35 protein-coding genes and 1 tRNA gene are annotated in these 41,352 nt (G+C 57.8%); 14 read left to right on the forward strand and 22 right to left on the reverse strand.

Going from position 1 to position 41,352, the window contains the following annotated elements; all coding sequences use genetic code 11:
• Nucleotides 1-115: 115 nt before the first annotated feature.
• A complete protein-coding gene (locus tag E5Q11_RS17015; RefSeq protein ID WP_225315077.1) occupies nt 116-379 on the reverse strand; it encodes an Arm DNA-binding domain-containing protein in 264 nt (87 codons plus the stop codon).
• Nucleotides 380-572: 193 nt separating this feature from the next.
• Nucleotides 573-649 (reverse strand) — tRNA-Arg (locus E5Q11_RS17020).
• A 111-nt stretch (nt 650-760) separates the two neighbouring features.
• On the opposite strand from E5Q11_RS17020, the gene E5Q11_RS17025 reads away from it, so the two are divergent.
• A complete protein-coding gene (locus tag E5Q11_RS17025; protein WP_135804652.1) occupies nt 761-1,477 on the forward strand; it encodes a TIGR04283 family arsenosugar biosynthesis glycosyltransferase in 717 nt (238 codons plus the stop codon).
• Complete coding sequence (locus tag E5Q11_RS17030) at nt 1,467-2,120, forward strand: TIGR04282 family arsenosugar biosynthesis glycosyltransferase (RefSeq protein ID WP_135804653.1); 654 nt, start codon at nt 1,467-1,469, stop codon at nt 2,118-2,120. Before E5Q11_RS17025 ends, E5Q11_RS17030 begins: the two co-directional genes overlap by 11 nt.
• Here the strand turns inward: E5Q11_RS17030 and E5Q11_RS17035 are convergent.
• Nucleotides 2,102-4,930, reverse strand: coding sequence for an insulinase family protein (locus tag E5Q11_RS17035; RefSeq protein ID WP_135804654.1), 2,829 nt, complete (start codon nt 4,928-4,930; stop codon nt 2,102-2,104). The two genes, E5Q11_RS17030 and E5Q11_RS17035, sit on opposite strands and share 19 nt — an antisense overlap.
• Nucleotides 4,931-4,959: 29 nt before the next feature.
• On the reverse strand, nt 4,960-5,280 hold the full coding sequence (locus E5Q11_RS17040) for a hypothetical protein (RefSeq protein ID WP_135804655.1): 321 nt from the start codon (nt 5,278-5,280) through the stop codon (nt 4,960-4,962).
• A gap of 373 nt (nt 5,281-5,653) precedes the next feature.
• On the opposite strand from E5Q11_RS17040, the gene E5Q11_RS17045 reads away from it, so the two are divergent.
• On the forward strand, nt 5,654-7,639 hold the full coding sequence (locus tag E5Q11_RS17045; RefSeq protein ID WP_135804656.1) for an SDR family oxidoreductase: 1,986 nt from the start codon (nt 5,654-5,656) through the stop codon (nt 7,637-7,639).
• A 48-nt stretch (nt 7,640-7,687) separates the two neighbouring features.
• On the opposite strand, the gene rnt is transcribed toward E5Q11_RS17045, so the two are convergent.
• Nucleotides 7,688-8,347 carry a ribonuclease T gene (gene rnt / locus E5Q11_RS17050; RefSeq protein WP_135804657.1) on the reverse strand — a complete coding sequence of 220 codons (660 nt, stop codon included), beginning with the start codon at nt 8,345-8,347 and terminating at the stop codon, nt 7,688-7,690.
• Nucleotides 8,348-8,368: 21 nt separating this feature from the next.
• Nucleotides 8,369-9,400, reverse strand: a complete 1,032-nt coding sequence (gene pyrC / locus E5Q11_RS17055) for a dihydroorotase (protein ID WP_135804658.1) — start codon at nt 9,398-9,400, stop codon at nt 8,369-8,371.
• Nucleotides 9,401-9,537: 137 nt separating this feature from the next.
• Here pyrC and E5Q11_RS17060 point away from each other — a divergent pair, with 137 nt between their 5' ends.
• Nucleotides 9,538-10,458 (forward strand): flagellar protein MotY, encoded by a 921-nt coding sequence (locus tag E5Q11_RS17060; protein ID WP_135804659.1) that lies wholly within the window; start codon nt 9,538-9,540, stop codon nt 10,456-10,458.
• Nucleotides 10,459-10,476: 18 nt separating this feature from the next.
• Here the strand turns inward: E5Q11_RS17060 and E5Q11_RS17065 are convergent, their stop codons facing one another.
• Nucleotides 10,477-11,403, reverse strand: coding sequence for a histone deacetylase family protein (locus tag E5Q11_RS17065; protein WP_135804660.1), 927 nt, complete (start codon nt 11,401-11,403; stop codon nt 10,477-10,479).
• Nucleotides 11,404-11,564: 161 nt separating this feature from the next.
• Here E5Q11_RS17065 and E5Q11_RS17070 point away from each other — a divergent pair, with 161 nt between their 5' ends.
• Nucleotides 11,565-14,309, forward strand: coding sequence for a bifunctional acetate--CoA ligase family protein/GNAT family N-acetyltransferase (locus E5Q11_RS17070; RefSeq protein WP_135804661.1), 2,745 nt, complete (start codon nt 11,565-11,567; stop codon nt 14,307-14,309).
• Nucleotides 14,310-14,337: 28 nt separating this feature from the next.
• Here E5Q11_RS17070 and rdgC read toward each other — a convergent pair whose 3' ends face one another.
• From rdgC to E5Q11_RS17110, 8 genes are all read right to left on the reverse strand, one after another.
• The gene (gene rdgC, locus E5Q11_RS17075; RefSeq protein ID WP_135804662.1) at nt 14,338-15,264 is read right to left on the reverse strand and encodes a recombination-associated protein RdgC; all 927 of its coding nucleotides are present in this window, start codon (nt 15,262-15,264) and stop codon (nt 14,338-14,340) included.
• 83 nt (nt 15,265-15,347) lie between these two features.
• Nucleotides 15,348-15,548 (reverse strand): DUF2788 domain-containing protein, encoded by a 201-nt coding sequence (locus E5Q11_RS17080; RefSeq protein ID WP_135804663.1) that lies wholly within the window; start codon nt 15,546-15,548, stop codon nt 15,348-15,350.
• The gene (gene yaaA / locus E5Q11_RS17085; protein ID WP_135804664.1) at nt 15,545-16,318 is read right to left on the reverse strand and encodes a peroxide stress protein YaaA; all 774 of its coding nucleotides are present in this window, start codon (nt 16,316-16,318) and stop codon (nt 15,545-15,547) included. The genes E5Q11_RS17080 and yaaA overlap by 4 nt, the downstream gene beginning before the upstream one ends.
• A 12-nt stretch (nt 16,319-16,330) precedes the next feature.
• Nucleotides 16,331-16,564 (reverse strand): glutaredoxin family protein, encoded by a 234-nt coding sequence (locus tag E5Q11_RS17090; protein WP_135804665.1) that lies wholly within the window; start codon nt 16,562-16,564, stop codon nt 16,331-16,333.
• 9 nt (nt 16,565-16,573) lie between these two features.
• Nucleotides 16,574-17,329, reverse strand: coding sequence for a YciK family oxidoreductase (locus E5Q11_RS17095; RefSeq protein WP_135804666.1), 756 nt, complete (start codon nt 17,327-17,329; stop codon nt 16,574-16,576).
• Between the two features lie 23 nt (nt 17,330-17,352).
• On the reverse strand, nt 17,353-18,012 hold the full coding sequence (locus E5Q11_RS17100; protein WP_225315076.1) for an HAD-IA family hydrolase: 660 nt from the start codon (nt 18,010-18,012) through the stop codon (nt 17,353-17,355).
• A complete protein-coding gene (gene ubiG / locus E5Q11_RS17105; RefSeq protein ID WP_135804668.1) occupies nt 18,009-18,737 on the reverse strand; it encodes a bifunctional 2-polyprenyl-6-hydroxyphenol methylase/3-demethylubiquinol 3-O-methyltransferase UbiG in 729 nt (242 codons plus the stop codon). Before ubiG ends, E5Q11_RS17100 begins: the two co-directional genes overlap by 4 nt.
• 32 nt (nt 18,738-18,769) lie before the next feature.
• Nucleotides 18,770-20,110 (reverse strand): TRZ/ATZ family hydrolase, encoded by a 1,341-nt coding sequence (locus E5Q11_RS17110; protein WP_135804669.1) that lies wholly within the window; start codon nt 20,108-20,110, stop codon nt 18,770-18,772.
• Nucleotides 20,111-20,297: 187 nt separating this feature from the next.
• On the opposite strand from E5Q11_RS17110, the gene mtnA reads away from it, so the two are divergent.
• Nucleotides 20,298-21,362 (forward strand): S-methyl-5-thioribose-1-phosphate isomerase, encoded by a 1,065-nt coding sequence (gene mtnA / locus E5Q11_RS17115; RefSeq protein WP_135804670.1) that lies wholly within the window; start codon nt 20,298-20,300, stop codon nt 21,360-21,362.
• On the opposite strand, the gene E5Q11_RS17120 is transcribed toward mtnA, so the two are convergent.
• From E5Q11_RS17120 to E5Q11_RS17135, 4 genes are all read right to left on the reverse strand, one after another.
• Entirely contained in the window at nt 21,359-22,129 is a 771-nt protein-coding gene (locus E5Q11_RS17120; protein ID WP_135804671.1) for a helix-turn-helix domain-containing protein, read from the reverse strand. The genes mtnA and E5Q11_RS17120 overlap by 4 nt on opposite strands.
• A gap of 22 nt (nt 22,130-22,151) precedes the next feature.
• Nucleotides 22,152-24,329, reverse strand: a complete 2,178-nt coding sequence (locus tag E5Q11_RS17125) for a carboxy terminal-processing peptidase (RefSeq protein WP_135804672.1) — start codon at nt 24,327-24,329, stop codon at nt 22,152-22,154.
• A 254-nt stretch (nt 24,330-24,583) separates the two neighbouring features.
• Nucleotides 24,584-26,734, reverse strand: a complete 2,151-nt coding sequence (locus E5Q11_RS17130) for a 3-hydroxyacyl-CoA dehydrogenase NAD-binding domain-containing protein (protein ID WP_135804673.1) — start codon at nt 26,732-26,734, stop codon at nt 24,584-24,586.
• A 31-nt stretch (nt 26,735-26,765) separates the two neighbouring features.
• On the reverse strand, nt 26,766-27,974 hold the full coding sequence (locus E5Q11_RS17135; RefSeq protein ID WP_135804674.1) for an acetyl-CoA C-acetyltransferase: 1,209 nt from the start codon (nt 27,972-27,974) through the stop codon (nt 26,766-26,768).
• Nucleotides 27,975-28,187: 213 nt separating this feature from the next.
• On the opposite strand from E5Q11_RS17135, the gene E5Q11_RS17140 reads away from it, so the two are divergent.
• A complete protein-coding gene (locus E5Q11_RS17140; protein WP_135804675.1) occupies nt 28,188-28,454 on the forward strand; it encodes a late competence development ComFB family protein in 267 nt (88 codons plus the stop codon).
• A 5-nt stretch (nt 28,455-28,459) separates the two neighbouring features.
• On the opposite strand, the gene E5Q11_RS17145 is transcribed toward E5Q11_RS17140, so the two are convergent.
• Nucleotides 28,460-30,937: a DUF349 domain-containing protein gene (locus E5Q11_RS17145; protein WP_135804676.1), complete on the reverse strand. Its 2,478-nt coding sequence runs from the start codon at nt 30,935-30,937 to the stop codon at nt 28,460-28,462.
• Between the two features lie 67 nt (nt 30,938-31,004).
• Between E5Q11_RS17145 and E5Q11_RS17150 the strand changes: the two genes are divergently transcribed.
• Complete coding sequence (locus tag E5Q11_RS17150; RefSeq protein ID WP_135804677.1) at nt 31,005-31,496, forward strand: regulatory protein RecX; 492 nt, start codon at nt 31,005-31,007, stop codon at nt 31,494-31,496.
• Here E5Q11_RS17150 and mltF read toward each other — a convergent pair.
• Nucleotides 31,475-32,962: a membrane-bound lytic murein transglycosylase MltF gene (mltF, locus tag E5Q11_RS17155; RefSeq protein WP_135804684.1), complete on the reverse strand. Its 1,488-nt coding sequence runs from the start codon at nt 32,960-32,962 to the stop codon at nt 31,475-31,477. The genes E5Q11_RS17150 and mltF overlap by 22 nt on opposite strands.
• Before the next feature lie 309 nt (nt 32,963-33,271).
• Here mltF and purL point away from each other — a divergent pair, with 309 nt between their 5' ends.
• Together purL and E5Q11_RS17165 are read left to right on the forward strand one after the other, a co-directional pair.
• Nucleotides 33,272-37,177: a phosphoribosylformylglycinamidine synthase gene (purL, locus tag E5Q11_RS17160; RefSeq protein ID WP_135804678.1), complete on the forward strand. Its 3,906-nt coding sequence runs from the start codon at nt 33,272-33,274 to the stop codon at nt 37,175-37,177.
• Nucleotides 37,178-37,580: 403 nt separating this feature from the next.
• Nucleotides 37,581-37,892 carry a YqfO family protein gene (locus E5Q11_RS17165; protein ID WP_135804679.1) on the forward strand — a complete coding sequence of 104 codons (312 nt, stop codon included), beginning with the start codon at nt 37,581-37,583 and terminating at the stop codon, nt 37,890-37,892.
• A 12-nt stretch (nt 37,893-37,904) separates the two neighbouring features.
• Here E5Q11_RS17165 and E5Q11_RS17170 read toward each other — a convergent pair whose 3' ends face one another.
• Nucleotides 37,905-38,450: an NUDIX hydrolase gene (locus E5Q11_RS17170; protein WP_135804680.1), complete on the reverse strand. Its 546-nt coding sequence runs from the start codon at nt 38,448-38,450 to the stop codon at nt 37,905-37,907.
• 98 nt (nt 38,451-38,548) lie between these two features.
• Between E5Q11_RS17170 and E5Q11_RS17175 the strand changes: the two genes are divergently transcribed.
• From E5Q11_RS17175 to purT, 4 genes are read left to right on the forward strand one after another with little or no spacing between them, the layout of a single operon-like run.
• Nucleotides 38,549-39,136, forward strand: coding sequence for an NUDIX hydrolase (locus E5Q11_RS17175; RefSeq protein ID WP_135804681.1), 588 nt, complete (start codon nt 38,549-38,551; stop codon nt 39,134-39,136).
• Between the two features lies 1 nt (nt 39,137).
• The gene (locus E5Q11_RS17180) at nt 39,138-39,680 is read left to right on the forward strand and encodes a gamma carbonic anhydrase family protein (RefSeq protein WP_135804682.1); all 543 of its coding nucleotides are present in this window, start codon (nt 39,138-39,140) and stop codon (nt 39,678-39,680) included.
• 1 nt (nt 39,681) lies between these two features.
• Nucleotides 39,682-39,864 carry a DUF1289 domain-containing protein gene (locus E5Q11_RS17185; RefSeq protein WP_135804683.1) on the forward strand — a complete coding sequence of 61 codons (183 nt, stop codon included), beginning with the start codon at nt 39,682-39,684 and terminating at the stop codon, nt 39,862-39,864.
• A gap of 51 nt (nt 39,865-39,915) precedes the next feature.
• Complete coding sequence (gene purT / locus E5Q11_RS17190; RefSeq protein WP_191964493.1) at nt 39,916-41,121, forward strand: formate-dependent phosphoribosylglycinamide formyltransferase; 1,206 nt, start codon at nt 39,916-39,918, stop codon at nt 41,119-41,121.
• Nucleotides 41,122-41,352: the final 231 nt, after the last annotated feature.

The raw sequence follows: 41,352 nt of genomic DNA on the forward strand, positions 1-41,352 counted from the left end.
AATACAACGATGAACGTCCCCACGATTCATTGGAAGACCTGACGCCATGGGAATATCTGGCGAAATACCAACAGGCGGAAAGCTCTAATCAGCGGTGCAACTAAAACAGGGATGTTTACAGGTCAATGCCGTCGGCAATCAGCTCCCGGGCCTCCGTTCGACGCTCCCGCGCTAGTTTCAGCGAGACATCGGGGTAAACGCCGAGTGCTAGTGTTTTTTCCTTGCCGTCAAATCGGTACTTCATCCTCCAGTACTTCCCGGACGGCTGTATATCCAGATAAAGTCCGGCGCCATCGGTAAGCTTGGTTCGCTTGCCGAATTTTTCGAACTTGGCGGATTGGACCTTTTTGTCGGTCAGGAGGTTTATGGGCCTGAACATGGCGGCGCTTAAGCTCGTTTTGGAGGTACAAAATCTACTATAGCGGGGTGCATTTCAGTTTGCACCCCAGATGTACCCCCAGAATATGTGGATTGGGGCGGAATATTGTGGATCGATAAGGACGCTGTTTTTCGAAAAAAGGCCTGTAAAACAGTTGTTTGGTATTGGGTATGGATCGATGCGGAAGGGTAATTGGTACCCCAGGCAGGACTCGAACCTGCTACCTTCCCCTTAGGAGGGGGACGCTCTATCCAGATGAGCTACTGGGGCATTAACGCGAGAAGGGCGGTATGATAGCGGCCGAAGGGCCGTGGCTCAAGGTGCGTTGGTGTTTGTAGCTTTGGTTGCGGCGACTGGGTTCGTTTTTGGGTAGGGGGCGTTTTGCCGCAGCGCTTTTCGTTAAGTGTCATCGTTCCGGTCTGGCGTGAAGCTGAAACCATTGAGGCAACGCTTGCCAGTTTGCAGGCGCTGCTGTCCAGCGGGGACGAGCAGCGCCACGAGATAATCGTGGTGGACGGCGGCAGTGATGACGGCACCGCCAGCCAGGCCCGGCCTTTTTGCGACCGGGTGATTGTTTCCGAGCCGGGTCGGGCGGTTCAGATGAACGCCGGCGCGGCGGTGGCTTCCGGCGATGTGCTGCTGTTTCTCCATGCCGATACGCGGTTGCCTGCTTCTGCGCTGGACCGCCTTGCTGATTTTGCCGTATCCCCGGCAGCCTGGGGGCGTTTTGATGTTCGCCTGACTGGCAATCGGCGGTTGTTTCGGGTTATTGCCTGGTTCATGAACCGACGTTCCCGGTTGACCGGGATTGCGACCGGGGACCAGGGGATGTTCATTCGCCGGTCGGTTTTCGAGGCGCTGGGTGGTTTCGCGCGGATTCCGCTGATGGAGGATGTGGAAATCTGTGGCCGGCTGAAACCCGTGTCCCGGCCTTTCTGTATTTCAGACCCGGTAATCACAGACAGCCGCCGTTGGCAGAAGCACGGCCCCTGGCGTACCGTGTTTCTGATGTGGCGGATTCGCTGGCGGTACTGGCGCGGCGAGTCGCCAGAGGCACTGGCAAAACTCTATCGGGCGGATGTACGCAATGCAGACTAGGTCAGCGAATTTGGCAGTGGTGATGCAGTTTGCCAAGTGGCCGGAAGCTGGGCGGGTGAAGACCCGGCTGATGCCGGAACTGGGCGAGCAGGGTGCGCTTGAGGCGCATATAATCCTGAGCCTGGCGGTGTTGAACCAGCTGTCTGCCAGCGATTGCGAGGTGCGTTTTTTCTGGGATCGTGATCTGCCCGCCGCGCCCTTGGCGGCCTCCCCGATTATCGAGCGGATTGAAGCGCTGGGCTTGAAACAGGGTATTCAGCGCGGCAAGGTCCTGGGTGAGCGTATGGAGACCGCCCTTGCACAGGGGCTGGCGGAGTTCCCCAAAGCATTGATTGTGGGCAGTGACTGCCCATCGGTGGACGCGGGCTATGTGCATCAGGCGTTAGAAGCGCTGGACCGGGCCGATGTTGTGCTCGGCCCGTCAGACGATGGCGGCTACGTGCTGATCGGCGCCCGAACCCATCTTGCCGGCATGCTAGCTGATGTGAGCTGGGGCACCGATCGTGCCCTGGCCGATACGTTGCGCCGGCTGGAAGCCGTTGGCCTCTCCTGCGAGCAGTTGCCGCCCCGCTGGGACGTGGATGAACCAGGTGACTGGCAGCGCTTTACCCGTGAGTTCCCCGCTTACCGTTCGCCTGCCTGACCCTGGCCCTGTTCAGCCCCGGTTGCATTCCGGCTGAATACCCGGAATGCGTGTGAGCGTTCCACCACTCGGGCCTGGAAGGCTTCCATCAGGTCCTGCCGCGATACTTTCCTGATTGCGTCTGCAAGCCGTTCGCGGGAATCAAAGCCGGTTTCACCACGGTCGATTTCCTGCCAGTAGCGCTGGGAGATTTCCCCCAATTGCCGGTCTCTTTCCAGCAGTTTGCTGATAACGGCCTCTTTCTCGCGCTGGATATCCGCCGGCTTCATGTCGGACAGGGTGTTCATAAAGGTTTTCGAGAAACCCTGAACGGCAGCGTCTATCTCATTGGCGCTGGCGCCAGGGGATTGCACCACGAATCCAAGCGCAGGCATTTCCAGAATTTCATAGGGCATGGCGTAAACGATATAGCCAAGCTGCTGATTGGTGCGGATTTCTTCGTAGAACGGGCTGGCAACTATCTGTGCCAGCAGGCGGTAGGTAGCGCGTTCCCCGAAGCTGGTGTTGTCACCCTGGGCGTAGAGGGTATAGCCGATGTCAGGGTGGTCTACGTCGATACCGGTGACGGTTTCTTCGGCAGGCAGTGGCCGGACCTGGCTACGGGCGACCTCTGTCAGTTCGTTCTGCCGCAGCACTAGGGCGTTGATCTGCTGGGCAAGGTTCAGGGCGGAGGCCTGGGTCATGTTTCCGTGGGCCAGCAGCACCGGGTCCACCTGAGCAAGGAATGCTTCTGCGAAGGATTGCAGTTCTTCAAAAGTGACGGAGCGGGCCGCGGCCAGTTTGTCTTCCGTGCTCCAGGTGCCTTCGATAAGCGCGGTCTGGATGAATTCCGAGGTTTGCTCAACCGGGCGGTTTTTCGCCTTGTTCAGCAGGCCGTCGATCATCTGTTTCCGGGCTATGTCAAAACGCTGCTCCTTCAGAGTGGGGTCGGCAATCTGCGTCAGAATTCGGGTCATCAGAGTGTGCAGTTTGTCGTTGTAGCCGCCCACCCGAATGGTAACGCCGCGCAGGTGCGGATAGATGCTGTAATCCAGCCCGGCCAGCTGGGCCGGGTAGGCCCAGGCGTTAAGGTTGGTTCTGATGGCATCCAGCAGCAGGGATGACAGCACGTTGCTGCGGGCAGAGGCGCGAGTGGCTTCGGTTCGCAAGCCGAGGAAGACGTTGGCTTTGGGGGTTTCGAAGCGGGTATCCCTGGCGTACCAGACATCCATACCCTTGATCTGGCCCAGGGATACGGGTTCAGCCATGGTGGAACCGGCAATCATGCCCAGGTCTTCCGGAATGAACGGGTTGGCCATAGGCAGGGCCAGGTTTTTCGTGCGGCTGTCGTCGATACGGGTAATGGACTCAGTATCCAGTGGCTCCAGAGCGTATTCCGCATCGTACCAGCGGGTTTTCCGGGGGGATTCAAACCCCGGGTCGGGTTCCTGGATGGACACCAGCACGTTGTCGGGTGTCAGCCTGGCCAGAATCGCCCGATACTGGTCGGGCGCAAAGTTTTCCATCATCCAGGGTGCCTGCAGAACGTCTTCCGGGGCGACGTGGGGCATCTGCATGGACAGTCTGGTCACCTTGCTGATGGGTGCCTGGTTTTCGCGGAACCGGAAGTCGATCTGGGCCAGTTGCTTCATTTCCTGGAAGCGTCTTTCGGAAATGCCCTGCTCACGAACCTTGTCAATGTAGGCGAAGGTCAGCCCCAGAATCCGGTCCTGGCTTTCCAGTCCTGCCGGTGTCAGGGACATGCTGATTTCCACGGTTTCTTCTGTCCCGGTATCCATGCCGCTGCCGGCTGAGAGGCTTTCTACCAGGCCGGCCTGTTTGAGCTGGTCGAACAGGCTGCCCGGGCCTTCATGGCCCAGAAGGTTGGCCACATAACTGACCGGTTTGTTGCGGTAATACGGCTGTTGGGATGGAATGGGGAAAGACAGCGACAGTGAGCGGATGTCTTTCAGGGCATCGGCCCGGAGCTTGGCGGGCAGGGTGCCTGGAGCCAGTAGTGGCTCTTCATAGGTTCGGGCTTCAAGCTGGCGGTTTTCAATTCGGTTGAACCGGGACTCGACCATGGCCTCCAGCTCGTCCAGCGTCTGTGGGCCGTACACCGCCAGGGTCATCAGGTTTGACGAGTAGTGTGTCTTCCAGAAGTCGATGAGATCCGGCCGCAGCGGACGCTCTTCGGTGTTCTCGAGGGTGGTCAGGTTGCCTACTGCGAACTGGCTGAACGGGTGGTCCGGATTGCTGATCGCTTTCTTGACCGAGTAAAAACGGCGGCCATCTTCTTTCTGTTTGGCGCTGAATTCCGAATGCACGGCGTTGCGTTCACGGTCCACCAGCTCAGGGGTGAACAGCGGAGCTGCAAACTGTTCCGCAAACCGGTCCAGCGCGGCATCCAGATGCTCGGCCTGAATGTCGAAAAAATAGTTGGTGTCACGGAAGGCGGTGAAAGCGTTGTGGCTGCCACCGTGGCTCTTGATGAATTGCTGGTATTCGCCGGGGTCCGGATATTTCTCGGTGCCCAGAAACAGCATGTGCTCCAGAAAATGCGACAGGCCTTCGCGGTCTGCGGGGTCGTCGCCACTGCCAACCGCCACATTCATTGACGCCGCTGCCTTGTCAGATTCCGGCGAGCTTATCAGCAGCACCCGCAGGTCGTTTTCCAGATTCAGGTAACGATAGGCGTTGTCGTCGTTGGGACTTTTGATCGGCGAGGTTGCCGCCAGGGCCTGGCTGGTGATCAGTAACAGCATCAGCGCCAGTCCGGTGAATCTCACGGCCAGTCTGGCGGGTGAAAGATGAAATGCGTTCCGGGTCATAATGTCTGCCTGTGTATGGTGGCTGCCTGTTAGTGTATCTGGCCGTTGCCGGTGGTTTTGGGCTGCTGGTCCAGGGTCTTCTGGGCCAGGCCAGCCGCCGCCTGCGCATCGAGCTGGCCGCTGGCAATCCGTTCCAGTACGGTTGCCATCACGGCAATCGACTGTTGGTACTGCTGGTGCTCTCGGCGATAGTCTGCAAACTCCGCCTTGAAGGCTTTATCAATGGCCTGGTACACCGCCTGGATTTTTTCTTCCCGGGTGCCCGCATCGGCCGCGGTATCGTTGATGGCTTTCAGGCAGGCCCGGGCGATGGTGATGTAGCGGTCGGCGTTTGGGTCATCGGTTTTCATAGTACGTTCACCAGGTCAAAAAGGGTGGATGTCCGGGTTTAAAAAACAGCGTCTGATTATGTCATTGCTGATGGCCGGTTTCATTTCATTGGCGTAATAGCACGGATTTACAGGCAGGCTGAACACCATGTGCTAGGCTCAGATTCAGCGTGCCTGATGTATGGACAGTCCAGGGCAGGGTAGAGTTCCCTTAAATAGAGTAGAAGCTCTAGCTAAAACAATGGCTTAAATGAGTATTTGCTCTAAAAAAGTCCAATACATGAGGAATGCATTTGAGTACAATGCCGGCGTTCACCGATAGTCCTGGCTCCGGCCTGACTCATTGGAGAGAACAAGGACAGACAACAATATTTTTAAGCAGGGTGGATAATCAATGAACTACTTTCTGACGGGTGGCACCGGTTTCATCGGCCGTTTCCTCGTTGACAAACTGCTGGCTCGTGGCGGCACCGTCTACGTGCTGGTTCGCGAACAGTCGCAGGGCAAGCTGGATGTGCTCCGTGAGCGATGGGGCGCCGACGAAAAACGCGTCAAGGCCGTGGTGGGCGATCTCACCAGCCCGAACCTGGGTATCGACGCCAAGACGATGAAGTCGCTGAAGGGCAACATTGATCATTTCTTCCACCTTGCCGCCGTTTATGACATGGGCGCCGATGAAGAGGCCCAGCAGGCAACCAACATTGAGGGTACCCGCAGCGCGGTCAACGCGGCTGAGGCCATGGACGCAAAATGCTTCCACCATGTCTCTTCCATTGCCGCTGCAGGCCTGTTCAAGGGGACTTTCCGCGAAGACATGTTCGAAGAAGCGGAAAAGCTGGACCATCCGTACCTCAAGACCAAGCACGAATCCGAGAAAGTGGTTCGTGAAAGCTGCAAGGTGCCTTTCCGCATCTACCGCCCGGGCATGGTCATCGGCCATTCCAGAACCGGCGAGATGGATAAGGTTGATGGCCCTTACTACTTCTTCAAGATGATCCAGAAAATCCGCCACGCGCTGCCCCAGTGGGTGCCCACCATTGGTGTTGAAGGCGGCCGCCTGAACATCGTGCCGGTGGATTTCGTGGTGAACGCACTTGACCACATTGCCCATCTTGACGGCGAAGACGGCAACTGTTTCCACCTGGTGGATTCCGACCCCAACAAGGTTGGTGAAATTCTGAACATCTTTGCCGAAGCTGGCCACGCGCCGCGTATGGCCATGCGAATTGATTCGCGGATGTTCGGCTTCATTCCGCCTTTTATCCGTCAAAGCCTTAAAAACCTGCCGCCGGTCAAGCGTCTGACGACTGCTGTGCTGGATGATATGGGCATTCCCCGGTCGGTGCTGTCGTTCATCAATTACCCGACCAAGTTCGACGCCCGTGAAACCGAACGGGTTCTGAAAGGCACCGGTATCGAAGTGCCCAGGCTGGAAGATTACGCACCGGTGATCTGGGACTACTGGGAGCGCCATCTGGATCCGGACCTGTTCAAGGACCGCACGCTCAAGGGTACGGTTCAAGGCCGCGTTTGCGTGGTTACCGGCGCTACCTCCGGTATCGGCCTGGCCACCGCCCAGAAGCTGGCGGATGCCGGTGCCATTCTGGTCATTGGTGCCCGTAAACTTGAGCGCCTGAAGGAAGTGGCCGAGGAGCTCGAATCGCGGGGGGCAAGTGTCCATGCCTATCCGTGCGACTTCTCCGATATGGAAGCCTGCGATGAATTCGTGAAGACCGTGCTGGATAACCACGGCAAGGTGGATGTGCTGGTTAACAACGCCGGCCGTTCAATCCGTCGCTCACTGGACCTGTCCTTCGACCGTTTCCACGACTTCGAGCGCACCATGTCCCTGAACTATTTCGGTTCCGTGCGCCTGATCATGGGCTTCGCACCGAAAATGCTGGAGCAGCGTCGCGGCCATATCGTGAACATTTCCTCCATTGGTGTGCTGACCAATGCTCCGCGCTTCTCCGCATACGTAGCGTCGAAGTCGGCTCTGGATGCGTTCAGCCGTTGCGCCGCTTCAGAGTGGTCCGACCGAAATGTGACTTTCACCACCATCAATATGCCGCTGGTGAAAACACCGATGATCGCGCCCACCAAGATTTACGATTCGGTACCGACACTGTCGCCGGATGAAGCCGCAGACATGGTGGCCAACGCAATCATCTATCGTCCCAAGCGGATTGCCACGCGTCTGGGCACCTTTGCCCAGGTACTGCACGCGGTGGCGCCGAAGATGGGTGAGATCGTGATGAACACCGGTTACCGGATGTTCCCGGATTCCCCGGCGGCAGCCGGCAGCAAGTCCGGCCAGAAGCCGAAGGTATCCACCGAGCAGGTCGCATTCGCGTCCATTATGCGCGGTATTTACTGGTAAGTTTGTCCGGCAAGAAAAAACCCGCTTCGGCGGGTTTTTTTATGGGCGTCAGTTCTCTTCCGGTGGTTCCGGCGGCGGTGGTGGAAAGCCGCCAATCTCACGCCAGCGGTTCACAATGCCGCAGAACAGATCGGCCGTTTTCTCGGCGTCATAGGCGGCGGAATGCGCGTCCTTGTTGCTGAACGGAATGCCCGCCAGCTTGCAGGCCTGGGCCAGTACTGTGTGACCATAGGCAAGGCCGGCCAGGGTAGCGGTGTCGAATGTGGAGAAGGGGTGAAACGGGTTGCGGCGGATGTCGGCGCGGAGGGCGGCGGCAAATACAAAGTTATGGTCAAAGGTAGCGTTGTGGCCAACCAGCACAGCCCGCTTGCAGTCGTGGGCTTTGACGGCCTTGCGTATGGGGCTGAAAATTTCGCTCAAACCCTCACGCTCCGGCACGGCTTCGCGCTCCAGGCTCCAGGGGTCAATACCGGTGAAGTCCAGGGCAGACTGTTCCAGGTTAGCACCTTCGAACGGGTCAATCTGTTGCACGTGGGTTTCGGACCGGCGCAACCAGCCGTCCTCGTCCATGGTCAGAATGACGGCGGCTATTTCCAGGAGTGCATCGGTTTCGGGATTGAAACCACCGGTTTCAACGTCGACGACAACCGGCAGAAATCCGCGAAAGCGGCGCGACATCGGATGTGGCGGTTTGTTTTCTTCAGTCACTGGAACTCCAGAATAGTGTGGTTAGGCGACTTGCCACTGTAATTTTTCACCGGCTTTCAGAGGGACTATATCGCCGTCTGCCAGGGGTAGCGACTCTGGCATCTGCCACGGGGTCTTGATCAGTGTGATGGTGTCCTGGTTCCGGGGCAGGCCGTAAAAATCCGCCCCATTGAAGCTGGCAAAGGCTTCCAGCCTGTCCAGCACGCCCAGTTCCTCAAACACCTCTGCATAAAGCGATAGGGCACTGTAGGCGGAATAACAGCCGGCACAGCCACAGGCGGTTTCTTTACGGTCCCGGGCGTGGGGCGCGGAGTCCGTGCCCAGGAAAAAACGGGTATCACCGCTGGCCACTGCATCGCGCAGAGCCTGCTGGTGTCGGTTCCGCTTGAGCACTGGCAGGCAGTAAAGGTGGGGCCGGATTCCACCCACCAGCAGGTGGTTGCGGTTGTACAACAGATGCTGGGGGGTGATGGTGGCAGCAAGCTGGCCGCCCTGATGACCGTGCACAAAATCCACGGAATCTGCGGTGGTAATGTGTTCGAGCACCACCTTTAACGCCGGAAACGCATCCAGAGTAGGGGCCAGCACTCGGTCCAGGAAGACTTTCTCCCGGTCAAAAATATCAATGTCGGCATCGGTTACCTCACCGTGCACCAGTAGCAGCATGCCGCAGTCACTCATGGCCTGGAGCACCGGGTAAATTCTGCGAATGTCTGTCACTCCAGACTCGGAATTGGTGGTCGCTCCGGCTGGATAAAGTTTGGCGGCAACCACGCCGGCTTTTTTCGCCGTGGTGATATCAGTCGGTGTGGTGGCTTCGGTAAGGTAAAGTGTCATGAGCGGTTCAAAGCCGGTTCCCGGCGCCGCGGCCATAATCCGCTCCCGATAGGCCAGGGCCATGGCTGCATCGGTCACCGGCGGTGTCAGGTTTGGCATGATGATGGCGCGGCCAAAATGGCGGGCTGTTGCCGGAACCACGTCGTTCAGAACGGCGCCGTCGCGGACGTGCAGGTGCCAGTCGTCAGGGCGGGTGATGGTGATCTGATGTGTCATGTCTGGGTTCCGGGCTTGGCAAAATTCTGCGGGATTATATCAGAACCGGTTTCCGATTGTTTCCGGGCGTGGCCTAAAGATTTCCGGCGGACGGCCGTAAAGCCCAGAAGAACCAACTCAGCGAATGGACCGGACGTATGGCCAGATTTCCACAAGGTTTCCGGGGGCTCCTGGCGGCCACGGTGCTTGCAGGCGCGGCCATTGCCCCTGGTGTGCAGGCTGGCACCTATGGAGCCGGTATTGAGAACAGTCAGTGGTATCTGTCCCAGTCGGTCTTTGAATGTACCCTGGTGCACGAGGTGCCGGGGTACGGTCGTGCGGTGTTCAAGCATCGCGCGGGCGAGACCCTGTCGTTCTTCCTCGAATCTGAACTGGCACTGATGCGCCCCGGTAACGGCCGCATGGTCGTGGAGGCCCCGGCCTGGCGTCCGGGTGTAAAACCCCGGCCGATGGGTAATGTTACGGTGTCAGACGGCCCCAGGCAGGTGGAACTGGATTCCCGCCAGTCGATGATTCTGATCCAGGGCCTGATGGATGGCATGAGCCCGACGGTCACCCGCGAATCCTGGTATGACCGCAGCCCGATCCGGGTTCGGGTATCCAATATCAATTTTTCCCGGCAGTTTCCGGCCTATCGCTCCTGCACCGCTGGCCTGCTGCCCGTCAATTATGACCAGATCAAACGCTCGCGGGTGCCTTTCGGACCGGGCAGCACCAGTCTTTCCGCAGCTGACCGCCGACTGCTTGATAACATTGTGACCTACGTGCTGGCTGATTCCACGGTCGAACGGGTATTTGTGGATGGTCACACCGATAGCAGTGGCAGCCGGATCAACAACCGCGCCCTTTCAGAAGAACGGGCCAATGCCGTCGCGGACTATCTGATCGGGGAAGGCCTGCCGGAAGATCTGATCATCGTTAGAGCTCATGCAGACCAGTATCCTGCCTCGAACCGGGCGGCGGATAACCGCCGCACCACCATACGGCTGCAGCGCGAAGGGGAACGTCCAGAGCTGCAACAGGCCCAGAGCTACGGACCAGCCACACCCAGCAGCTAATCAACGGCCATTTACAGGTCAGTGGATGCGGGTGAGCACTTCCAGATGGGCATTCACGCTTTCGGCCAGTGCTTTCAGGTGATATCCGCCTTCCAGGGTTGAAATGATGCGGTCATTGGCATGGTCGTGGGCCACGCTGGCCAGCATCTCTGTCAGCCAGGCGTAGTCTTCAGCTTCCAGGTTCAGTTCGGCCAGCGGGTCCAGCCTGTGGCCATCAAATCCGGCGGAGATCAATACTATCTGCGGCCGGAAATCCTGCAGTTTTTTCAACCAGGCTTCCTCCACGATTTTCCGGTAACCCAGCGCCGACTCACCCGCTTCAATGGGAGTGTTAATAATATTCTCCGCCTGACGGTGCACGTGGGAGTGGGGATAGAACGGATGCTGGAAGCTTGAGCACATCAGGATGCGTTCGTCACCTCCGACAATATCGACTGTGCCATTGCCCTGGTGCACATCAAAATCGACGATGGCAACGCGCTCGAGGTGATGGAAATTCAGCGCCCGCTTGGCCGCGAGAGCCACGTTATTGTAGAAACAGAACCCCATGGATTTGCTACGTTCGGCATGATGCCCCGGCGGGCGGGCGCAAATGAAGGCGTTGGTCAACTGGCTGCTCAGCACCATATCCACCGCCTGAATGTTGGCGCCGGCTGCCAGCCGTGCTGCCCGCAGGGTATGGGGCATCATGGCGGTGTCCGGGTCTGTGTATACCCGGCCCTTGGTGGGTTGCATCAGTTCAAGCTGATGCAGATAGCCCTCGGGGTGGGCCAGTAACAGCTGGTCGCGGGTGATCTCTTCGGGTTTGACCCAGTCCAGGGTCTGGTCAAGGCCGGTCTGGCCGAGATAGCTGATGATGGACGACAGGCGTTCCGGACACTCCGGGTGTTCAGGGCCCATTACGTGGCGGGCAAAGTCGTCGTGGGAAAAGAATCCGGTTGTCATTTTGGCACCGACACCCCGTGTTGTATTTTATTTGTTCAAGGTTATCAGGGATTACCCGTGTTTTCCCGAGTTCTTTGGTCGTAGGGTTGCGGGTACGTTTCGCATTGAGGCCCAACAGCCTAAGATAGGATCTCAGGAATCACAGCAGCAAGGAGACCCGCGTGAGCACCCGTTATCTGGAAAGCCTGTTCAACCCCGATTCAATTGTGGTGATTGGCGCGTCCGAGCGTTCGGATAATCTGGGCGGTATGGTGCTGCGAAACCTGCTTGGTGGTGGTTACGCGGGGCGGCTTCTGGTGATCAACCGCAACCAATACGACAATGTTCATGGTGTGCCCTGTGTTCGCAAAGTGTCGCAGATGCCTGAGAAGACGGACCTGGCGATTGTCTGCACCCCGCCGGAAACCGTGCCGAAAATGGTGCGCAAGCTGGGCGAGGCCGGGGTACGCACCGCTATCGTGATGACCGGTGGCATGTCCCGAAGCCACAGCAAAACCGGCCAGCCACTGATGTATTCGGTTCGCAAGGCGGCACGGGACAGTGGCATACGGGTGCTAGGGCCCAATACCATCGGTCTGATGGTGCCGGCGCGGAAACTCAACGCCACCTATGCCCACATGGGGGCTATTCCCGGCAAGGTCGCGTTTATCGGGCAGTCCGGCACCATTGCCAGTTCGATTCTGGACTGGGCGTTTGCCCGGGGCGTGGGCTTCTCCTATTTTCTGACGCTGGGCGATGGCATGGACATCGACCATGACGATCTGATCGACTACCTGGCCCAGGATTCCAGTACCCGTGCCATTCTGCTGCACCTCGAGCATATTCCCAACCCCCGACGGTTCATGTCTGCTGTTCGTGTTGCCTCCCGCACCAAGCCGGTGATTGCCGTGAAAAGTGGCCGGGTTCCGGAATCGGAATGGATGCCCCATGTGCTGCCTGTAGGCCTGACCCAGAGTGACCCAATTTACGATGCCATGCTGCAACGGGCCGGGGTACTGAGAGTAGATGGCCTGGGCCAGATGTTTGATGCGCTGGAAACACTGACCCGAATGCGCACCCTGCGAAAGGAAGGCCTGGCGATTATTGCCAACGGCGTTGGCCCCGGAGTGCTTGCGGTGGACCGCCTGGCCGCGCTGGAGGGGGAGCTGTCGCAATTTTCGGAAGACACAATAACCGAACTGGCAGACCATCTGCCCCGCTATTGGACTCGCAAGAATCCGGTGGACCTTGGCTATGACGCCTCGCCTGAGCTCTACGCGCGGGCGGTAAAGATTCTTGCGAAAGATACCCAGATCACCAACCTGCTGGTGATGTATGCCCCGACGCTGACGGAGGACAGCCTTCAGATTGCAGACGCGGTGGTTCAGGCCGCCCGGGGCACACGGCTGAATGTTTTCACCTGCTGGCTGGGCCAGAGTACCGTTATGGATGCCCGTGACGAGTTCTATCGTGCTGGTGTGCCGTCTTTTTTCAACCCGGAAAAAGCAGTTACTGCCTTTATGCAGCATGTTCGGCATCAACGGGTGCAGCGCCTGCTAACAGAAACCCCCGAATCCTTCACCGATCATCTGGCTGATCGGTCCCACACCCGGCGGCTGGTGACCGAGGCGCTGCGAGACAGGCGTTACTGCCTGACCAACCAGGAATCCCGGGAGGTCATCCGCGAATACGGTATTAACACCATCGACACCATCTACTGTGATGATGTTGAGGAAGTGCTTGAAGCCTTTGCGGTTGAGCGCAGGCCGATTGATATCACCCTGATACACGAGCAGTCCTGCGTTCCCCTTGTTGCACTCAGCCCCGGCCAGCGCCGGTACAAAGGCACGGTACAGAAGCTGAACAGCGAAGGCGCGATTATCGATTCCTGCCGTTTTCTGATGGAGGAGTACCAGAAACATTATCCGGACAGCGGCTTCCTGGGTTTTGCCATCCAGCGTTCTTACCAGCACGTGGGCGGTATTGAGTTTAGCGTGGGTATTACCCGGGATGAGCTGTTCGGCCCGCTGGTTGTCTGTGGGGCAGCCGGTGCCCAGATCAATGTGCTGTCCGACCGGCAGATAGCCCTGCCACCACTGAATATGGTGCTGGCGCGGGAACTGCTGCGTCGCACCTATATGTACAAGCTGTTGAACGAGCACAGCTTGAAGCCGGAGGAGGATATCCGGGCGGTGGCGGAGACACTGGTTACGCTGTCCCAGATTGTGATCGACATCCCCGAAATCCGTGGCCTGGAAATCTTGCCTTTGCTGTTTAACGATGACGGCGCCGTGGCCGTCAATGTGGCCATCGATCTGTCAGACAAGCCGGGTAAGCCCATTATCCAGGCCTACCCACGAGAGCTGGAAGAATGGATTGTGCTGCCAAAATCCGGGCGCCGGGTCATTATCCGGCCGGTGCTGGCGGAAGACGAACCTGCCCATCGGGCCTTCCATGAACTGCAGTCACCGGAATCCATCCGTTACCGGTTTTTTCAGTACCGCAAGCACTTTTCCCGGGAAGACGTCGCCCAGATGGTGCAGATCGATTACGACCGTGAAATGGTATTTATCGCCAATGCCCCCCGGGAGGATGCCGAGGGCGAGGAAACCCTGGGCACCGTCAGAACCTGGACCGATGCGGACAATCTACGCTGCGAATTCGCGGTGATGGTGCACGATAATATGAAGGGCGAAGGCCTGGGTGTCGCATTGATGCAGAAAATGATCGACTACTGTCGGGCTAAAGGCACGGTGGAAATGGTGGGCAATGTATTGCCAGACAACGTGCCTATGCTACGGCTGGCGGAGCATCTGGGGTTTGAAACCCGTTACAACGCTGAAGAAGACGTGATTGATCTGCTGCTGATCCTGAACGAGCCGGAGAAAGACTGGCAGCGTGAGCGGCTGGATCAGGGCTCTCACTAGGCGTGCCAGTCTTTCCGGTTTTCCGGCTTTACTCTTCTACAATTGCTGAGCGATCCTCACCGCCCAGGGCTTCCAGCAGCCCTGGGATCAGCCGGGACATCTCCAGCGTCATCAGCGAGAAAGCCGCGTCAAAGCGAGCGGCGGCGTCATCAGCGTCTACGTCATCCAGTTTTTCCTGAAGCGTTTCACCGAACTTCAGGCGCTTGATGCCCAGCTCTTCATCCAGCACGAAAGACACGTTGTCGTCCCAGGTGACGGACAGTTTGGTCACCAGCATGCCGGCGTCCAGATGGGTGCGAATGTCGTCGCCCTGCAGATCAAGTCCCTTGCAGCGAACTACGCCGCCGTCTTCAGATGGGTCTTTCAGTTCGCACTCGGTGCCCAGCTCAATGGCTGCGGGCAGGTCGATGGTTTCGTTCAGCCAGCCGGTGAAGGTGAAAGACGGAGCCTGTTCAACGGCTGGCGGGCGCACGGGCAGAGAACCCACGCTTTTGCGAAGGGCGGAGGCCAGATCTTCTGCCTGTTTGGCAGATCCGGCATCTACCACCAGAACGCCGTCGGCTGGTGCCAGATAGGCGTAGCACCGGCGGTTCTTGGAAAACGCCCTGGGCAGCATTTCCAGGGTGACTTCTTCTTTTATTTCGTCTTTTTCCTTGCGGCGGACTTTACGGCCCTGTTCTATTTCGATGGCTTCCGCTTTCTCGTCTACCAGCTCTTTCACTACTGACGAGGGCAGTAGCTTCTCTTCCTTGCGCAGGGCAATCAGGAAGCAGCCGCCGGCGCTATGAACCAGCATGTCGCTGTGTTTGCCCATAGGCGGAACCCAGCCCTGGCGTGACGTTTCCTGGGGGGCGCAAGGCTTGAAGGCTTCGGCCTGCAGTTGCTCTTCCAGAGCTTCGGCGGTGATTTCAAAGGGCTTGGTAAAACGGAAAACGCGGGCATTACGAAACCACATGGTCCGGGTCCTTGTTAATATCTGGGGGTTGTCGAACAGATTCGCAGTTGATCAAGGTCTATCAAGAGGGAAGGGATGATACATCAAATCTGCATGATTTCGACTAACACCGTTTTAACAATAAAACCGACCACCCCGGCGCCTAGAATGGTGAACAGGGCAATGGTACCGAACCGACCCGCCTGGGACTTTTTAGCCAGGTCCCAGACGATAAAACCCATCCAAACGATCAGACCGGTCAGCAGTACCAGCATTGCGAGTTGGGAAAAAACCGCTTCACTCATGACTGTTCGTCGCGGAGGAATACCCAGTTATCGGCATCCGATTGCTCATCACTGAAGCGGTAGCCCTCAAGGTCGAACCCTTTCAGATCATCAGCCTGGGTGATGTTGTTCTGGATGGCATAGCGGCACATCAGGCCGCGGGCCTTTTTAGCGTAAAAGCTGATCATTTTGTACTGGCCGTTCTTCCAGTCCTTGAATTGGGGGGTGATCAGCCTGGCGTCCAGGTCATTTTGGCGAACACTTTTGAAGTATTCGTTGGACGCCAGGTTTACCAGCACACCGTCATCTGCTTTCAGCAGGCGGTTGAGTTCATCGGTAATTTTGCTACCCCAGAAAGCGTAAAGGTCTTTGCCACGGTTGTTCTCAAACTTGGTGCCCATTTCCAGACGGTAGGGCTGCATCAGGTCAAGCGGCCTTAGAACGCCGTACAGGCCGGAAAGAATGCGCAGGCGCTTTTGGGCAATCTCGAACTCTTTATCGCTGAAGCTTTCGGCGTCCAGGCCGGTGTATACATCGCCCTTGAACGCCAGCACGGCCTGTCGCGCGTTATCCTGGGTGAACGGCGTGTGCCAGGTGCGAAAACGTTCGGCGTTAAGCTGGCCCAGTTTTTCGCTGACGCTCATCAGGTTGCTGATGTCGTGGGGCTCCAGCGTTTTAAGCTGATCGACCAGTTCGCAGGAATCGTCCAGAAATTCCGGCTGGCTGTTTTTTGTGGTTGCCAGAGGACTTTCATAATCCAGCGTTTTAGCAGGGGAAATAACCATCAACATGTCGGGTGTTCCTCATCGAAGAAAGTTCATTAACTGGTCCCTGGTAAATGGCCAGTCCAGCTCCTCGCCGGTGTCCGTGCGGTGCAGTACCGGAATGCGCGTGCCATAGCGCTCCACCAGTTTTTCGGACTGGGCAATGTCCACAGCGTCTACCGGTATCGGCTCCGGCATGGGCGTATTCACCAGCAGGGCCTCTGCTACTTCGCACAGGTGACACTGGGACGTTGTGTAGAAAATCAGTTCCATTGCTTTCGATTACTTCTGCTTGGGCTGCGCGTCTATCTGCTGGCCGTTGATGGCCTGGCTGTCGCGGCCCATCAGGTACAGATACACCGGCATCAACTCCTCCGGCGTCGGGTTCTTCTGAGGGTTCTCTGCCGGGTAGGCCGTTGCCCTCATGTTGGTCCGGGTGGCACCGGGGTTAAGGCTGTTCACGCGTACATTATGCCGGTCGTCGTCCAGTTCTTCGGACAGCAGCTGGCTCAGGCCTTCCAGTGCGAATTTGGACACTGCGTAAGCGCCCCAGTAGGCCTTGGCTTTGCGACCCACTCCGGAAGAGGTGAAGATCACCGAAGCATCGTCAGATTTGCGCAATAGCGGAATCATTGCCCGGCTCAGCAGGAACGGCGCAGTGGCATTTACGTGCATGACTTTTGACCAGATCTCAGGGTCATAAAGTTCCACAGGGCTGCGGTTTCCCAAAATGGCTGCGTTGTGAAGCAGGCCGTCCAGGCGGTCGAAGTTGTCTTCGATGGTCATGGCCAGCTCTTCATACTCCTTGACAGCTGCGCCTTCTAGGTTCAGAGGCACGATGGCGGGCTTGGGGTGACCGGCGGATTCGATTTCATCGTAGACAGCTTCCAGCTTTGCCACGGTCCGGCCGACCAGGATTACGGTGGCACCGTGTGCGGCATAGGTCTTTGCCGCTGTTCTGCCAATGCCGCTGCCAGCGCCCGTCACCATGATGATTCGGTCTTTCAGTAGATCTGCCGGGGCCTGGTAGTCCTGCATGGTGTTTCTCCCTGAGAAAAGCCCTATTGTAACAGTTTTGCGAGGTCGTTGACCGTATCGGCGATGTGATCCGCCTGCCATGAATCGACGGTTTCCGGTTGTTCGATATAGCCGTAACGGACGGCAATGGTCTTCATTCCGGCATTGCGACCGGCGTCGATATCGCGCTTGTGATCGCCCACGTAAATGGCGGTTTCAGGGGTTGCCTGCGTTTCATTGCAGGCCAGGAACAGGGCCTCGGGGTCAGGTTTGGTGTTGGCCACGTGATCAGGGCAGATCAGGGTCGAGCAGCGCTTTCCGAGCCCCAGGGCCTGAATCAGCGGCGCCGCAAAACGCACTGGTTTGTTGGTGACTATGCCCCAGGGAATCTGCCGCGCTTCCAGTGACAGAAGAATTTCGTCCATGCCGTCGAACAGGGTTGTTTCAACCGCAACGCCGATTTCATACAGGTCCAGAAATTCGGCGCGCAGTTCGGCATAGCCGGGCTGGTGCTGTTCGATGCCGAAACCGATACGGACCATGGCCCGCGCTCCGTCAGACACTGACTGCCGGATAAACTCGGGCGGGAGCGGGTCGAGACTGCGGGTTTGCCGCAGCTGGTTCAGGCACCGGATAAAATCCGGGGCGGTATCGATCAGCGTGCCGTCCAGGTCAAACAGAACGGCCGAGGGCTTGTGGTTCACGACGATGACTGCTCTCCTCGCGAGTCGATGGCGTGCATCAGGTAGTTGACGTCGACATCTCGACCCAGTCGATAGACTTTGGTGATGGGGTTATAGGTCATGCCAGTGAGTTCGCTCACCTCCAGGCCCGCGTGGCGAAGATAATCAGACATTTCCGACGGCCGGATGAATTTCTGCCATTCGTGGGTGCCCCTTGGCAGCAGCCGTAGCACGTATTCGGCGCCGACAATCGCAAACAGGAATGACTTCGGATTGCGGTTGATGGTTGAAACAAACAGGTGACCGCCAGGCTTGAGAAGCGCGGCACAGGCCTTGACAACGGAGGCGGGGTCGGGAACGTGTTCCAGCATCTCGAGGCAGGTGACCAGGTCGTATTGGCCGGCGTGCTCTGGGTCACTGGCCAGCTCTTCCACAGTGGTCTGTTGGTAGTCGACGTTGATCCCGCTTTCCATGCCATGGAGCCTGGCAACGGCGAGCGGCGCTTCGCCCATGTCGATACCGGTCACGTGGGCTCCGCGCTGGGCCATGCCCTCAGACAGGAGTCCGCCGCCGCAGCCAATATCAATGGCTTTTTTGCCGGCCAGGGGGCAGCGCTCTTCGATATAGTTCAGCCGCAGCGGGTTGATGTCGTGCAACGGCCTGAATTCGCTGGTGGGGTCCCACCAGCGGCTGGCGAGGGCCTCGAATTTTGCGATCTCACTCTGATCTACGTTCTGTTTACTCATAGCAAACTGCCTAATCCTGGAAAAGTGGCGTGTCAGCGGGATTGCTGCTCGCGAATTCTGTCCGACCAGCTCTGGACTCTCAGCATCAGATCCGGCACATCAATACGGGTCAGCTCGCCGTTCTGTACCTGGGGCACACCGCCGATCCAGCTGTGGCTGACCTGTCGCCCATGGCGGCTGTAGACCAGATGGGACGCAGGATCATATACGGGCTGAAGGAAAGGATCGCTCAGATCAACCGCGATCAGATCAGCCAGCTTGCCAGGCACCAGCGAGCCCAGTTCGCTGTCCCGGCCGATAGCCCGTGCGCCGGCAATGGTGGCCATGGCGAGGGCCCTGTGGGCGGAAAGCGCAGAGGCATCATCGGCAACCGCCTTGGCCAGCATGGCCGCCGTGCTCAGTTCTCCAAACAGATCCAGGTCGTTGTTGCTGGCTGCCCCATCGGTGCCTATCGCCACATTAACGCCCGCTTCCTGCAGTTTATGGACGGGGCAGAGTCCGCTGGCCAGTTTCAGATTCGACTCGGGGCAGTGAATCACGTGGGCGCCGGTCTGTTGCAGTAGGGCCAGATCAGACTCGTCGATCTGGGTCATGTGGACACATTGAGTATTGGGCCCCAACAGCCCCAGGCCAGCCATTCGCGCTGTTGGCCGGACGCCGGTTTTCTCAAGGGCATCGGCGACCTCAAACCCGGTCTCGTGCAGGTGCATCTGGATGGCCGCACCGGTTTCCTCGGACAGCGCTATGGCGCGGGTCAGGGGCTGATCAGACACGGTATAGGGTGCGTGGGGGCCAATAGCAGGCGATACGAACGCGTTGCCCTGCCACTGCTCGATGAAAGCGCGACCCTTGCTCAGGTATTCGTCAGGGCCTGAGCCCCAGGGCGTGGGAAAGTCCAGTAGCGGAAAGCAGATCTGGGCGCGCATGCCCACGTCATGGGCAAGCTGGGCCACAACTTCCGGGAAAAAGTACATGTCGGAAAAGGTGGTGGTGCCGGTACGCAGCATTTCCGCCATCGCCAGCTGGGTGCCGTCGCCGATGAAAGCTTCGCTGATAAACTCGCCTTCGGCGGGCCAGATGTGGTCATTCAGCCAGGTCATCAGCGGCAGGTCATCGGCCATGCCGCGGAACAGCGACATGGCGGCGTGGCCATGGGTGTTGATCAGGCCGGGAAGGACAACATGGCAGGGCAGGTCGATCACTTCCTTGGCACGGTAACTCGAGTCGGCGTCTTTCTGCGGCAGGATGGCGGCTATTCGGTCGCCCTGAACCAGCACCGCGTGATGTTCAAGCACGATATTGGCGGGTTCAATCGGGATCAGCCAGCGGGCGTTGATCCGGATATCTGCTGCGTTGATGGTGTCTGCCGTCATTTATCCTGCCTTGTGGTCCGTTAGCGCTGGAAACTGCTTGTCAGAAACTGGAAATCAGCCCCGAAGTATAGCGACCGACCCGCCACAGAACTACCCTGGTCGGGCCAGAAAGACCTGCCGGGGAGGGCTGAGTTGCAAGCCCGGTAGCGTTATACTGCCGCCACATTATTCTGGTTTGGAGTTCGGTATGAGTCAGGCCCCGGCAAGTCCTGGTCAACGTTTAATCGGCACGGTCGCCATGCGCTGGCGTGGCACAAGCCTGGAGTTGCTGGATCAGCGCCTGCTCCCTGACCAGGAAATCTGGCTGAGCCTGGACAGCGCCCCGGGGGTAGCGGACGCCATCAGGGATATGGTGGTTCGCGGTGCCCCGGCCATCGGGATAAGCGCGGCCTACGGGGTTGTCTTGGCCGCCCAATCATCCGCTGGCGCTGACTGGCGGGAGCAAGTGGAGGCCGCGGTCCGGCTGCTGGCTGAATCACGCCCGACGGCGGTGAATCTTTTCTGGGCGCTCGAGCGCATGCAAGGCCGACTGGCAGAGTGTGCCACTAGGGAAGACGCCATCGAGCAGCTTGTAGCCGCCGCCGTCGAGATTCACGAGGACGATCTGGCCGCCAATCTTGCCATGGCGGACCATGCCCTGGGCCACATGAACGCCCAAAAGCCCATCTCGGTTCTGACCCACTGCAATACCGGTGCGCTGGCGACTGGGGGATACGGCACAGCTCTGGGAGTGATTCGGCGGCTGCATGAAACCGGACTGCTGGTAAACGCCTTTGCCGACGAAACCCGGCCGTGGTTGCAGGGCAGCCGGCTGACGGTGTGGGAGCTGGCACGGGACGGCATACCGGTCACCCTGAATGCGGACAGCGCTGCGGCGGCCATTCTCGCGTCCGGCAAGGTGAGCTGGGTAATTGTGGGCGCTGACCGGATTACCGCCAACGGCGATGTGGCGAACAAGATCGGTACCTACAGCCTGGCGGTGCTTGCCCGTTTTCATGGCGTTGGCTTTATGGTGGTTGCGCCGTCCAGCACGGTGGACATGGCGCTTGAATCCGGAGCAGAAATCCCGATCGAAGAGCGCGATGGAACAGAGCTGCGCCAGGTGCGAACTGTGCCCATGGCGCCGGCATCCGTCGCCGTGTTCAATCCGGTTTTCGATGTTACGCCGGCGGGTCTAATTGATGCCATCGTGACCGAGAAAGGTGTGGTAAGTCGCCCGGATACCCAGGGGATGAAACGGCTTTTTGGTTAGGAGCGGTCTTTTTTTGAGCCCGGCGCTGCAGCCTGGGCCTTGCTGAGATTTTCCCGGGCCTGTGCCAGCTCTTTTTCCTGCTGTTCAACAAAGTGCAGGGACATTTCAAAGCTCTGCCGGGTGAATTCCAGGACTTTCTGAAAGCCTTCGTCCGAGAGGGTGCGGGCATCATCGTGGGCGCGGAAAATATTGATGAACTGTCGCTCCCGTTCAAACTGGAGGGGCAGGCGCCCGACACCCCAGCCGTCGAGAATTCGCCAGACTTCAGGGTTATAGTTGCGGGTAGTGCGCAGAATAAAGGGAATCGGGTCGTTACGGGCGATCAGCGCCGCCAGGCGAAGAATCAGCTCGAAAGACAGAGTGCTGGTGCCATTCTCGATGGCCTCCAGAACGGACTTGTCTTTCAGGTTCAGGGCTTCGCTCATCTCGGACAGGGTCAGCCCTGCGACTTCGCGGATGTCCCGAAGAGAGTTGCCCGCCACCAGCATCATTCGTAGCTGATCCTGGGAATTCATCAGGGCACGGCCGATTTTGAGCGAAGTGTCGGTGGACCGGGCAGCGAAACGCAAGGCCGAGCCGGTGAAGCCGGCAATTCGCTCAACCAGGGATTCGGCTTCGGGCTCGTCGCCTGCAGCCCGCTCTCCGCCCGGATCAATCGGGCCTCCCGCTTCCTGCACTTCCTCCATGGAGCGCATGGCATGCATGGCGTCCATCAGCATGGCTTCCAGCACTTTTGCCTTTTTGTGATCGCCATCCCTGTTTGCCATTGCGGTTTTCCGTGGCTGCTGCTTAGTGTGAACGGGCCTGCGCGGTAATCTGTTTCGGGGTCAGGATGGACGCCATGCGCTGATCAAGCTCCAGCATATCAGCCATGATGTTCCCGCCTTCCTCGATGATGAAATCCAGATCGTCATCGGTACTATCAACATCGGCCGCTTGCATATCCTGCCAGTCGTCAAGCTGTTCCAGCGTATCGAACGGCTCTTCGCCGCGGATCTCCCGGCGGGCGTTGGCAATGGTTAGCCGGGCCCGCTCAACCTGCGACTGATAGGCTTCGCGTTCAACCAGGTTGAGGCTGACGGTAGTTTTCTCGCGCTGCTGTTTCAGGAAATCGATTTCTTTCTGAAGCAGGCGGAATTCCGGGTGCTCTGCGAAACGCTCGTCGTGGCGGACGCGAAGCTCGTCGATCACGCCACTGAAATCGAAGTAGCGTTCGTGGGGCACGGCTTCAATCTGATCCCAGGGCAGGGCATGATCCAGCGCATCCTCACCGATACGTGTCTTGTCCACGCGTGAGGGGATTTCAATATCCGGAATCACACCCTTGTGCTGGGTTGAACCACCGGATACGCGATAGAACTTGCTCTGGGTAATCTTCAACTGGCCGTGGTTGAGCGGTCGAACCGCCTGCACCGTGCCTTTGCCAAAGGTTTGCGAGCCCACCACCAGGCCGCGACCGTAATCCTGGATAGCGCCGGCAAAGATTTCCGACGCCGAGGCGCTCATCCGGTTGACCAGAACCACCAACGGGCCATCGTAGGTCACTGACGGGTCCTGGTCTTCCAGCACTTTGACATCGTTGTTGGAGTTACGAATCTGCACGGTAGGGCCTTCTTCGATGAACAGCCCGACCAGGTCATTGGCCTCGTGCAGGGCACCGCCGCCATTATTGCGAACGTCCATGACGATGCCGTCGATGCCTTCCTGTTTCAGGTCATTGATCAGATTACGGACATCCCGCGTGGTGCTCTTGTAGTTGGGGTCACCGTCCTGCATGGCTTTAAAGTCGGCATAGAAGGTCGGAATGGTGATAACGCCGATTCGGAAAGTTTTGCCGCTGCGGTCCAGTTCAATGACATCGCTGCTGGCGCTCTGCTCTTCCAGTTTTACTTCATCACGCTTGATGGCGATGGTTTTGGTGACGGTTTCGTCGGCCGCATCCGATGGAATGACTTCCAGCGTGACGGTGGACTGTTTCGGGCCACGGATAAGGTCCACAACCTCGTCAAGGCGCCAGCCTATGACATTGACGGCTTCTTCCTTGTCTTCCTGGCGTACCGAGACAATGCGGTCAGCGGGTTGCAACTGGCCCTGCTTGGAAGCCGGGCCGCCGGGCACCAGGCGAACCACCTTGGTATATTCGTTGTCGGACTGAAGTACCGCACCAATGCCTTCCAGCGACAGGCTCATATTGATGTTGAAATTTTCCGAGGTGCGCGGCGAAAAGTAGGAGGTGTGTGGGTCCCACATGCCTGCAAAGGCATTCATGTAAGCCTGGAAAGCATCCTCGCTGCGGGCCTGGCGAGTGCGCTTGAGCTGGCCTTCGTAACGGCGCAGCAGGGCCTTGGTGATTTCTTCATCGTCACTGCCGTTGAGGCGTTGAGCCAGAACGGCGTTCTTGATTCGCTTGATCCAGAGATTGTCGAGGGCCGCCGCATCTGCTTCCCAGTCCGCTTCCGAGCGATCCACCAGAATCTGCTCGTCAGTTTCGAAATCCAGTTTGTCGATGCCGCTTTCGATCACGTTGATAGCGAAGTTCAGTCTTTCGATGATGCGCTGCTGGACCAGGTTGTAGATATCGAAACCAGGCTGAAGCTGACCGGTTTTCAACGCCGAGCCCAGGCTGTCCCTGACTGCGCTGAACTGATTGATGTCTTCCTGGGTCAGATAGATGTGCTGGCCATCCAGATAGTCCAGGTAGGCATCGAATACATCGCTGGAGAGGTCATCATTGATGCCCATGTCGCGAAAATGGGTGAACTGGAGTTGCCGGGCAATCAGGATATTGGCGCGAGCCTGGTCCACCGTCGGTGCCACGGGTTCATAGGCGGTGTCGGTTGATTCGGCGGTCGCAGACGCCTGAGCTGACAGGGTCAGAACCAATCCGATAGACACTGCCCTGAACAGATGCTTCAGGGGGTTATCCAGTTCGCTGTGACGGGTCATAATGCGTTCCGCGATGCTCATAGAATGGTTACCTGACGGTGTTTGGCATTACGTGTCCAACGGCGTACCGCTGACGCCGTATCTGGCGGGAGGAAATACGATTCAGGTGCAATGCCGGATTGACTCATTGCTTTCATTGTAGGCAAGGGCAGAGGGCGTTGCCATAGGGGAAGGGTTTCGCTTCGTGACAATCTGTCCATGAAGTGGGCAGGTTTGTATCTGCACCGGGCCGCTGACCGTTGGTCAAGGGCAGCCCGATGCAAACAGGCCTGATATTAAGCGAACAACGCGTTGGTTTCCGCTTTTTCCAGCAACATGGCCGGCGGGTTGAAACGCTCCCCGAACCGCTCAGCCAGGTCTTTCGCGCGTTCGCTGAAAGCGCGAACGCCATACTGGTTGATGAACTGTATGGCACCGCCGGTCCAGGGGGCGAAGCCAATGCCGAAGATGCTGCCGATATTGGCGTCTTCCACGGTTCTCAGCACCCCTTCTTCCAGACAGCGTACGGTTTCAATAGCCTGAATGAACAGAATGCGGTCTTTCAGGTCCTGAAGTTCCGTCGAGCGGGCCTTGGCCTGATCCACATAGAGCGACTCCAGTTCCGGCCAGAGGTACTTCTTGCCGGATTCGGGGTACTCGTAGAAGCCTGCGCCTGCCGCCTTGCCCTTGCGGTTGTGGGTGCCAACCATCTGGTCAATCACCGTTTCCGCCGGGTGGGCGTTCCAGGTTTTGCCCGCTGCTTCCGTATCCTTTCTGCTCTGGTCGCGGATGTGCTGCATCAGGGTCATGCTGACTTCGTCGGAAATCGCCAGTGGTCCCACGGGCATGCCGGACAGCACGCCTGCGTTTTCAATGCTGGACGGATGAATGCCTTCGCCCAGCATGGCAATACCTTCGTTGACGAAGGTGCCAAAGACGCGGGAGGTAAAGAAGCCGCGGCTGTCGTTGACCACAATCGGAATCTTGCCGATCTGCTGGACATAGTCGAAGGCGCGGGCCAGGGTGTCTTCGGAAGTTTTGGCGCCCACGATGATTTCTACCAGCTGCATCTTGTCCACCGGGGAAAAGAAGTGCAGGCCGATAAAGTTTTCCGGCTTGGTGGACGCCTCCGCCAGTTGGGTAATCGGGATGGTTGAGGTGTTGGAGGCAAAGATGCCGTTCTGGACCAGCTTTGCTTCCGCCTCCTGGGTGACTTTGGCTTTCAGGTCACTGTCTTCAAACACCGCCTCGATCACCAGGTCGCAGCCGTCCAGATCTTCAGCAGAACCGGTGGCCTTGATGCGGCCCAGCACCTCGGCTTTCTGCTCCTCGGTCATGCGCCCACGGCTGACTTTTTTGGCAAGCAGTTTTTCGGAGTAGGCTTTGCCTTTCTCGGCGTTTTCCGTGGATACGTCCTTGAGCACCACTTCCAGGCCGCGGGTGGCGGTGGAATAGGCAATGCCTGCGCCCATCATGCCTGCGCCCAGTACGCCGACTTTTCGGAAGGTTTCTTTGTCCACGCCTTTGGGGCGGCTTTCGCCGGCATTGACGGCGTTGAGCTGGAACCAGAAGGTGCCGGTCATGTTCTTGGCGACCTGGCCGATGGTCAGTTCCGCAAAATAGCGGGTCTCGATCAGGCTGCCATTGTCAAAGTCGACCTGGGCGCCTTCCACTGCGGCGGACAGAATGCGCTCCGGCGCAGGGTAGCAGCCTTTGGTTTTCTGCTTCAGCATGGCCGGGGCAATAGCCAGTTTCTGAGCCATGGAGGGATGATGGGGTGCACCGCCCGGAATCTTGAAGCCTTTCTGATCCCACGGCTGCTGGCATTTGGGGTTGGCTTCGATAAACGCCCGGGCTTTGGTCAGCATGTCGTCCCGGGAACTGGCCAGTTCATCCACGATACCGGCTTTGAGCGCGGCTTTCGGGTTGACCTTTTTGCCTTCCATCAGAAACGGGAAGGCGGCTTCCAGGCCAATCATCCGTGGCAGGCGCTGGGTGCCGCCTCCGCCGGGTAGCAGGCCAAGGGTGACTTCCGGCAGACCCAGCTGGATTTTGTCGTCGTCCAACACCACCCGGTGATCGCAGGCCAGGCAGATTTCCAGGCCACCGCCCAGGGCTGAGCCGTTGATGGCGGCGACCACGGGCTTGCCGCTGGTTTCCAGGGCGCGCATTTCGGCTTTCAGGCCGTTGACCATGTTTTCGAAGGCTTCCGCGTCTTCGCGAGTCACCTTGTAGAGCTCTTTCAGATCGCCGCCGGCGAAAAAGGTTTTCTTGCCGGAGGTGATGATAATGCCCGCGATTCCTTCCAGATCTTTTTTAACCTGGTTAACGGTGTCGGACAGGGCTGTCCGGAACTCCGCATTCATGGTGTTGGCGGACTGGCCGGGCATATCGATGGTGAGGGTCAGAATCTTGTCTGAACCCAGGTCGTACTGAATGGCACTCATGTTTTCAATCTCCTCGAAGTCGGTCGTCGGCTCAGATGCGCTCGATAATGGTGGCAATGCCCATGCCGCCGCCCACACACAGGGTGGCCAGCCCATAGCGAAGTTCCCGCCGCTCCAGTTCGTCCAGCAGGGTGCCCAGAATCATGGCGCCGGTGGCGCCCAGGGGATGGCCCATGGCGATGGCGCCGCCGTTGACGTTGACCTTGTCATCCGGCACCTGCAGTTCCCGCTGGAACCGCATGACAACCGAGGCGAAGGCTTCATTCACTTCGAACAGATCAATCTGGTCCGCCGTCATACCGGCTTTTTCCAGTGCCTTCCTGGCCGCCGGGGCAGGGCCGGTGAGCATGATGGTTGGGTCGGTGCTGGTGACCGCTGTCGCCAGAATGCGCGCGCGGGGCTTCAGACCCAGAGCCTTGCCCTTGGCTTCGCTGCCGATCAGCATGGCGGTTGCGCCATCGACGATGCCGGAGGAGTTGCCAGCGTGGTGCACGTGGTTGATTTTTTCCACGTAGTGGTATTTCTCCCGGGCCACGCCGTCAAAGCCCATTTCGCCCATCATCTGGAACGATGGCTTGAGGCCAGACAGGGATTCGATAGACGTGGAGCCGCGAACGTGTTCGTCCCGGTCCAGAATGACGACGCCGTTCTGGTCGGTGACCGGGATAATGGATTTCGAGAAATAGCCTTTTTCCCAAGCGTTGGCGGCTTTTTGCTGGGATTTGACCGCAAACCCGTCCACGTCTTCGCGGCTGAAGCCTTCCAGGGTGGCGATCAGGTCGGCGCCTATGCCCTGGGGCATGAAACCGGTGTGCAGGTTGGTGGCCGGATCGGTCGCCCAGGCGCCGCCGTCCGAGCCCATGGGCACGCGGGACATGGCTTCAACGCCGCCGGCGACCACCAGGTCCTCCCAACCGGAACGCACTTTCATGGCCGCCAGGTTGACGGCTTCCAGCCCGGATGCGCAGAACCGGTTGAGAGTGACACCGGCAACCACCTCATGCCAGTCTGCTGCCAGGGCAGCGGTTTTGGCGATATCCGCTCCCTGGTCACCGACGGCAGTGACGCAGCCAAGCACGATGTCGTCGACCTGCGAGGTGTCCAGACGGTTGCGTTCTTCCAGAGCCTTCAGAATCTGCGTCATCAGGGTGACCGGTTTGACGCTGTGCAATGCTCCGTCTTTCTTGCCGCGCCCTCTGGGCGTGCGGACCGCATCGAAGATATAGGCTTCGGTGGTCATTCTGTGTCCTCGTCTGGTTGATCTTGTTCAGGCATGGTTTCGGTTGGTGCCTCGTCAGTAGACAACCATAGCGGCTGGGAGGCCAGAGGGGTAATGGCGGGCAGTGCCAATTACATTGGCGAAATTGCTCATGCAGTGAATTGTGCTCATGACTTTTGTTCCAGCGGGATCTATGGTGTTAACAGAACTATTCAATCCTGCGGGAGCAGAGCCATGTCACTGATAGACGCCATCGATAACCTTTATGAAAAGCTGGTGGCGGATGCCATCGATGAAACACGGCAACCGGATGACGATGAGGATTTTCTGACGGATGTCATGTGTGTTGCGCTGAATCGCTTGCCGTCAAAGTATTATCGGCACAGCGTGGATATGGTGTTCTACATGGCCGAGGGGGAAATGAAAGCCATGAAAGAGGATTCCCTGGGCGCCGTGAAAGACGCCAGGGATTTTGTGCAGGGTCATAAACGGGAGCTTTAGCCGGTTCAGGCTTGCTCGGCGAGAACGGCCTGCAGGGCGGCAATCAGGCGATCGGCTCGGCTCTGATTGACTGTCTCGTCTTCTGGTCGCAGGCACCAGCCAGCGACCAGGCTCTCCATTTGCGGCAGCCGGCCCTGTTCGTTGCCATTTCCACCCATACCTTCGGCCAAGCGCTGAACCTGGATTTCCATTCTTCGGGTTTGCTCTTCTACGGGTGATGCGGTTTCGGCAAGGATTTCTGCCCGGATCACCAGCTCAGCCGCAGTTCCATCCGCCAGGTCTGAAGCCAGCGTCTGCCAGTGTTGCGGCAGGTCCGATTCGGCTGATGGTCCATCGACTCTTGCCCGGATGTGCTGGCGCCACTGGTCGAGTTTCTGGCGGCTGCGAATCTGCTCAATCAGGGATGTCAGCCGTGCCTGTTCCTGCTTTACCTTATTCTGGACCCCGTTGGACAGGGGCTCGCTTGCCAGGCCTTCAAGCTCTGTAAGGCAAGCGGTCAGGTCTTCAGTCGCCTGGTTATCAACCATTTGGCGCGCTTTATCCAGAATTGGGGCGGCGCTTTCATCGGCTGCACGGGTCTGCTCCTGCTGCTCGTTTTTCTCGGCATCCCGCCGGGCAAAGATCTGGTCGCAGGCATTGCGGAATGCCTGCCATAGCTTTCGGTCTTCCCTGTGGCGGGTGATGCCGACCTGCTGCCATTCGTTCTGTAAGGCTTTTGCCTGGTTCATCGCATCCGATAATGGCTCGTGCTTAATCAGGGCTTCCGCATTTTCGACAATGGTCTGTTTGATGGCTTCGTTGTTTTTCCGCTCCTGGTTCAGCGGCTCTTCAAGCTGCTTGAGCAGAGCGTCAAAATCCTTCTGAACAGACCGGTTGTCCCGGAACTCAACCGGCCACGCTGCTTTCCATTCCTCACGGGCCTTCTGATGAATGCGCTCGGCGGCTTTCCAGTCAATGGCCTGCCAATCGGCGTTTTCGATGAAGGTTTTCAACTGCGAGATAATGGTTTTCCGGGTTTCGAGGTTGGCCTGCTTGAGTCCGGATTTGGCCGAAAAATAGGCTTTGCAAGGTTCGTAGGCCAGATCTGATGCCTGCTTGAAGCGGGCCCACAGTTCCCGGTCGGACGAGCCACCAAGTTCGCGCCATTCGTTCTGAAGCTCCTTGATGCGCTCTGCCTTTGCCTCGGGTTCCATGGGCTGTTCGGCGAGGTATTCCATCTGTTCGCACAGTGCGATCTGTTTTGGTCGCGTGGCAAAGCCCTGCCAGTCGCCCAGTTCGCGCAGCTGGCCACCCAGAAGTTGCATCCGTGCCTGCAGCGGCTGGCTGTGTTTGCGGTCCAGCTGTTTGAACTGCTGCTGCGCGGTTTTGAACAGTTGTCTCGATTCCTTCAATTGTCGAGCTTCCAGGGCCTGTTCCAGCCGCGCCAGCGTTTGGGTCACCGTTTCCGCCAGAGTTTTCTGGGCTTCGGAGTCCGCAGCGGCTGGGCGTGTCCCTGATTCCGGGCGGGATTTCTCGCCGGCGTCCTTCGCCAGTTTCTGCAGGAGAGTCGGCACAGGGAAGTCCGCCGGCCAGTCCACATCGGCCAACAGATCTTTGGCGGTTTGCGCCAGCCCGTCAGCCGAATTGTCTGTCTGTGGATCCAGCAGAGCCTGGATGGCCTCACGACTCTGGCCGAATCGGCGGAGCGCGCCGATGTAGTTGCGCAGCGGCAGCATCAGGGACTCGTAGGTCTTCTGTTCCTGTTTTTCTACCGGTGTGTCCCGCGTGGCTTCCAGCCAGCGGTTCTCCTGGGTTTTCTGCAGGGCATCCAGGCTGGCCACTGAGGGCTCCGAGTCTGGGGCGGGCTGTTTGAGGTTCTCCAGCGTTTCCTCCAGCAGGGCAAGCGTCTCGGCGCGTTGGTTTTTCTGCTCCCGGGCCTGGGCCTCGCGGGCTTTTTCCGTGTTCATTACCTCAAGCCTGGCCCGGCACTCATGTACGGCCTGCAGGAATTCGCTGGCCTGGTCCTGGCTGGCATGGGTTTCAAGCTCTGCCCAGCGCTTTAGAAGTGCTTCAAGACGCGGCTCGAATAGCTTGGTGTCGTCGCTACGGGCCTGGTCGCGGGCATTCTGTATCAATGTTGAAATCGCTTGCTCGCGTTGCTGCTGCTCGTCCTCGGCGGCGCGAATCGTCTGCAGGGCCTGCCGGACACACTGGTAAACGCCTTTGTCTTTGCCTTTTGCCCGTTTCTGGACCCGCTGCAGACTATCTTTGGCGGTCAGTAATTTTGCCGCGGACAGACGGATTTCCGCCGTCGCTCCCTGGGTGGCAAGATTTTCCAGCTCAGCCTGTGACGGTGACCCAGACAACTGGGTTAACTGTTGCTGTCTGAGATTGTCCTGACGGTCGGATTTTTCTTGTTGATTGGCGGTTGGCCCTGAGGGTTCCGCAGCCTTGGGTGCGGGCGCCTGTTTGCGGCCAAAAAGTTTCTGGATGAACGCGGCCATGGAGGTATCCTTTGAAAAATATGGGCGCTAGTCTAGCGTTTTGAAGGCGAGGGCGGGAAGACTTGTTATGGCAAAACAGGAAGATCCGGAATATAAGGCCAGGGCTGCGGCATTGCGGTTGCTTGCCCGACGTGAGCACAGCCGGCTGGAACTAGACCTGAAACTGCGCCAGCGCAAGATTGAAGCGCCGGTGATTGAAAAGGTGCTGGATGAATACGAAGCGAATGACTGGCTCAATAATGAGCGATTCGCCGATGTGTTTGCCCGCCAACGATTCGACCTTGGCTATGGCCCCCTGAAAATTGCCGCAGAGCTGCAACAGCGCGGCATTCAGGCACTACCCGCATGGCTGTCTGCAATGACCGACAGGGAGTGGGCTGACAGCGCTATTCGGGTTCGCGACCGGCGTTTTGGATTGGTGGATATTCGCGATGACTGGGATGAAAAGGGGCGCCAGGGGCGCTTTCTTGCCCGACGTGGTTACGCTGGAGACCACATAGAGGCTGCCCTTGAAGCCACTCTGGATGATCTGGAAGATCAGAGTGTTGGCGGCAGGTAGCTGAGTTCTTCTGGCAGGGGTTTTCTGATGTCTGCCGTGGTTTCCTCAGGCCCGGGGGCGATAACGGGCTCCATGCCCTCGAGTTCACTGAACCAGGGTTTCTTGCGCGCATCGGCAATGTCCGAAGGTTCGGTCATCCATGCCAGAACGTCGTAGTAGCGGCGGATGTTCTGCACGTAAACCACCGGCTCATGGCCACGGGCGTAGCCGAACCGGGTCTTGCTGTACCACTCTTTCTGCGCAAGCAGGGGCAGGAACTCTTTTACATCCATCCAGCGATCAGGGTCTTTCCCAGCGCCCTGGGTCAGGCGCCTTGCGTCTTCGACATGCCCCCAGCCAACGTTGTAGGAGGCAAGTGCAAACCAGGTGCGGTCAGGTTCCGGTATGCGTTCGGGCACCTTGCGGTGCACCATGGTGAAGTATTTCGCGCCGCCCCTGATGCTCTCTTCTACGTCCAGACGGTTGCTGACGCCAATATGGCTGGCAGTGTTGCGGGTAAGCATCATCAGGCCGCGAACTCCGGTCGGAGACACGGCGTTTGGACGCCAGTGGGATTCCTGATAGCCAATGGCGGCCAGAAGGCGCCAGTCGAGCTCGTAGGATTCAGCATAGGCCTGAAACAGCTCGTCGTATTTGGGGAGCCGGTTCTCAACATGATGAACGAAGGTGCGGGCACCCACGTAGTTCAGCCGATCCAGGTGGCCGTAGAAGCGTTCGGCCAGTTGCGCCAGCGTGCCGTTGTTTTCAACTTTTGTAAGGAACTTGCGCGCTGCTTTGACCAGACTCTGGTCCTGCTCTGCCGGGAACAACCACAGAATATCGTTGGCGTCACTGAGGCTGAACGCACGTTTAACCTGAGGAAAAAATACGTGGTTGAGATCGAGCTCGTTAGACGCAACAACGGCGTAGGGAAATTCACCGGACTCGACCCTTGCCAGAATGCCCGCTGCGTCCAGCCCCTGGTGCGGCCTCCAGTTAATGGCTGGGGCTTCATCATCGCCAATGGCCAGGTGTCCGCGATGATTGCTGTCTGCAACCAGGTGCAGAGTTTTCTGGTGCAGGTCCACGAGGGATTCCGGGCGCTCGACGTCGCGGTTATAAACCACGACTGATTTGGCCTGGATGCCGTTGGCAACGGAATGAAAGCGGGAACCGAGGTCAGGCCCCGAGGGCAGCCCAGATAGGCCTATATGGGCGTAGTTCCGGTCAAGAACCGAGAGTATTTCGGAATTGTCTTCGGCTACTCGAAGCCTGAGTTCAACCCCAAGCTCTTCGGCGAACATTCGGGCCAGCTCATAGTCATAGCCAGTCTTGCCGTCACGCCCTTCGAAATAGATAGAGGGTGCAGTGCGAGTAATGACGTGCAGAACGCCTTCCGCGCGGATTTCCTGAAGGGTGCTGGGGCGTGAGCAACCGACCACCAGCAGGGCGATACAGATCACCAGTGCCTGTTTGTAAGAGGCCATCAGCCAATGCTGAACATCGTTTGGCAAGTTCTGAACTCCCTCGCAATAAGTCGATGGGTCATACGGTGTGCGTGCTGTTTCGATCACCTGAACGTAAAAGCCCATTTCAAGCCTCCCTGGCTAACCTGTATAATCTATGGTCTCTTTCACGTGGTCAAATTAATTGCTCATTATCTGTGCAAAATGATGTAAATTCAGACAGGGTCCGAAGGTCTCAGGACGCTGTATCCCCGCCTCGCTTTCGAGTATCATGGCGGCCTTTCAGTCGGCCAGCCCCCGACGAACCCGTTTCGCACACAGGTTTTGATCATGCTCGAACTTCGTGGCGCTCCAGCGCTCTCGCCCTTCCGCTCCCGTAAACTGCATTCCCGCATTCAGGAAATAGTGCCTGAGGTCGCTCATGTTTATGCGGAGTTCATGCACTTTACCGACCTGGAATCTGATCTGACGGAGTGCGACCAGGCGGTACTGGACAGGTTGCTGACCTACGGCCCAAGTGTGGCGGTGGAAGAGCCGGATGGTGTCCTTTTTCTTGTAGTCCCGCGCCCGGGAACCCTGTCACCCTGGTCCAGCAAGGCCACAGAAATTGCGCGAAACTGTGGCTTGCGGCAGATCCGGCGTATCGAGCGCGGTACGGCCTATTACGTCAAATCCAGCCGGAAGCTGAGCCTCGAGCAGCGGGAAAAAATTGCCGCCCTTTTGCACGACCGCATGACCCAGAAAGTTTTTCATGAGATGGGCGGCGCAGAGTTGCTGTTCCACACCGAAGAGCCTCGCCTGGTAAAGCGGGTGCCGGTCCTGTCCGGCGGTCGTCGGGCGCTGGTGGAGGCAAACCAGTCACTGGGGCTGGCGCTTGCCGAAGACGAAATCGACTATCTGGTGAAGTCCTTTACCCATCTTGAGCGTGACCCTACAGACGTCGAGCTGATGATGTTCGCCCAGGCGAACTCCGAGCACTGCCGCCACAAGATTTTTAACGCCTCCTGGGACATCGATGGCGAAGGGCAGCAGAAGTCTCTGTTCGCCATGATTCGCAACACTCACGAGATGAACGGCGACGGCGTGCTTTCCGCATACAAGGACAACGCGTCGGTCATCAAGGGCAGCAGGGGCGGGCGTTTCTTCCCCGATGCGGAAACCGGCACCTATCGCTATCACGAGGAAGACATTCATATCCTCATGAAGGTGGAAACCCACAACCACCCCACAGCCATCGCCCCGGCCGCTGGTGCGGCAACCGGTTCTGGCGGTGAAATCCGGGACGAGGGCGCAACCGGTCGGGGCTCAAAGCCGAAGGCCGGGCTGACCGGGTTTACCGTGTCCAACCTGAATATTCCCGGTGACAGCCAGCCCTGGGAAATCGGTTATGGCAAGCCTGAGCGCATTGCTTCGCCCCTGGACATCATGATCGAGGGGCCGATTGGCGGCGCCGCATTCAACAACGAATTCGGGCGGCCCAACCTGGCCGGTTATTTTCGCACCTTCGAAAGCTGTGTGCCTGGGGCCAATGGCGAAGAAATCCGCGGTTATCACAAACCGATCATGATCGCGGGTGGTCTGGGCAATATTCGCGCCGACCACGTGGAGAAAGGCCATATCCCGGTCGGAGCCAAGCTGATTGTTCTGGGCGGACCTTCGATGCTGATTGGTCTTGGCGGCGGTGCTGCGTCTTCCATGGATTCCGGCTCCAGTAATGAAAACCTGGATTTTGCGTCTGTTCAGCGCGACAACCCGGAAATGGAACGCCGCTGTCAGGAGGTTATAGACCGCTGCTGGCAGATGGGCGACGACAACCCCATCTGCTTTATTCACGACGTAGGGGCCGGCGGCCTGTCGAACGCCATGCCGGAACTGGTCAAGGATGGTGGCCGTGGTGGTCGGTTCGAGCTTCGTGATATCCCCAGCGATGAACCGGGCATGTCACCGTTGGAAATCTGGTGCAATGAATCCCAGGAACGCTATGTAATGGCGGTGGCGCCGGAGAATCTTGAGCGTTTCGACGCCCTGTGTCGCCGGGAACGATGCCCCTATGCGGTCATTGGCGACGCCACTGAAGAGCATCACCTGCAGCTGTCAGACTCGTATTTTGATGATAAGCCCGTGGATCTGCCGATGGACGTACTGTTCGGCAAGCCCCCGCGGATGCACCGCAGTGTAACCCGTTCTTCCTTCACCAAGCCGATTTTTGATTCCGGCAAGATAGATGTCAATGACGCGGTGGACCGCCTGCTGCGCCTGCCAAGTGTCGGCTCAAAGAGCTTCCTGATTACCATTGGTGACCGCACGATTACCGGCCTGGTGGCCCGGGACCAGATGGTCGGTCCCTGGCAGGTGCCAGTCAGCGATGTAGCGGTGACTTCGACCTCGTTTGACGTAAAGGCCGGTGAAGCCATGGCGATGGGCGAGCGCACGCCAGTTGCGGTTATTGATGCCCCGGCGTCCGGCCGCATGGCGGTGGGTGAAGTGATCACCAACATGGCGGCAGCGCCCATTGCAGCCCTGTCTGATATCCGACTGTCTGCAAACTGGATGGCTGCCGCGGGTCATCCCGGTGAAGACGAAAATCTGTACGAGACCGTCAAGGCGGTTGGCATGGAGCTTTGTCCGGCGCTTGGCATTGCCATCCCGGTCGGCAAGGACTCCATGTCCATGAAAACCGTCTGGGAAGAAGATGGCGGCGAGCAGAAAAGTGTGACGTCACCCCTATCACTGATTGTCAGCGGATTCGCGCCCGTTGTGGATGTCGACAGAACGTTGACTCCGCAACTGATGACCGATGCGGGCGATACCGACCTTATTCTCGTGGATCTGGCGGCAGGTCAGAATCGTTTGGGCGGTTCGGCATTGGCACAGGTCTATGGGCAGGTTGGTGCTGTTGCGCCCGACCTTGACGACCCTGAGGATATCAAGGCGTTCTTTGCGGTGGTTCAGGGGCTCAATGGTGACAACAAGCTTCTGGCTTACCATGACCGTTCCGACGGTGGTCTGTTTGTTACCCTCGTAGAAATGGCTTTTGCTGGCCACACTGGTATTGATATCAAGCTGGACGGCCTTGCGGAGAATGCAACTCAGATTCCCAGAGAGCTGTTCAATGAAGAGCTTGGTGCTGTGATTCAGGTGCGCCGAGAGGATACTCCCTTTGTGCTCCAGCAGTTCTCGGCAGCAGGTCTTGGCGACCACACGTCGGTAGTTGGCACCCTGAATGAGGAGGACCAGCTTCGCTTCGCGTTTGAAGGGCAGCCCGTTATTTCCCGATCCAGAGTTGAGCTCCAGAGCCTTTGGGCAGAAACCAGTTATCAGATTCAGTCCCTGCGTGACAACGCTGATTGCGCCCAGGAGGAGTTTGATAACCTGCAGGATGCCGAAGATCCCGGACTGCACGCGGAGCTGACCTTTGATCTGAACGACAACATTGCAGCACCGTTTATTCATACCGGCGCGAAACCCAGGGTTGCAGTGCTACGTGAGCAGGGCGTTAACGGTCAGGTAGAGATGGCCGCAGCGTTTGACCGCGCCGGATTCGAGTCGGTGGACGTCCACATGAGCGACCTGCTTTCTGGCAGGGTTTCTCTGGAAGACTTCAAGACCCTAGTGGCCTGCGGAGGATTCTCCTTTGGTGATGTTCTGGGCGCTGGTGAAGGCTGGGCAAAGTCGATTCTGTTCAGCGATCGGGTGAGAGACCAGTTTGCCGCATTCTTCAATCGTCAGGACACGCTGGCCCTCGGGGTCTGCAATGGCTGTCAGATGTTGTCCAACCTGCATGAACTGATTCCGGGCAGCGAAGGTTGGCCGCGTTTTGTCAGAAACCAGTCGGAACAGTTCGAAGCAAGGCTGGTCATGGCAGAAGTCGTGCCATCGCCTTCTGCCTTCATGGACGGTATGGCCGGCTCCAGAATGCCCATTGCGGTGGCCCATGGTGAAGGCCGGGTTGAGCTTTCCGGCGGGTCGTCCGCCGAGCAGCTGGAAGAGAGCGAACTGGTGGCGCTGCGTTATGTGGATAACCGGGGCCAGGTAACCGAACGGTACCCGTACAATCCAAATGGCTCGGAAAATGGCATTACCGGCGTAACAACACGGGATGGGCGGGTCACAATCATGATGCCTCATCCGGAACGGGTGTTCCGCACTTCCCAGCATTCCTGGCACCCGGACCACTGGAACGAAGATGCGCCCTGGATACGAATGTTCAGGAACGCGCGCCGCTGGTACGGATAGATTTCCAGCAAACCACGGCAAGAAGTCGGGTGGTCACAGAGCCGGTCTGAATGCACCATAAAGGTGACGCAATTCAGGCCGGTTTTTTTATATAAAATCCGGTATTTGGACTTGACGTTCCTGTTTTATGCACATTCTCGGGCACCCGCTGGTTACTGTCTGAACAAAGCGCTGGTTCCGGATTCATTTTTTTCTGGACAATATTAAGTTATTGAAAAGTATAGAGTTAATAAGATAGGGTAATTTGTCGCCAATTTAACAGAAGTGCAGCAATCGCGGGGGATAGACGAGGGTTCCCAAAATCTTTCCCCAGAGTTATCCACAGATTCTGTGGGTAAGTTGCTAACTGCTTAATCTGATCAGAATATTGGGTTTTCGGCATCCGGATCAGGAGGTGTTTTCGATGTATAAGCTTTGTTATTTCGTTCCTGAGAGTCACCTCGAAGAAACCAAGAACGCGCTTTTCGAAGCAGGGGCAGGGCGGGTCGGAGATTACGATTCCTGCGCCTGGCAGGTTCAGGGTCAGGGGCAGTTCAGGCCGCTGGAGGGCAGTCAGCCATTTCTGGGTCAGTCAGGGCAGCTTGAAACGGTTAGCGAGTACCGTGTGGAACTGGTCTGTGAAGACAATCTGATCAGGGCTGCCGTCGCAGCGCTGAAGCTGGCGCACCCCTACGAAGAGCCGGCTTATGAAGTGTTTCACATGGAAGACCTGTAACCACTGGTCTGGCTATTTTTTGCCCATCCGGTAGCGGATGTCTTCTACGTGAACCGGGTAGTGGTTGTTGCCGTGGTCTTCCAGAAAGAGCTCCAGCGTTCTTCGAACGGTAGGGAAAGAGAGCTCATCCCAGGGAATGTCATTCAGGGGAAAAAGCCGGGTCTCAAGCGACTCTTCACCAGCGCCGAAGTCCGTGCTGTTCAGGGTTGCCCGATAGAACATGTGCACCTGATCGATGTGGGGGACATGAATGACGGTATACAGATCTTCCATGGTTACTGTTGCCAGGGCTTCTTCCAGGGTTTCGCGGGCCGCCGCTTCCAGCGTGGTTTCGGAGTTTTCCATAAAGCCCGCTGGCAGGGTCCAGTAGCCATAGCGGGGCTCAATGGCCCGGCGGCAGAGCAGTACCTGGCCGTCCAGAACCGGCACGGTGCCAGCCACAATTCGCGGATTCTGGTAATGTATGGTTTCGCAGCTGACACATACATAACGGTGACGATTGTCGCCCTGTGGTATTTTTTGTTCGACCTGGTCGCCGCAGGTGCTGCAGTATTTCATTCGTTTCACCGTGAGTGGGCAAGTGTGCGTTTGTGAACGTAACTATCCGCGGTGCGGGTGTCTCATTCAAGAGTCTGATGTAAAAACGGAGCCAGAATTTGCGCGATCTACTTCACGAGCGTCTCTCAGGTTATGTGCCCAGATTATTAACGCTGGACTATCCCGAAGCGGGCGTTCTGGTTCCTGTCACCGAGGATCGAAACAATCCTGAAATTGTTTTTACGCTCAGGTCCGCAAACCTGAGCACTCATCGTGGACAGGTATCGTTTCCCGGCGGCCGGCGTGACCTGGAGGATGACTCCCTTGCGGCTACTGCGCTGCGTGAAACCCATGAAGAAATCGGGCTGCCGCCGGAGCAGGTAGAGCTGATCGCGCCGCTTAGCCAGGTGATGTCTTTGCATCAGATTCTGGTTACTCCGTACGTTGGTGTGATCCCTGGCGATCATCCGCTGACTGCAAACCCTGCCGAGATAGAAAGCATTTTTCGCGTACCCGTCAGTTTTTTTCTGGAAGACCGGCGCGAGCGTACGGATGCGCTCAGCTTTATGAATAACACGTTTCACGTGCCCTGCTACCGTTGGGAGCGGTACCAGATCTGGGGGCTGTCTGCCGTGGTTTTAGTGGATTTCCTGAACGCAGTGTATGACGCCGGCATTGACCTGCTCGAGCCGGTGAAAGGAGGCTGATATGTTTTACCAACTAGGTGATAGAAAACCTGAGCTTAACGGAGACGGCCAGTTTGTGGCCGATAACGCATCGGTGATCGGCAGCGTCCGGCTGATGGAGAAATCCAGTGTCTGGTTTAACGTGGTCATCCGGGGTGATAACGAGTGGATCACGATCGGTCCGGAAACCAACGTTCAGGATGGCTCGGTTCTCCATACGGATCCGGGGCTTGCACTGAACTTGGGTAAGGGAGTGACGGTCGGCCACAAGGTCATGCTGCACGGGTGTGACATCGGTGATTATTCACTGATTGGAATCAATGCGGTGGTGCTGAATGGCGCAAAAATTGGTAAGCATTGCCTGATCGGTGCAAACACGCTGATTCCGGAAGGCATGGAAGTGCCCGATGGCTCTATGGTCGTAGGGTCGCCAGGCAAGATCAAGCGCGAGCTGACAGACAACCAGAAGAAAATGCTGGAAATGAGTGCGGCACACTACGTCAAGAACGCGGCAAACTATGTGGAATGCCTGAAGCCCTGCGATCCCCAGGGCTCAGGGGGCTGACATGCGAAGACAGGATCGGGTGCAGTCGCCCTGCGTCAGTATCTGCGCTCTAGACGAAAACGATCTTTGCATTGGCTGTCATCGAACCAGCGACGAAATCATGAGCTGGCCAAGGTTGGACGATGATCAGCGCCGTAAAGTTCTGGAGCAGGTGGCCAAGCGGGAAGAAAAGGTGGGTCTCTGAGTTTCATCGGCAGACCCTGAGTGACTTTAAAAAAAAGACAGGAAACAGACGATGCCCCACACCTCTTTGCCGGATTCGGTAACAATTGGAACACCCCTCAAAGACAACGCGTTCCGTGTGCTTTTCTGCGGGTCCGGCGAGCTTGGCAAAGAGGTGGTGATTGAGCTGCAGCGGCTGGGAGTCGAGGTAATAGCGGTTGACCGCTATGCAAATGCGCCGGCCATGCAGGTGGCCCACCGCAGCCACGTGATTGACATGCTCGACGGGGACGCGCTGCGGTTTGTGATCGAAGCGGAAAAGCCGCACCTGATCGTCCCGGAAATAGAAGCGATAGCCACGCCGGAACTGGTCAAGCTTGAGCAAGAGGGTTACCGGGTTATCCCGACCGCAAGAGCCGTCAACCTCACCATGAACCGTGAGGGCATTCGACGCCTCGCCGCAGAAGACCTTGGCCTGGCCACGTCACCATACCGTTTTGCAGAAACCCGGGAAGACTACCTCGCAGCGGTGAGCGAGATCGGTTTGCCTCTGGTCGTGAAACCGGTCATGAGCTCCTCCGGCAAAGGTCAGAGTACGGTAAAAACCGAGGCCGATGTTGAGCGGGCCTGGGAGTACGCGCAGTCTGGTGGTCGTGCCGGTAAGGGCCGGGTCATTGTCGAAGGGTTTGTGGATTTCGATTATGAAATTACGTTATTGACCGTAAAGCATCGGGATGGAATTTCCTTCTGTGATCCGATTGGTCACCGTCAGGAAGACGGCGACTATCGGGAGTCCTGGCAGCCACAGGCCATGAGCCGGGAAGCTCTCTCGCGCTCGCGGGAAATTGCCGAAGCTGTGGTCGATAATCTTGGTGGTTTGGGTCTCTATGGCGTCGAACTGTTTGTCAAAGGAGATCAGGTCTGGTTTTCAGAGGTTTCGCCTCGGCCACATGACACCGGGCTGGTTACCCTTGTGTCGCAGGATCTTTCCGAGTTCGCTCTTCATGCCAGGGCAATACTGGGTCTGCCGATACCAGCGATCAGACAGCTGGGTCCCTGTGCATCGGCGGTGATACTGCCAGAGGGTGAGTCGGCTGAGGTTGCCTACACCGGACTTGAAAATGCACTCGCTGAGCCAGACGTTTATTTAAGGCTCTTTGGCAAACCTGAACTGAAAGGGAAGCGGCGAATGGGTGTTGCTCTGGCAAAAGGCGACACAATAGAGGATGCGCGTGAGAAAGCGGTAACGGCCGCAGGCAAGGTAATCGCCGTTTTCTGACGGTTATTTGTCGCCAATGGCAAAAACTTGCTCACGAACCGTTGACACCGACCGGCAGGGCTGTAGAATACGCATCTCTTTCGAGGGGCACGCCGCTGAGGCGGGTCAGAAATCGAAAGACAACCGTTTGAATTTATTAGAGATTCCGGTCATCGAATTTCTTCTCAAAGCGGTTGACAAGGTCGCGATTCGCTGTAGAATACGCGGCCTTGATCAGGGAACGGAAGTTCC

Source organism: Marinobacter confluentis, assembly GCF_004785685.1.
GTDB classification, from domain to species: Bacteria; Pseudomonadota; Gammaproteobacteria; order Pseudomonadales; family Oleiphilaceae; genus Marinobacter; species Marinobacter confluentis.

Coding starts and splice junctions, on each gene's coding strand:
- E5Q11_RS17015 (WP_225315077.1), bottom strand. CDS start 379: ATGTTCAGGCCCATAAACCTCCTGACCGACAAAAAGGTCCAATCCGCC.
- E5Q11_RS17030 (WP_135804653.1), top strand. CDS start 1,467: ATGCAGACTAGGTCAGCGAATTTGGCAGTGGTGATGCAGTTTGCCAAG.
- E5Q11_RS17035 (WP_135804654.1), bottom strand. CDS start 4,930: ATGACCCGGAACGCATTTCATCTTTCACCCGCCAGACTGGCCGTGAGA.
- E5Q11_RS17040 (WP_135804655.1), bottom strand. CDS start 5,280: ATGAAAACCGATGACCCAAACGCCGACCGCTACATCACCATCGCCCGG.
- E5Q11_RS17045 (WP_135804656.1), top strand. CDS start 5,654: ATGAACTACTTTCTGACGGGTGGCACCGGTTTCATCGGCCGTTTCCTC.
- pyrC (WP_135804658.1), bottom strand. CDS start 9,400: ATGACACATCAGATCACCATCACCCGCCCTGACGACTGGCACCTGCAC.
- E5Q11_RS17060 (WP_135804659.1), top strand. CDS start 9,538: ATGGCCAGATTTCCACAAGGTTTCCGGGGGCTCCTGGCGGCCACGGTG.
- E5Q11_RS17065 (WP_135804660.1), bottom strand. CDS start 11,403: ATGACAACCGGATTCTTTTCCCACGACGACTTTGCCCGCCACGTAATG.
- rdgC (WP_135804662.1), bottom strand. CDS start 15,264: ATGTGGTTTCGTAATGCCCGCGTTTTCCGTTTTACCAAGCCCTTTGAA.
- E5Q11_RS17080 (WP_135804663.1), bottom strand. CDS start 15,548: ATGAGTGAAGCGGTTTTTTCCCAACTCGCAATGCTGGTACTGCTGACC.
- yaaA (WP_135804664.1), bottom strand. CDS start 16,318: ATGTTGATGGTTATTTCCCCTGCTAAAACGCTGGATTATGAAAGTCCT.
- E5Q11_RS17090 (WP_135804665.1), bottom strand. CDS start 16,564: ATGGAACTGATTTTCTACACAACGTCCCAGTGTCACCTGTGCGAAGTA.
- E5Q11_RS17095 (WP_135804666.1), bottom strand. CDS start 17,329: ATGCAGGACTACCAGGCCCCGGCAGATCTACTGAAAGACCGAATCATC.
- ubiG (WP_135804668.1), bottom strand. CDS start 18,737: ATGAGTAAACAGAACGTAGATCAGAGTGAGATCGCAAAATTCGAGGCC.
- E5Q11_RS17110 (WP_135804669.1), bottom strand. CDS start 20,110: ATGACGGCAGACACCATCAACGCAGCAGATATCCGGATCAACGCCCGC.
- mtnA (WP_135804670.1), top strand. CDS start 20,298: ATGAGTCAGGCCCCGGCAAGTCCTGGTCAACGTTTAATCGGCACGGTC.
- E5Q11_RS17120 (WP_135804671.1), bottom strand. CDS start 22,129: ATGGCAAACAGGGATGGCGATCACAAAAAGGCAAAAGTGCTGGAAGCC.
- E5Q11_RS17125 (WP_135804672.1), bottom strand. CDS start 24,329: ATGAGCATCGCGGAACGCATTATGACCCGTCACAGCGAACTGGATAAC.
- E5Q11_RS17130 (WP_135804673.1), bottom strand. CDS start 26,734: ATGAGTGCCATTCAGTACGACCTGGGTTCAGACAAGATTCTGACCCTC.
- E5Q11_RS17135 (WP_135804674.1), bottom strand. CDS start 27,974: ATGACCACCGAAGCCTATATCTTCGATGCGGTCCGCACGCCCAGAGGG.
- E5Q11_RS17140 (WP_135804675.1), top strand. CDS start 28,188: ATGTCACTGATAGACGCCATCGATAACCTTTATGAAAAGCTGGTGGCG.
- E5Q11_RS17145 (WP_135804676.1), bottom strand. CDS start 30,937: ATGGCCGCGTTCATCCAGAAACTTTTTGGCCGCAAACAGGCGCCCGCA.
- E5Q11_RS17150 (WP_135804677.1), top strand. CDS start 31,005: ATGGCAAAACAGGAAGATCCGGAATATAAGGCCAGGGCTGCGGCATTG.
- mltF (WP_135804684.1), bottom strand. CDS start 32,962: ATGGCCTCTTACAAACAGGCACTGGTGATCTGTATCGCCCTGCTGGTG.
- purL (WP_135804678.1), top strand. CDS start 33,272: ATGCTCGAACTTCGTGGCGCTCCAGCGCTCTCGCCCTTCCGCTCCCGT.
- E5Q11_RS17165 (WP_135804679.1), top strand. CDS start 37,581: ATGTATAAGCTTTGTTATTTCGTTCCTGAGAGTCACCTCGAAGAAACC.
- E5Q11_RS17170 (WP_135804680.1), bottom strand. CDS start 38,450: ATGAAATACTGCAGCACCTGCGGCGACCAGGTCGAACAAAAAATACCA.
- E5Q11_RS17180 (WP_135804682.1), top strand. CDS start 39,138: ATGTTTTACCAACTAGGTGATAGAAAACCTGAGCTTAACGGAGACGGC.
- E5Q11_RS17185 (WP_135804683.1), top strand. CDS start 39,682: ATGCGAAGACAGGATCGGGTGCAGTCGCCCTGCGTCAGTATCTGCGCT.
- purT (WP_191964493.1), top strand. CDS start 39,916: ATGCCCCACACCTCTTTGCCGGATTCGGTAACAATTGGAACACCCCTC.